The organism is Mitsuaria sp. RG (assembly GCF_028369275.1).
Lineage (GTDB): Bacteria > Pseudomonadota > Gammaproteobacteria > Pseudomonadales > Pseudomonadaceae > Aquipseudomonas > Aquipseudomonas peradeniyensis.
The window spans coordinates 1-57,671 of sequence record NZ_JAQMYQ010000002.1 but is presented as its reverse complement, the minus strand read 5'-3'; the positions used below and the strand labels follow the sequence as shown (position 1 = coordinate 57,671).

General features: G+C 64.8%; 44 protein-coding genes (1 of these 44 running past the window's edge). 33 read left to right on the top strand and 11 right to left on the bottom strand.

Features of this window, described 5'->3' with window-relative positions; all coding sequences use genetic code 11:
- A protein-coding gene (locus POF53_RS01665) for a methyl-accepting chemotaxis protein (RefSeq protein WP_234560466.1) crosses the window boundary here: on the top strand, positions 1-1,494 show its 3' portion. 90 nt of this gene lie to the left of the window's left edge; only the last 1,494 of its 1,584 coding nucleotides appear in the window; its start codon lies off the left edge, out of view; it ends in the stop codon at positions 1,492-1,494.
- Positions 1,495-1,706: 212 nt separating this feature from the next.
- Here POF53_RS01665 and POF53_RS01660 read toward each other — a convergent pair whose 3' ends face one another.
- Positions 1,707-2,441 carry a YkgJ family cysteine cluster protein gene (locus POF53_RS01660; RefSeq protein ID WP_232854699.1) on the bottom strand — a complete coding sequence of 245 codons (735 nt, stop codon included), beginning with the start codon at positions 2,439-2,441 and terminating at the stop codon, positions 1,707-1,709.
- The gene (locus POF53_RS01655) at positions 2,438-2,743 is read right to left on the bottom strand and encodes a hypothetical protein (protein ID WP_050703793.1); all 306 of its coding nucleotides are present in this window, start codon (positions 2,741-2,743) and stop codon (positions 2,438-2,440) included. Before POF53_RS01655 ends, POF53_RS01660 begins: the two co-directional genes overlap by 4 nt.
- Positions 2,744-2,930: 187 nt before the next feature.
- Between POF53_RS01655 and POF53_RS01650 the strand changes: the two genes are divergently transcribed.
- Positions 2,931-4,682, top strand: a complete 1,752-nt coding sequence (locus POF53_RS01650; RefSeq protein WP_498966084.1) for an anti-phage dCTP deaminase — start codon at positions 2,931-2,933, stop codon at positions 4,680-4,682.
- 196 nt (positions 4,683-4,878) lie between these two features.
- Here POF53_RS01650 and POF53_RS01645 read toward each other — a convergent pair whose 3' ends face one another.
- Both POF53_RS01645 and norR read right to left on the bottom strand, forming a co-directional pair.
- Positions 4,879-5,778 carry a chemotaxis protein gene (locus tag POF53_RS01645; protein WP_203647948.1) on the bottom strand — a complete coding sequence of 300 codons (900 nt, stop codon included), beginning with the start codon at positions 5,776-5,778 and terminating at the stop codon, positions 4,879-4,881.
- A 240-nt stretch (positions 5,779-6,018) separates the two neighbouring features.
- Positions 6,019-7,569: a nitric oxide reductase transcriptional regulator NorR gene (gene norR / locus POF53_RS01640; RefSeq protein ID WP_254464747.1), complete on the bottom strand. Its 1,551-nt coding sequence runs from the start codon at positions 7,567-7,569 to the stop codon at positions 6,019-6,021.
- Between the two features lie 154 nt (positions 7,570-7,723).
- On the opposite strand from norR, the gene hmpA reads away from it, so the two are divergent.
- The 7 genes from hmpA to cyoE all read left to right on the top strand — a co-directional run bounded on the left by hmpA (position 7,724) and on the right by cyoE (position 15,493).
- Entirely contained in the window at positions 7,724-8,902 is a 1,179-nt protein-coding gene (hmpA, locus tag POF53_RS01635; RefSeq protein ID WP_254464746.1) for an NO-inducible flavohemoprotein, read from the top strand.
- Between the two features lie 700 nt (positions 8,903-9,602).
- On the top strand, positions 9,603-10,109 hold the full coding sequence (locus tag POF53_RS01630; RefSeq protein ID WP_203647945.1) for a disulfide bond formation protein B: 507 nt from the start codon (positions 9,603-9,605) through the stop codon (positions 10,107-10,109).
- Positions 10,110-10,668: 559 nt separating this feature from the next.
- On the top strand, positions 10,669-11,613 hold the full coding sequence (gene cyoA / locus POF53_RS01625) for a ubiquinol oxidase subunit II (RefSeq protein WP_028689802.1): 945 nt from the start codon (positions 10,669-10,671) through the stop codon (positions 11,611-11,613).
- A 3-nt stretch (positions 11,614-11,616) separates the two neighbouring features.
- Complete coding sequence (gene cyoB, locus POF53_RS01620) at positions 11,617-13,635, top strand: cytochrome o ubiquinol oxidase subunit I (protein ID WP_232854695.1); 2,019 nt, start codon at positions 11,617-11,619, stop codon at positions 13,633-13,635.
- A gap of 3 nt (positions 13,636-13,638) precedes the next feature.
- Entirely contained in the window at positions 13,639-14,262 is a 624-nt protein-coding gene (locus tag POF53_RS01615) for a cytochrome o ubiquinol oxidase subunit III (RefSeq protein WP_023629875.1), read from the top strand.
- On the top strand, positions 14,262-14,594 hold the full coding sequence (gene cyoD, locus POF53_RS01610; protein WP_110736808.1) for a cytochrome o ubiquinol oxidase subunit IV: 333 nt from the start codon (positions 14,262-14,264) through the stop codon (positions 14,592-14,594). The genes POF53_RS01615 and cyoD overlap by 1 nt, the downstream gene beginning before the upstream one ends.
- 11 nt (positions 14,595-14,605) lie before the next feature.
- Positions 14,606-15,493 carry a heme o synthase gene (gene cyoE, locus POF53_RS01605; protein ID WP_028689798.1) on the top strand — a complete coding sequence of 296 codons (888 nt, stop codon included), beginning with the start codon at positions 14,606-14,608 and terminating at the stop codon, positions 15,491-15,493.
- Between the two features lie 75 nt (positions 15,494-15,568).
- Here the strand turns inward: cyoE and POF53_RS01600 are convergent, their stop codons facing one another.
- Complete coding sequence (locus POF53_RS01600) at positions 15,569-16,414, bottom strand: RHS repeat-associated core domain-containing protein (RefSeq protein ID WP_244670926.1); 846 nt, start codon at positions 16,412-16,414, stop codon at positions 15,569-15,571.
- A gap of 369 nt (positions 16,415-16,783) precedes the next feature.
- On the opposite strand from POF53_RS01600, the gene alaC reads away from it, so the two are divergent.
- The 8 genes from alaC to POF53_RS01560 all read left to right on the top strand — a co-directional run bounded on the left by alaC (position 16,784) and on the right by POF53_RS01560 (position 37,481).
- Positions 16,784-17,992, top strand: coding sequence for an alanine transaminase (gene alaC / locus POF53_RS01595; protein WP_050703799.1), 1,209 nt, complete (start codon positions 16,784-16,786; stop codon positions 17,990-17,992).
- Positions 17,993-18,275: 283 nt separating this feature from the next.
- Entirely contained in the window at positions 18,276-18,659 is a 384-nt protein-coding gene (locus POF53_RS01590) for a YkgJ family cysteine cluster protein (RefSeq protein ID WP_050703800.1), read from the top strand.
- 378 nt (positions 18,660-19,037) lie between these two features.
- A complete protein-coding gene (locus POF53_RS01585; protein ID WP_498966078.1) occupies positions 19,038-34,322 on the top strand; it encodes an autotransporter-associated beta strand repeat-containing protein in 15,285 nt (5,094 codons plus the stop codon).
- Positions 34,323-34,893: 571 nt separating this feature from the next.
- Entirely contained in the window at positions 34,894-35,139 is a 246-nt protein-coding gene (locus tag POF53_RS01580) for a hypothetical protein (RefSeq protein ID WP_050703801.1), read from the top strand.
- The gene (locus tag POF53_RS01575) at positions 35,136-35,387 is read left to right on the top strand and encodes a DUF3077 domain-containing protein (protein WP_050703802.1); all 252 of its coding nucleotides are present in this window, start codon (positions 35,136-35,138) and stop codon (positions 35,385-35,387) included. The genes POF53_RS01580 and POF53_RS01575 overlap by 4 nt, the downstream gene beginning before the upstream one ends.
- A gap of 315 nt (positions 35,388-35,702) precedes the next feature.
- Positions 35,703-36,266 carry a GNAT family N-acetyltransferase gene (locus POF53_RS01570; protein ID WP_110604401.1) on the top strand — a complete coding sequence of 188 codons (564 nt, stop codon included), beginning with the start codon at positions 35,703-35,705 and terminating at the stop codon, positions 36,264-36,266.
- A gap of 51 nt (positions 36,267-36,317) precedes the next feature.
- Complete coding sequence (locus POF53_RS01565; protein ID WP_110736792.1) at positions 36,318-36,857, top strand: hypothetical protein; 540 nt, start codon at positions 36,318-36,320, stop codon at positions 36,855-36,857.
- A gap of 84 nt (positions 36,858-36,941) precedes the next feature.
- The gene (locus POF53_RS01560) at positions 36,942-37,481 is read left to right on the top strand and encodes a hypothetical protein (RefSeq protein WP_498966074.1); all 540 of its coding nucleotides are present in this window, start codon (positions 36,942-36,944) and stop codon (positions 37,479-37,481) included.
- A 124-nt stretch (positions 37,482-37,605) separates the two neighbouring features.
- Here the strand turns inward: POF53_RS01560 and POF53_RS01555 are convergent, their stop codons facing one another.
- Positions 37,606-38,073, bottom strand: coding sequence for a DMT family transporter (locus POF53_RS01555; RefSeq protein WP_498966072.1), 468 nt, complete (start codon positions 38,071-38,073; stop codon positions 37,606-37,608).
- Positions 38,074-38,164: 91 nt separating this feature from the next.
- Here POF53_RS01555 and POF53_RS01550 point away from each other — a divergent pair, with 91 nt between their 5' ends.
- From POF53_RS01550 to POF53_RS01535, 4 genes are all read left to right on the top strand, one after another.
- Positions 38,165-39,085: a LysR family transcriptional regulator gene (locus POF53_RS01550; protein ID WP_203647937.1), complete on the top strand. Its 921-nt coding sequence runs from the start codon at positions 38,165-38,167 to the stop codon at positions 39,083-39,085.
- Positions 39,086-39,281: 196 nt separating this feature from the next.
- Positions 39,282-39,668, top strand: coding sequence for a lysozyme inhibitor LprI family protein (locus POF53_RS01545; protein ID WP_062575096.1), 387 nt, complete (start codon positions 39,282-39,284; stop codon positions 39,666-39,668).
- Positions 39,669-39,785: 117 nt separating this feature from the next.
- Complete coding sequence (locus POF53_RS01540; protein ID WP_203647936.1) at positions 39,786-40,226, top strand: Panacea domain-containing protein; 441 nt, start codon at positions 39,786-39,788, stop codon at positions 40,224-40,226.
- A 3-nt stretch (positions 40,227-40,229) separates the two neighbouring features.
- Entirely contained in the window at positions 40,230-40,646 is a 417-nt protein-coding gene (locus POF53_RS01535) for a hypothetical protein (protein ID WP_203647935.1), read from the top strand.
- A 271-nt stretch (positions 40,647-40,917) separates the two neighbouring features.
- Here POF53_RS01535 and mnmH read toward each other — a convergent pair whose 3' ends face one another.
- On the bottom strand, positions 40,918-42,030 hold the full coding sequence (gene mnmH, locus POF53_RS01530) for a tRNA 2-selenouridine(34) synthase MnmH (RefSeq protein WP_232854689.1): 1,113 nt from the start codon (positions 42,028-42,030) through the stop codon (positions 40,918-40,920).
- A complete protein-coding gene (gene selD / locus POF53_RS01525; protein ID WP_203647933.1) occupies positions 42,030-43,064 on the bottom strand; it encodes a selenide, water dikinase SelD in 1,035 nt (344 codons plus the stop codon). Before selD ends, mnmH begins: the two co-directional genes overlap by 1 nt.
- A gap of 163 nt (positions 43,065-43,227) precedes the next feature.
- Here selD and POF53_RS01520 point away from each other — a divergent pair, with 163 nt between their 5' ends.
- From POF53_RS01520 to moaE, 8 genes are all read left to right on the top strand, one after another.
- Positions 43,228-44,082, top strand: coding sequence for a putative selenate ABC transporter substrate-binding protein (locus POF53_RS01520; protein WP_498966068.1), 855 nt, complete (start codon positions 43,228-43,230; stop codon positions 44,080-44,082).
- Positions 44,079-44,873 carry a phosphonate ABC transporter ATP-binding protein gene (locus POF53_RS01515; protein ID WP_498966066.1) on the top strand — a complete coding sequence of 265 codons (795 nt, stop codon included), beginning with the start codon at positions 44,079-44,081 and terminating at the stop codon, positions 44,871-44,873. The genes POF53_RS01520 and POF53_RS01515 overlap by 4 nt, the downstream gene beginning before the upstream one ends.
- A complete protein-coding gene (locus tag POF53_RS01510) occupies positions 44,867-45,694 on the top strand; it encodes a PhnE/PtxC family ABC transporter permease (protein WP_498966064.1) in 828 nt (275 codons plus the stop codon). Before POF53_RS01515 ends, POF53_RS01510 begins: the two co-directional genes overlap by 7 nt.
- Positions 45,691-46,458, top strand: a complete 768-nt coding sequence (gene phnE / locus POF53_RS01505) for a phosphonate ABC transporter, permease protein PhnE (RefSeq protein ID WP_498966062.1) — start codon at positions 45,691-45,693, stop codon at positions 46,456-46,458. Before POF53_RS01510 ends, phnE begins: the two co-directional genes overlap by 4 nt.
- Before the next feature lie 294 nt (positions 46,459-46,752).
- Positions 46,753-48,147 carry a PhoH family protein gene (locus POF53_RS01500; RefSeq protein ID WP_110736770.1) on the top strand — a complete coding sequence of 465 codons (1,395 nt, stop codon included), beginning with the start codon at positions 46,753-46,755 and terminating at the stop codon, positions 48,145-48,147.
- 157 nt (positions 48,148-48,304) lie between these two features.
- On the top strand, positions 48,305-48,739 hold the full coding sequence (gene moaC, locus POF53_RS01495; RefSeq protein ID WP_189656976.1) for a cyclic pyranopterin monophosphate synthase MoaC: 435 nt from the start codon (positions 48,305-48,307) through the stop codon (positions 48,737-48,739).
- On the top strand, positions 48,739-48,984 hold the full coding sequence (locus POF53_RS01490; RefSeq protein ID WP_498966059.1) for a MoaD/ThiS family protein: 246 nt from the start codon (positions 48,739-48,741) through the stop codon (positions 48,982-48,984). The genes moaC and POF53_RS01490 overlap by 1 nt, the downstream gene beginning before the upstream one ends.
- Positions 48,985-48,986: 2 nt before the next feature.
- Positions 48,987-49,439: a molybdopterin synthase catalytic subunit MoaE gene (gene moaE, locus POF53_RS01485; protein ID WP_330103586.1), complete on the top strand. Its 453-nt coding sequence runs from the start codon at positions 48,987-48,989 to the stop codon at positions 49,437-49,439.
- A 154-nt stretch (positions 49,440-49,593) separates the two neighbouring features.
- Here moaE and rhlB read toward each other — a convergent pair whose 3' ends face one another.
- Together rhlB and POF53_RS01475 are read right to left on the bottom strand one after the other, a co-directional pair.
- The gene (rhlB, locus tag POF53_RS01480; RefSeq protein WP_498966057.1) at positions 49,594-51,060 is read right to left on the bottom strand and encodes an ATP-dependent RNA helicase RhlB; all 1,467 of its coding nucleotides are present in this window, start codon (positions 51,058-51,060) and stop codon (positions 49,594-49,596) included.
- 92 nt (positions 51,061-51,152) lie between these two features.
- On the bottom strand, positions 51,153-51,809 hold the full coding sequence (locus POF53_RS01475; protein ID WP_498966055.1) for an alpha/beta hydrolase: 657 nt from the start codon (positions 51,807-51,809) through the stop codon (positions 51,153-51,155).
- 335 nt (positions 51,810-52,144) lie between these two features.
- On the opposite strand from POF53_RS01475, the gene POF53_RS01470 reads away from it, so the two are divergent.
- From POF53_RS01470 to POF53_RS01455, 4 genes are all read left to right on the top strand, one after another.
- The gene (locus POF53_RS01470) at positions 52,145-53,173 is read left to right on the top strand and encodes an amino acid ABC transporter substrate-binding protein (RefSeq protein WP_498966053.1); all 1,029 of its coding nucleotides are present in this window, start codon (positions 52,145-52,147) and stop codon (positions 53,171-53,173) included.
- 67 nt (positions 53,174-53,240) lie between these two features.
- The gene (locus POF53_RS01465) at positions 53,241-54,419 is read left to right on the top strand and encodes an amino acid ABC transporter permease (protein ID WP_232854682.1); all 1,179 of its coding nucleotides are present in this window, start codon (positions 53,241-53,243) and stop codon (positions 54,417-54,419) included.
- Positions 54,420-54,456: 37 nt separating this feature from the next.
- Positions 54,457-55,527, top strand: a complete 1,071-nt coding sequence (locus tag POF53_RS01460) for an amino acid ABC transporter permease (RefSeq protein ID WP_189660168.1) — start codon at positions 54,457-54,459, stop codon at positions 55,525-55,527.
- 10 nt (positions 55,528-55,537) lie between these two features.
- Positions 55,538-56,302, top strand: a complete 765-nt coding sequence (locus tag POF53_RS01455; protein WP_232854680.1) for an amino acid ABC transporter ATP-binding protein — start codon at positions 55,538-55,540, stop codon at positions 56,300-56,302.
- 123 nt (positions 56,303-56,425) lie between these two features.
- On the opposite strand, the gene algW is transcribed toward POF53_RS01455, so the two are convergent.
- A complete protein-coding gene (gene algW, locus POF53_RS01450) occupies positions 56,426-57,586 on the bottom strand; it encodes a Do family serine endopeptidase AlgW (RefSeq protein ID WP_186731927.1) in 1,161 nt (386 codons plus the stop codon).
- Positions 57,587-57,671 lie beyond the last annotated feature (85 nt).

The following is a 57,671-nucleotide window of genomic DNA, read 5'->3' as shown; positions in this document are numbered from 1 at the left end:
ACCTATGCCAATGACGATTTCCTGCGGGTCAGCGGATTCTCCCGCGAGGAGTTGCTGGGCAACGCCCATCACATCGTCCGCCACCCCGACATGCCGCCCCAGGCATTTGCCCAGATGTGGCAGGCGCTCAAGGCCGGGCGCTCGTGGATGGGGCTGGTGAAGAACCGCTGCAAGAACGGCGACCACTACTGGGTGAGCGCCTTCGTCTCGCCGATCAGCAGCGGCGGGCAGGCGCTGGAGTACCAGTCGGTGCGGACCAAGCCCGGGGCCGAGCAGGTCGCCGCGGCTGAACGGTGTTATGCGCGTCTGCGCGAAGGTCGGCGTGGCTGGCGCGAGCGCTTGCCGGTGCTGGGGCTGGGTTCGCGTCTGTCGCTGGCGGTCGGCGTCGTGCTGGCGTTGGTGCTGGGGGCCGGGCAGTGGTGGCTGGGGGCGCCGCTGCTGGAATCGCTGGTAGAAGTAGCGGCGGCGGCAGGTTTGAGCAGCCTGGCGATCCTGTTACTGCTGCGCCCCTACGAGCGGCTGCGCCAGCAGGCCCAGGCGATCGCCGACAACCCACTGAGCCAGCAGTTGTACACCGGCCGGCGTGATGGCCTGGGGCAGATCGAGTTCGCCATGCGCATGCTCAAGGCGCAGCTGGGGGCGGTGGTCGGGCGTATCGGCGATACCTCGTCACGCCTGGCCGGACATTCCGGCTCGCTGGTCGAGGCCTTGCACAGCAGTCATGCCAACAGCCTTGAGCAGCAGAGCGAAGCCGACCAGGTGGCCACCGCGATCCACCAGATGAGCGCCAGCGTCGCCCAGGTGGCCAGCAGCGCGCAGATGGCGGCGATGGCCGCCGACCAGGCCGAGGACGAGACCCAGTCCGGCCACCAGCTGGTCGACCGCAACCGCTGCGCGATCCAGGACCTGGCAGGTTCACTGGTCGAGGCCAGCGAGGTGATCCACCAGCTGGAGAGTCACAGCAGCGAGATCTCCGGGGTGCTCGATGTGATCCGCGGCATTGCCGAGCAGACCAACCTGCTGGCGCTCAACGCCGCCATCGAGGCGGCCCGGGCCGGTGACCAGGGGCGTGGCTTCGCGGTGGTCGCCGACGAGGTGCGCGGTCTGGCCCAGCGCACCGCGCAGTCCACCCACGATATCCAGCGCATGATCGCCGCCCTGCAGGACGGCGCCCGCGCGGCGGTGCAGGTGATGCAGCAGAGCAGCGCCCATGCCGGGCACAGTGTCGAGCAGGCGCAGCTGGCCAGCGACGCGCTGGACAGCATCAGCGTGCGGGTCAACCAGATCAACGAGATGAGCCTGCAGATCGCCGCGGCAGTGGAGCAGCAGAGCCAGGTCAGCGAGAACATCAACCGCAACATCACCAGCATCCGCCAGGCCAGCGAGGCGACGGTCAGCGTCGGGCAGCGCAGTCATAGCAGTGCCAGTGACGTGGCGGACCTGGCCAAGGACCTGCGGCGGCTGGCGGATGAGTTCTGGCGGCGGTGTCAGTGATTGATTGAGTTGTCAGGGCCGGCCCTATCGCGGGGCAAGTCCGCTCCCACAATGTTGGCATCGAAGCATCGAAGCATCGAAGCATCGAAGCATCGAAGCATCGAAGCATCGAAGCATCGAAGCATCGAAGCATCGAAGCATCGAAGCATCGAAGCATCGAAGCATCGGAGGGGGAGGGCGTGGGAGCGGGCTTGCCCCGCGATTGGATCTATCTAGAATCCGATGAACGCATAGTAGACCGGCGCCTCGCCCGTCACCTGCAAGCGATGAGCTTGTAGTTCGGCCGCAAGCGCCTCGTCCTGCACATGCACCCCCCACGGCCCATCGACCGCCTGTGGCGCTTGTTCCAGCACCGCAGCAAACGCCGCCATGTCCGGCAACCACGCAGTAAACCCGTTGCCCTTCAGCGCACTGGTGGTCATCCCCAGCGCCTGGCATATCGCCACCTTGGCGGCGATATCGTCGCGGTCCGCCTGGCGCGAGGCCTCGATCAAGGCGCGCAGTGCCTCATCCACCGGCAGGCTGCCATGAATCAGCTCAGGCCCCTGCTCCCAGGCCTCGGGCGGGCAGTCCTTGTTTTCCGGCCGCAGCGGCAGGTGCGGGTTGATTTCCGCCGGGTAGATGCGGCAGACCAGCGGCCGGCTTTCATAGATGCCGCACAGGTCGTTGTCATCGAGGTTGCGACAACGTCCCGGGTTGAACGCGGCGAAGGTGACCGACACCTGCAGTTGCCCGGCGCCACAGGGCACCGGGAACGAGCGGCGCAGCACATGCTCGCGCTGCTCTGCCGGCATGCCAGGACCATCGGCAATGAACCCTTCGATCAGCACCACCACCTGGCCGCCGGAGGCCGCCCACTGATGGGCCTCGGCAAGCGTCAGGGGCACATGATGGCCCGTGCAGCATTTGCCGCAGCCGGTGCAGGCGAAGCGAATGCTGTCGCTCATCGCTTGCCGGCTTCCCATTCGCTGGTAAAGGCTTGCTGGCGTTGGCGGTCGTAGAGGCACAGCTCGGTGCCGGTGCGGTTCTGCATGTGCTTCTGGGGGTAGGTGCCTTCGATCAGCAGCGCGCTGTAACCGACCTGGTCGTCGAACTCGGCGGGTTTGCCCAGGGCGTGGGCATCCTTGAACTGGCTGGCGGCCAGGCAGGCCTTGAGCATGTGCTGGCGCTGGTCGCTCCAGGCTTGTGGCGTCGAAGCTTGGGCGGAAACGGTTAGTAACGAAAGGCTAAGCAGTATCGAACGTAGCATGGGGCATGACCTCAACAAGAGAGGGAATTATGCCTTTCCATTGGCGCAACGCAAATTGCGAATTTTCCTACGTTTTTAGCGGAAGGCTGAAACTTTATTAGCAAGCATTGCTCGCGCTGGAAAGAGGATGATTCGTGGCTATACCTGTAGGGATTCAAAAGCCAACGGGCAACGGTGAGGTCATGGAATGCGTTTCGAGGGATCATTCGCGCAGCTGAAGGAGCGCCTGGAAATATTGGCGCAGGTTGGAACATGGAAAGAACTTAACCCGAACCAGTTTGAGTTTCGCACCCATAGCGGTGGTGTGATGTCTTGGTACCCGGGCACGGGTGAACTGAGTTTTCAGGGGAAGCCGGAGTCCTCCCTGGAGCTGGAGCAGTTGGTAAGAGGGATACTGTCACAGGACGGTGAGGCCATGCCCGATGCCCGGCCACTCATGGAAAATCTTGCGCACGCTCCTGAATTCATGAATATGTCCTTCCTGGATGATTCCTATGCGGATTCCGAGTTGGTTCTGGGATTCGTCGGGGCACTGGGAACTGACCTGAAAGTGGTTTGCCAAATTGTCGAAGATCGGCTCAAGGCGTTTCGCTATACCTCTAACTCCATTCGTATATCCAGTGAGGTTATTTCAAAAATCGGGAACGTTCCGGACACAGAAAACCGCGTTGAGCGTATAGACAGGTACATGCGTGAAGGTAATCGGTTAAGAGAGGTGTCAGGGGATAATTCGATACTGGCGTTGGGTGCTGCTGTCGCCATCAGCCAATTGAGGTACCAGAAAAATCAGGGAGCGCCTGGTAGAAATGCCTATCTGATCAACTCACTGAAAACACCGTTTGAGGTGCAGCGACTGCGGAAGATTTACGCTGGAGGGTTCTTCTTGATCGGCGTGCATGCGGACCATGAGCGCAGAAGTCGCTATCTTCTCAAGGACTTGCAGTTGACTAAGGAGCAGGCGGCGGATCTGATTTCACGGGATGAGAACGAAAAAGAGCCACATGGGCAGCACACCCGAGATACTTACCATTTGTCTGATTTCTTTGTCAGTTATGACGGGAATCTTGATGCCCTCAAGAATCAGGTCTGGCGAATTCTGGATCTGTTGTTCGGAAAGCCCTACGTCACCCCCACTTTCGATGAGTATGCGATGTTCATGGCATTTTCTGCCTCACTGAGGTCCGCTGACCTATCACGGCAGGTCGGTGCTGTACTGACCAAGCACGATTGCATCATCGCAACGGGGGCTAACGATGTACCCAAGGCAGGAGGCGGCCTGTACTGGCCAACCAGGAGTGAAACACATGAAATTGTGGATGAGGAGGATGGAAGGGACTACAAACGAGGCGAGGACTCCAACGCCATGCAAAAAAAGGAGATTGTAGACAACATCATTCGCTCATTACCCGAGCACTGTCGGGATGAAGTGGCGCCGTTGATAAGAAATAGCGGAATAAAAGATATCACTGAATACGGGCGGGTCGTCCATGCGGAAATGGAAGCGCTGCTGTCATCTTCAAGAATGGGGGTAAGTGCAGTTGATAGCACGCTGTATTGCACCACTTACCCTTGTCACAACTGTGCAAAACACATTATTGCCGCAGGTGTCGACCGTGTGGTTTATGTCGAGCCTTACCCCAAGAGTAAGGCTCAGAAATTTCATTCGGATTCGATTTCCCAGGACCGTTCGCACAAAGGGGTATTTTTTGACGCGTTCATCGGCGTGGGCCCAAGAAGCTTCTTTGATCTGTTTTCCATGAGTCTGGGTAGCGGCTACGCTGTCATACGTAAGACCGAGGATGGGCAAACGGTTGACTGGACTGAAGCAGATGCTAGATTGCGCACCCAGATGCTGCCTTGTTCATACATCGATCATGAGGATGAGGCTGGGTATACTTTGTCAATGTACTTGAAGGATGATTCCGATGAACGGAAGTAAAGAGGAATTTCTTCGTTACCTCGATGAATGTCGAGAAAAGGTCGAGCAGTGGCCGACCTGGAAGCGGGGGGCCGTGAAAGCGCCGAACCGAGAGCCAGTCGTTTCCAGGGCGGCCTCGCAGCCCCGCCCTCAGTCGACGAATAGCCGCTGAGGCCTCAAGAGCCATGCACTCGCATGGCTCTTCACGCTCTGGCTTTCAGCGCTCCTCGAATACCACCGCCCGCGCCGCCGTCACCAGGCAGTTGGTCAGCTCCGGCGAGGAGAACTTGGTCAGGATCGCATTGGCCCCCGCCAGCTTGGCCTTGTCGCCGCTCATCGCGCTGTCCAGCGAGGTGTGCAGCAGGATGTACAGGTGCTGGAAGTCGGGGGTTTCGCGCAAGGTGCGGGTGAAGGCGAAGCCATCCATCTCGGACATCTCGATGTCGGAGACAATGATGTTGATCTCCCTGTCGGTGCCTTGCAGTTCCAACAGCACGTTGATCGCATCCTTGGCGCTGCGCGCGGTATGGCACTCGATGCCGAGGTTGCGCAGGGTGTGCACCGACTGCTGCAGCGCGACCTGGCTGTCGTCCACCACCAGGATATTGGCGGCGGCCAGCAGGCTGGCGTCTTCCTCGCTGACTTCGCCCGGGTGCGGCTCGTGGGGCGGCGGGGCGATGCCATGGATGACCTTCTCGATGTCCAGCACCTGCACCAGGGCGTTGTCGACCCGGGTCACGCCGGTGATGAACGAGCGGTTGCCCGAGCCGTAGGGCGGCGGCTTGATGTCGGTGCTCAGGCAATGGACGATGCGGCTCACCGCCTGTACGTGCAGGCCCTGGCGCGAGCGGCTGATCTCGGTGACGATCAGGCAGCCGCCGTCGGGGTCGGCCAGGGGCATTTCGCCGATGGCCCGGGACAGGTCGATCACCGACAGCGAGTTGCCGCGCAGGGTGGCGACGCCTTTGACGTGCGGGTGGGCCTCCGGCAGCTTGGTCAGCGGCGGGCAGGGGATGATCTCGCTGACCTTGAGCAGGTTGATTGCCATCAGCTTGCCGCTGCGCAGGGTGAACAGCAGCAGGGACAACGAGTCCGCGCGGGCTTTTTGCGTGGCCATGGGCAACCTTCGGTTCGAAATGGGGGGAGGATGCCGGGTTATCGGCTTTTTGGCGTCAGGCTTTAGCTTAGTTTGCTATTTGCAGTCCATCGCGGGGCTGTAACTGTAGGAGCGGCCTTGTGCCGCGAAAGGGCCGCGAAGCGGCCCCGGCAGTTTCAGCGTTTCATCGATATGAGGGGCTGCTGCGCAGCCCTTTCGCGGCACAAGGCCGCTCCTGCAGGGGCTGCACATGGCCTGAAGCTAGCGCAGTCCCAGTCGCTTGGCCAACCGGCTCAGGTTGGCCCGGTCCAGCCCCAGTTCCCGCGCGGCGGCGGCCCAGTTGTCCCCGTGGCGATTCAGGCACGCTTCGACGATCTGCCGCTGATAATCATCCACCGCCTCGCGCAGCCCACCCTCGGGCAATGGCGCGTCGGCCGACGGCACCTCGGTTTCCACCTGCGGGGGCGGCGCCACGTTGCGCAGGTCGAGGTCGGCCGCCTCCAGGGTGAGGATCTTCGGCCGCTGTCCGTGTTGCCCCAGCGCCTTGAGCGCCGAACGGCCGATCAGATGCTCCAGTTCGCGCACATTGCCCGGCCAGCCGTAGGCCAGCAGTGCGGCCTGGGCGTCTGCGGACAACCGCAGGCTGCCCAGCCCCAGGCGCGAGCGGTTCTGTTCGAGGAAGTAGCCGGCCAGCAGTAGCACGTCGCGACCCCGGTCCCGCAGCGGTGGCACGTGCAACGGGTAGACGCTCAGGCGGTGGTAGAAGTCGGCGCGGAAGTGGCCGCTGCGCACTTCCTCGGCCAGGTCGCGGTTGGTCGCGGCGATCAGGCGCACATCCACGCGGTGCTCGCGATCCGAGCCCAGCCGCTGCAGCTGCCCGCTCTGCAGCACCCGCAGCAGCTTGGCCTGCACCGCCAGGGGCAGCTCGCCGACCTCATCGAGGAACAGCGTGCCGCCGTTGGCCAGCTCGAACTTGCCCCGGCGTTCGCCGTGGGCGCCGGTGAAGGCGCCGCGCACATGGCCGAACAGTTCGCTTTCCACCAGGGTGTCGGGCAGGGCGGCGCAGTTGAGGCTGACCAGCGGTTTGTCGGCACGCTGGCTGGCGTGGTGCAGGGCCTGGGCCACCAGCTCCTTGCCGACGCCGGTCTCGCCGGTGATCAGCACGGTCAGGTCGCTGCCGCCGACCAGGCGGATCTCCTCGACCAGACGTTTGTGCGCCTTGCTCTGGCCGATCAGTTCCCGGTCCTGGCCGCTGGCCTGGCGGTACACCTCGGCGCGCTGGTGTTCGTCCTCGGCACGCAGGGCCAGGTGCTCGATGCGCTCGGCCACGGTCACCGTGGCGGCGGCCAGGCTGGCGAAGGCCTGCAGGGCATCGAGCTCCAGGCTCTGGAACTGTCCGGGGGTGAGGGCGTCGAGGGTCAGCAGGCCCCACGGGCGCTCGTCGACCATCAACGGGCAGCCCATGCAGTCGTGGACTTCGAGGTCGACATGCTCGGCATTGACCAGACCGTCATAAGGGTCGGGCAACGGGCTGTCGCTGGCGAAGCGGGTCGGCTCCGGGCGCCCGAGGAGAGTCTGAAAGCGCGGGTGTTCGCTGACCTTGAAGCGCCGCCCCAGGGTGTCTGGCGACAGGCCGTCCACCGCCAGCGGCACCAGCCATTCGCCGTCCAGGCGCAACAGCGCTGCAGCATCGCAGGGCAGCAGGCCACGCATGGCACCGAGCAGGCGGCGGTAGCGCTCCTGATCGGGCAGGTCGCAGGAGAGGTCGCTGACCAGGGGGAGGAGGGCGGTGAGCAGGGGCTTTGCAGTCATATGGACTCCTGTTGGTCGTAATGACTATACGCCTGGGTGTGTCTTTATGACACTGATGTGCTCAAAAGCCTGATTTTATTGGTGTTTAAAGTTGGCACGATTGCTGAAAAGCCTTACGCAACCATTCGAAGCCAAAGGCTCAGGAGTTGTCGCAATGCTCAATGCCGAACAACGTGCAATCATCAAGGCCACTGTCCCCCTGCTGGAAAGCGGTGGCGAGGCCCTGACCACCCACTTCTACAAACTGATGCTCAGCGAGTACCCCGAGGTGCGTCCGCTGTTCAACCAGGCCCACCAGGCCAGCGGCGACCAGCCGCGCGCCCTGGCCAACGGCGTGCTGATGTACGCCCGCCACATCGACCGGCTCGAGCAGCTGGGCGACCTGGTCGGGCAGATCATCAACAAACATGTGGCCCTGCAGATCCTCCCCGAACACTATCCGATCGTCGGCAGCTGCCTGCTGCGCGCCATCGAGGAAGTGCTGGGCAAGGACATTGCCACCCCTGAAGTGATCGCCGCCTGGGCCGCCGCCTATGGCCAACTGGCCGACATCCTCATCGGCGCGGAAGAGCACCTCTATAAAGAGAAGGAGCAAGCCGCTGGCGGCTGGCGTGGTACCCGCGAGTTTCGCCTGGTGCGCCGCGAGCAGGAAAGCAGCGAGATCGTCTCGTTCTACTTCGCACCTGTCGATGGCCAGCCGGTGCTCAAGGCCGAGCCGGGCCAGTACATTGGCCTGCAACTGTTCATCGATGGCCAGGAACAGCGTCGCAACTACTCGCTGTCGGCCCTGTGCGACGGCGAGCAGTACCGCATCAGCGTCAAGCATGAGGCGGGTGGCAAGGTCTCCAACTACCTGCATGACGGGTTGATGGTCGGCGATACCCTGCAACTGTTCCCGCCGTCCGGTGACTTCACCCTGGCCGCCAGTGACAAGCCGCTGGTGCTGATCAGTGGCGGCGTGGGTATCACCCCGACCCTGGCGATGCTCGAGGCGGCGCTCAAGACCGAGCGTCCGGTGCACTTCATCCATTGCGCGCGCAATGGCGCGGTGCATGCGTTCCGCGACTGGGTCGACGGCCTGGCGGCGCGTCACCCGCAGCTCAAGCGCTTCTATTGCTACGCCGAGGACGATGGCAGTCGTGCTGCCGACGCGGTGGGCCTGCTGGATCAAGACCTGCTGGCGGAGTGGATGCCGCGTGAGCGCGATGTCGATGCCTACTTCCTCGGGCCGAAGGGCTTCATGGCCGCGATCAAGCGCCAGCTCAAGGGCTTGGGCGTGCCGGAAGGGCAGAGCCGTTACGAGTTCTTCGGGCCGGCGGCGGCGTTGGAGTAGCAATCGCCGGGGGCTGCTGCGCAGCCCGTTCGCGGCACAAGGCCGCTCCTACAGGAGTGCGCGATCCCTGTAGGAGCGGCCTTGTGCCGCGAACGGGGCGCAAAGCGCCCCCGGGGATGCTCACCATCCCAATTGCTCGCAAGCCAGCTCCCGTACCGGATGCTCCCAACCGTGGGTAATCGAGAACGAAGCGGACCATTGCATTCTCCGTGCGGGGGCTGGCTTGCCAGCCATTGGGCCTACCACCCCTTCTCTATATAGAAAGTGATGAACGCCTCTACACCCGCGTTCATCTTTAATCCTCCTTTAATCACTGTATCCTTCACTCCCGGGTGTTGAGGGGCCTGCCCCTGTCCGGCGCTCGGGCTGGCGTATTTTTCATGTGCGCCAGTGAACCGAAATCGACCCGCTCGGTCCTAGTGTCCTGTCTCGGAAATAAGCTGTTCACTTTTGGCGGCGTCTTGGGCGCCCGGCCGGCGTTGCCACTCCTCGCCATAGCCCTGCTATGACTCGTCGCGGCGCCTTGGCCGAACACCCAAGCCACTCGCCAAAAGAGAACGTATTTCCGAGACAGGACACTAGGTCATCAATGGATAGCCGCGCACGCCCCTCCTCGATGCATTCAAAGGTCATCTCCAGCGTGTAGACTGGGCGCCCCTCGGGCAGCCCGCGCTGCCACTCTCCATCGAAGGAATCGGCAATGAACGAACTCTCATCGCGCCTGAATCGGGAACGGCGCTTTCTGGTGCTCCTCGGCGTGATCTGCCTGGCGCTGATCGGCGGCGCCCTGTACATGCAGGTGGTGCTGGGCGAGGCGCCTTGCCCGCTGTGCATCCTGCAGCGCTATGCCCTGCTGTTCATCGCGCTCTTCGCCTTCATCGCCGCGGCCATGCCCGGGCGTCGCAGCCTGACCTTCTTCGAGGCGCTGGTGGTGCTCAGCGCCATCGGCGGGATCATTGCGGCGGGTAACCATGTGTATATACTCGCCAACCCGATGGTCAGCTGCGGCATCGACACCCTGCAGCCCATCGTCGACGACCTGCCGCTGGCCAAGCTCTGGCCGCTGGCCTTCCAGGTCGACGGTTTCTGCTCCACCCCGTACCCGCCGATCCTCGGCCTGTCGCTGGCGCAATGGGCGCTGGTGGCCTTCGTCCTGACGGCGGTGCTGGTGCCCCTGGGGATCTACCGAAACCGACGTCGCGCTTAGACCAAAGTCCCGAATTGACCTGGGTCTATTGCGCGGCGAGATAAGCCGCAGTGCGCACCGCACGATTGATCCAGGTCAGCCACCAGCCCTTGCGCGGCAAGGCTTTCAGGGCTACTGGAAGGGGTGCGACAAACTGTCGCGAAGTTGATTTTTTGACCAGCATTGTTACGCATTCTGTAAAAGACTGTTGCTCAATAAGTCATAGTCATCGTTGAACGACCTATCTACAATCGCCCCCAATTTCCGTTCGGCACTGCTTGCAAGTCGCAGGATTGATGGAAGCCGCAGCGCTTTCCATTTGCTGACTTCGTCAAGTTTCGCCCAACGGCGATACCGGGCGGACCCCCCTCCGCGTTTTCCGCACCAAATGGACTTGGTCTGAAGTACAGGCCTGTTGCCTACGAAACCATAAGCACCGCACACCCGCTTGACGCCAAGATCCTGCAGTCGGATCCCTGGCAGGGGCGAGTACGGGCGCCAATTGCCGCACTTGGCAGGACGAAGTGTTGGCTACCAAAACACAAATTGCATTGAAGCAAGCTGATCTAGAGGTCGTGAGATGAGTAAAAAGCGTTACCCCAGACTGTTTGGCATATTGCCCTTTTTAGGCATGCTTTTACTCAGTGGGTGCAACTGGACCCTGCTCGACCCGAAGGGCCAGGTCGGCATTGAGCAGAAGAACCTGATCCTGATCGCCACCGGCCTGATGCTGCTGGTGGTCGTGCCCGTGATCATCATGACCCTGGCGTTCGCCTGGAAGTACCGTGCTTCCAACAAGGCCGCCACCTACACCCCCGACTGGTCGCACTCGACCAAGATCGAGGCCGCGGTGTGGATCATCCCGATCCTGATCATCATCGCCCTGGGTTACTTCACCTACCACTCCACCCACAAGCTGGACCCGTACCGTCCACTGGATTCCGATGTGAAGCCGGTGCAGATCGACGTGGTCGCGCTGGACTGGAAGTGGCTGTTCATCTACCCGGAGCAGGGCATCGCCACGGTCAACAAGATCGTCTTCCCGGCCAACACCCCGGTCAACTTCCGTGTCACCTCCGACGCCGTGATGAACTCCTTCTTCATCCCGGGTCTGGGCGGCCAGATCTACGCCATGGCCGGCATGACCACCAAACTGCACCTGATCGCCAACGAAAACGGTGTGTTTGACGGTATCTCCGCCAACTACAGCGGCGCCGGCTTCACCGGTATGAAATTCAAGGCTGTTGCCACCTCGCAAGCTGACTTCGATGCATGGGTCGCTGAAGTGAAGGCATCGCCGAAGAAACTGGACCAGGCCGAATATGACGCCTTGGCCAAAGCTAGCGAAAACAACCCAGTCGCGCTGTACAGCGAGGCTCCGGCTGACCAGTTCCAGCGCATCGTCGACAAGTACGAAGGCATGAACCGCGGTCGTCCGAACCACGAAGAAGCAGGCAGCAAAGACCTGGCCACTACCAAGGGTGTGGAATCGAGTATGCAACCAGCTGCCGGTGCAGAGGAGTAAGAGATGTTCGGTAAATTAACTCTGGAGGCGATACCGTATCACGAGCCGATAGTCATGGTGACGCTTGCCATGATCGCGCTCGGTGGTATCGCTGTCGTTGGTGCCATCACCTATTTCCGCAAGTGGACCTACTTGTGGACCGAGTGGTTGACCACGGTCGACCACAAGAAAATCGGCGTGATGTACATCATCGTCGCTATGGTCATGCTGCTGCGCGGCTTCGCCGACGCCATCATGATGCGTACCCAGCTTGCCGCCGCCACCGGTGGCTCCGAAGGCTACCTGCCGCCTGAACACTATGACCAGATCTTCACCGCCCACGGTGTGATCATGATCATCTTCATGGCGATGCCGTTCTTCACCGGCCTGATGAACCTCGCGGTTCCGCTGCAGATCGGTGCACGTGACGTTGCCTTCCCGTTCCTGAACTCCCTGAGCTTCTACCTGCTGCTGGCAGGCGTGCTGCTGGTCAACATCTCGCTGGGCGTTGGTGAATTCGCCAAGACCGGCTGGGTTGCCTATCCGCCGCTCGCGGGTATCCAGTACAGCCCTGGGGTGGGTGTCGACTACTACATCTGGGCGCTACAGCTATCCGGATTGGGTACGACGCTTACCGGCGTGAACTTCCTCGTCACCGTGATGAAGATGCGCGCCCCTGGCATGAAGCTGATGGACATGCCGATCTTCACCTGGACCTGCACCTGGGCCAACGTGCTGATCGTCGCTTCCTTCCCGATCCTGACCGCCGCGCTCGCCCTGCTGACCGTTGACCGTTATCTGGACTTCCATATCTTCACCAACGAGCTTGGTGGGAACCCGATGATGTACGTCAACCTGTTCTGGGCATGGGGTCACCCTGAGGTCTACATCCTGATCCTGCCGGCCTTCGGCGTGTTCTCGGAAGTCACCTCGACCTTCGCAGGCAAGCGCCTGTTCGGTCACCACTCGATGATCTACGCCTCGGGCGCGATCGCCATCCTCGGCTTCGCGGTCTGGCTGCACCACTTCTTCACCATGGGTGCCGGCGCCAGCGTCAACACCTTCTTCGGCCTGGCGACGATGCTGATCTCCATTCCGACCGGTGTGAAGCTGTTCAACTGGCTGTTCACCATCTACCAGGGCCGTCTGCGCTTCACCGCGCCGATCATGTGGACCCTGGGCTTCATGGTCACCTTCTCCATCGGTGGCATGACCGGCGTCCTGCTGGCTGTTCCAGGTGCCGACTTCGTTCTGCACAACAGCCTGTTCGTGATCGCCCACTTCCACAACGTGATCATCGGTGGCGCGGTATTCGGCTACATCGCCGGCTTCGCCTTCTGGTTCCCGAAAGCCTTCGGTTTCACCCTGAACGAGAAGTGGGGCAAGGCTGCCTTCTGGTTCTGGATCTCCGGCTTCTACGTCGCGTTCATGCCGCTGTACGCCCTGGGCTTCATGGGCATGACCCGTCGTCTGAACCACTCCGACAACCCGCTGTGGGAACCCTACCTGTGGGTTGCCGTGGTCGGTGCGGTGCTGATCCTGTTCGGTATCGCCTGCCAGCTGATCCAGATCTACGTCTCGGTTCGCGACCGCAAGGACAACATGGACGTCACCGGCGACCCATGGGGCGGCCGTACCCTGGAATGGTCGACTTCGTCGCCACCTCCGTTCTACAACTTCGCTCACATGCCACAGCATGTTGGCCTGGACGCCTGGCACGAAGCCAAGGAAGCCGGCGCTGCGTACAAGGCACCTGCCAAGTACGAAGCGATCCACATGCCGAGCAACACCTCCACCGGTCTGTTCATGGGTCTGCTGCTGACCGTGTTCGGCTTCGCCTTCATCTGGCACATCTGGTGGCTGGTGGGCGCGAGCCTGGTGGCAACCATCGCTGTCTTCGTTCGCCACGCCGCGCGTGACGACCAGGGCTACATGGTTCCGGCCGAAGAAGTGGCGCGCATCGAAGGCGAGCGCATGAAAGCGCTGGCCAAAGCAGGTGCTCTGCCTGCCGGCGCACGTGTCGAATCGTTTGAACGGGTGTAATCAATGTCCAGTCAAGTAATCCACGGTGGCGCGCATGGTCATGACCATGCGCACGACGACCACCACCACGACTCGGGCCAGATGACCGTACTCGGTTTCTGGCTCTACCTGATGACCGACTGCATCCTGTTTGCGTCGCTCTTCGCCACCTACGCGGTGCTGTCCGGCGGTTTCGCCGGCGGCCCGTCGGGTCACGACATCTTCCAGCTCGACTTCGTGCTGGTTGAAACCGCGTTCCTGCTGCTGTCCTCGATCACCTTCGGCTTCGCCATGCTGAAGATGTTCGCCGGCAACAAGGCAGGCGTGCTGGGCTGGTTGGCCGTGACCTTCCTGTTCGGTGCCGGCTTCATCGCGATGGAAATCTATGAGTTCCATCACCTGATCGCCGAGGGCTACGGCCCGCAGCGCAGTGGCTTCCTGTCGGCGTTCTTCGCGCTGGTCGGTACCCACGGCCTGCACGTGACTGCCGGTCTGATCTGGATGGCAATCATGATGTACCAGATCAACAAGCACGGCATCACGCCGACCGCCAAGACCCGCATGAGCTGCCTGAGCCTGTTCTGGCACTTCCTGGACGTGGTCTGGATCTGCGTATTCACCGTCGTCTACCTGCTGGGGGTTCTGTAATGGCTAACGCACACGACACTCACCACGAAGGTAATCACGGCAGCGTGAAGTCGTACATGATCGGTTTCGTACTGTCGATCATCCTGACCGCGATCCCGTTCGGCCTGGTGATGTACCCGAGCCTGCCGAAGAACCTGACCGTCCTGATCGTGGTGGCCATGGCCATCATCCAGGTTGTCGTGCACCTCGTGTACTTCCTGCACATGGACCGCTCGAAAGAGCAGCGTTCCAACGTGTCGACGTTCCTGTTCACCGTCCTGGTAATTGCACTGCTGGTCGGCCTGTCGCTGTGGATCATGTTCAGCATCCACTTCGAAATGTTGGCCAAGTGAGGTAAGACTGCATGTCCGTGAAGCACTTTATCCAAATCACCAAACCGGGGATCATTTTCGGTAACGTGCTTTCCGTGGCAGGCGGTTTCTTCCTTGCCGCTAAGGGGCATGTGGATTTCGCCCTGTTCCTGGCGGTGGTGATCGGTACTTCCCTGGTGGTCGCGTCCGGATGCGTGTTCAACAACTGCATCGACCGTGACATCGACCACAAGATGGAACGTACCAAGAACCGCGTCATGGTCCAGGGCGGCATGTCGCTGCCCCTGGCGCTGATCTACGCCACCCTGCTCGGGGTGGCGGGTTTCAGCCTGCTGTATGTGCAAGCCAACCCGCTGGCGGCGTTCTGCGCCCTGGTCGGCTTCGTCGTCTACGTCGGTTTCTACAGCCTGTGGCTCAAGCGCAAATCGGTGCACGGCACCCTGGTTGGCAGCCTGTCCGGTGCCATGCCTCCGGTGATCGGCTACTGCGCCGTGAGCAACAGCTTCGACCTGGCTGCGGTGACCCTGCTGGTGATGTTCAGCCTGTGGCAGATGCCGCACAGCTTCGCCATCGCCATCTTCCGCTTCAAGGACTACAGCGCCGCCAACATTCCGGTCCTGCCGGTGGCACGCGGTATCCTCGCGGCGAAGAAGCAGATCGTGCTGTACGTACTGGCCTTCGTGCTCGCCACCCTGATGCTGACCCTCGGCGGCTATGCCGGCCTGGGTTACCTCGCCGTGGCGGCCGCCATGGGCCTGTACTGGCTGTACATGGCCTGGGGCGGCTACAAGGCCGAGGACGACAGCAAGTGGGCCCGCAAGGTGTTCGGCTTCTCCATCCTCACCGTCACCGCCCTGAGCGTGATGATGGGCGTGGACAGCCAGACCGCGGCCGATGTGCTGATGACCTACGCGCGCTGATACAGCAGCCTGTTACACCAGGAACCCCGGCCATGTGCCGGGGTTTTTTGTGGCTGCTAATTGTGTTTGTATCAGTCAGGTAGAAAAAGGTTGCTGTACGATCTTTTGCCTAATCGCCTCGGCAGTGCCCGCTAAGTATCCGATGGTTCTATCATCTATCCCAGGGTACGCTTTTTGTAAGATAAGAGTTGGGTCGTGTGAAATTCCCAATGCCGTGATGTACCTGATTAGCGCATTCTTGACATCGGTTGAGGTTTTGGTTGTTGTGTTGTTGTTTACTAGGGTTCGCGCAAAATCTATTCTTTTGTTATCCTTTATATCTAGTTTGTTATTAATATCTGCCCAGCTGTCATTGGCGTTAAGAGTTTTATGCTGCATGGTTGGTGTAGCGCTTTCTTTCTGTTGAGATGTGGGGCCGAAGAGCTCTTGATTGTTTTCCGTTCTCGGAGCATTGGCGTTTGTAGGATCGTAGGTGGCTGGTGGCTGATCAGTCACCAATCCGGGGAGGGCTCGACGTTGTTGAGGGGACGCGATGCGATTATTTACATGGCCAGTCGGATCATGTCGGTTCACAGGATCCCCCGAGCAATACATGTAGGGATTGATACCACCCTGGAGGAAGGGACTTAGGTTGTCGGGTGAGTTGAAGCGCATGAGCAGTGTGTTGTACATGCGGTAACCATTGCCCAGCAAGTAACCGTCCAGGCAACGCTCTCTTAAATGACCGTTGAATCGCTGTTTTACTGAAGCTGATATATCCCTGCGCGTCATACCATAGGGTGAGTAGGTAATAGTGAGTTTGTCCTCCGGGCGTATCTCAACCACGCTACCACTGCGTTCAGTCGCCAGTAAATGGACAATGCTGGAGTGCGGGTTGCTGCTGAGGTGGCCCTGCTCAGCCTTCTTCTCATGCGTTCCCATTATGCATCCCATGGTCTGTCGGGTGAGGGTGCATCAAGCGTAGGCTGGCTGCTGGAACAGCGCAGCTGGCAAAAATGACAGTTCGGCGTCCGCAAGCTTTTATGCCTGTTTGTCCTGTGCCGGCCTCTTCGCGGGTAAACCCGCTCCCTCAGGGATCGCGCTAACCCTGTGGGAGCGGGTTTACCCGCGAAGAGGCCGGTCCTGAAAACATAAATCTTTGATTTTCAAAAAATACATCTGAAAATGTTAAACAAAACAGGAAATTATCCTTTACAGAAATATTGTTTCGGCACTATCTTCTGAATCAGGCCGCCGCAGCGGCCAACGTCGCTCGGACGGTTCCGGGCGCTTACGTCTGCAGAGGAACACATGGCCAACCCAGGTTCGCCGCGCCGCTTCGCGCGCATCGATCGTCTCCCCCCGTACGTCTTCAACATCACCGCCGAGCTCAAGATGGCCGCCCGCCGCCGTGGCGAGGACATCATCGACCTGAGCATGGGCAACCCCGATGGCGCCACCCCGCCGCATATCGTCGAGAAGCTGGTGCAGGTCGCCCAGCGCGAGGACACCCACGGCTATTCCACCTCCCGCGGCATCCCACGCCTGCGCCGGGCGATCTCCAACTGGTACAAGGAACGCTACGACGTCGCCATCGACCCGGAAAGCGAGGCCATCGTCACCATCGGCTCGAAAGAGGGCCTGGCGCACCTGATGCTCGGTACCCTCGACCATGGCGATACGGTGCTGGTGCCCAACCCCAGCTACCCGATCCATATCTACGGTGCGGTGATCGCCGGTGCCCAGGTGCGCTCCGTGCCTCTGGTGCCAGGGGTGGACTTCTTCAACGAGCTGGAGCGGGCGATCCGCGAGTCGATCCCCAAGCCGAAGATGATGATCCTCGGCTTCCCGTCCAACCCCACCGCCCAGTGCGTCGAGCTGGACTTCTTCGAGCGCGTGGTGGCCCTGGCCAAGCAGTACGACGTGCTGGTGGTGCACGACCTGGCCTACGCCGACATCGTCTACGACGGCTGGAAGGCGCCGTCGATCATGCAGGTGCCGGGCGCCAAGGACATCGCGGTGGAGTTCTTCACCTTGTCCAAGAGCTACAACATGGCCGGCTGGCGGATCGGCTTCATGGTCGGTAACCCCGAGCTGGTCAGCGCCCTGGCGCGGATCAAGAGCTACCACGACTACGGCACCTTCACCCCGCTGCAGGTGGCCGCCATCGCTGCCCTGGAAGGCGACCAGCAGTGTGTGCGAGACATCGCCGAGCAATATCGCCAGCGCCGCAACCTGCTGGTCAAGGGCCTGCACGAGCTGGGCTGGATGGTCGAGAACCCCAAGGCCTCGATGTATGTCTGGGCCAAGATTCCCGAGGCCTATGCGCACCTGGGCTCGCTGGAGTTTGCCAAGAAGCTGCTGGCCGAGGCCAAGGTCTGCGTGTCGCCGGGGATCGGCTTCGGTGACTACGGCGACGATCATGTGCGCTTTGCCCTGATCGAGAACCAGGACCGGATTCGCCAGGCCATTCGCGGCATTCGCCAGATGTTCCGGGCCGATGGGCTGACCAGCAAGTAAGCCGCCAGGGCGCTATCGCGGGTGTAGGAGCGGCCTTGTGCCGCGAAAGGGCCGCGAAGCGGCCCCAGGATGTATGCAGCATTGCCAAGAACCCGGGGCTGCTTTGCAGCCCTTTCGCGGCACGAGGCCGCTCCTACACAGACCTGCGCATATCGCTTACCTCGGAACGCCGATCAGCGGCGATCTTTTTTTGCTTCCCCCTCTTCTCAGCCGTCCGCGCCTGGATTACAAATAGCGCCGCGGGCGCTCGCCCCGATAACAACAACCTCCTTCCCTGGCCATCATGTCCGATCAGAACCCTTGCCTGACCTGCGGCGCCTGCTGCGGCTACTTTCGTGTGTCTTTCTTCTGGGGTGAATGCCAGTCCGCCGGCGGCGTGGTGCCCGACGATCTGGTGGTGCAGATCAACCCGACCCGGGTCGCCATGATCGGCACCGACGCCAAGCCTTGCCGCTGCGTCAGCCTGGGTGGCGAGATCGGCACGCAAGTGGCGTGCTCCATCTACGAGAACCGCTCCAGCCCCTGCCGCGAGTTCGATGCCTCGTGGGAAAACGGCGTGCACAACCCCAGCTGTGACGACGCCCGGGCAGCCTATGGCTTGCCACCGCTGACACCACCGGGCGCCAATGAGCCGCATTGGCCGGATGAGGGGGCGGAGGTCGCCTGAAGGGATTACTTGGCCTTGCAGACTGCGAACTGCGTGGGAGCGGGCTTGTCCCGCGATTACGGTGCCGGCGTCATCTCGTGGCAAGCCCGCTCCCACAAACCGTTTCACATTCTGGCCATTCGCCATGACCGTTCGTCGGTTGGATCCAATGGCCGCAAGTCTGAAACCCGCGAAACACGTGCCGCCTAAACAAAGTATTAACACCATTTGACCGTCCCCTGCGCCGTACCGCCCGCGCCTGAGCGGCTACACATTCCCTCAAAGGAAATTCGTAGCCATAGATCAGGCGTTTCGGCCGTCGCGTGTTCCACTGCTCTTTCCTGCCCCGCTGTGCACGCATTCAAGGACTGAATCGCCTGATCCACGAAGGAGCTCTCCGTGGACAGACGTGCCGCCCCCCGTTCACCCGCCCGTTTCTCGCAACTGTCGCTGGCTGTCAGCCTGGCTGTAGGTGCGATGGCATTTGGTCTGTCCAGCGAACAGGCCCTGGCTGCCTGTAGCGCGGCCGGGGCCACGATCACCTGCAACGGCGCTGCCAACCCGCTGGCGCCGAGCTATACCAACGGCGGCAGCGGCCTCACCGTGAACGTCAACCCGGGCGCGACCCTGGGCACCTTGCTGGGCGTGGGCGGCACCTCGCTATCGCTGGCCGGCAACAACAACACCCTGAACAACTCCGGCACCATCGACCCGACGTTGCTCGGGCTGTTGAGCATCCAGTCCTCCGCCGTGCTGATCGGCAACACCGGCACCGGCAGCACCCTCACCATCAACAACAACGCCACGGGCGTGATCAAGGGCACCGGCGCCCTGCTCGGCGCCAACCTGCTGAACCTCACCGGCATGGCGCTGGACGCACGCAACGGCGCCGCCGGCACTACCACCATCAGCAACGCCGGCAGCATCGGCTCCTCGGCCTTGGCCAGCCTCACGCTGGTGAGCGAGGACACGCCGGTCATCGCCGTGACCGGCGGCAGTACGGTGAACTTCACCAACACCGGCACCATCCTCGGCCGCGCCGCGTTCGAGGCTTCTGCGGCGGGTAACACCTTCACCAACGCCGGGACCCTGACCGGCAGCCTGTCGATGGGCGCCAACAGCACCAACCGCTTCAACGCCATCACCGGCTCCAGCGTCGGGGCAGGGCTTGGGGTCGGCGTGGCGTTGCTGGTCACCAGCAACCCCAACCTCGCCTTTGCCGCAGCCGGGAAGATCGACGGCGGCGCCGGCGGCACCAACACCCTGGCGCTGCAGAACGCCATTGGCGGCGGCAGCGGCACCGCGGGCAGCGGTACGATCAACGCCACCAACTACATCAACTTCAGCCGCCTGATTGTCGACGCCGGCACCTGGAGCCTGATCGGCCAGGTGCTCAACGGCACCACCCAGACCACCCTCAACGGAGGCCAGCTCAACTTCGACAATTCCAGTGTCTTCGGCAGTGGCGCCATTACCGTCAATGGCGGTGGGCTGGCGGCCAGCGTCGGTGGCCTGAGCCTGGCCAACAACTTCACCCTCAATGCCGGCCTGAGCGTCGGCGGCGCCACCGACATGGCTCTCAATGGCGTGATCTCGGGTGTCGGCGGCCTGACCAAGACCGGTACCGGGCTGCTCACCCTCGGCGCCACCAACACCTACAGCGGCGGCACCAACCTGGCCGCCGGCGGCCTCAACCTGGCCAGCGCCGCGGCACTGGGCAGCGGCGGCCTCACCGTCAGCGGCGCCAGCAGCCTGCAGGGCAGCGTGCCACTGGTGCTGAACAGCAACGTGGCGTTGAACGCGGCGCTGACCCTGCCCGGCAGCAATGCCCTGACCCTTGGCGGCGTGCTCAGTGGCACCGGCTCGCTGGTCAAGAGCGGCAGCGGCACCGTGACGCTCAACGGCGTCAATACCTTCAGTGGCGGTACCACACTGGCCAGCGGCACGCTGACCATCGGTAACGACAGTGCCCTCGGTTCCGGCGCGCTGACCCTTACTGGCAACGGCACCCTGAACCACACCGCCGCGCTCACCCTGGGCAACGCCATCAACCTGGGCGGCAACACCCTCACGCTGCCGGGCAGCAATGCCGCCATCCTCAACGGCGTGATCAGCGGTACCGGCGGCCTGACCAAGACCGGCACTGCCGACCTCACCCTGAACGGCGTCAACACCTACAGCGGCACCACCACCCTGGGGGGTGGCAAGCTCACTGTCGGCAACAGCGCCGCGCTGGGCACCAGCGGCCTGACCCTGGGCGGCAATGCCAGCCTGGATGCCAGCAGCGCGGTCAGCCTGGGCAACGCGATCAACCTGGGGGCCAACACCCTCGACCTGCTGGGCACCAGCGCCACCACCCTGGGTGGTGTCATCAGCGGCACCGGCGCGCTGGTCAAGAATGGCGCCGGCGACCTGACCCTCAATGGCAACAACACCTTCAGCGGCGGCCTGACGCTCAACACCGGCAAGCTCACCGTCGGGCACAGCAATGCGCTGGGCAGCGGTGCGCTGACCCTGGGCGGCAACGTCAGCCTCGACGCCGGCACCGCGGTCAACCTGGGCAACGCGGTCAACCTCGGCGCCAACACCCTCAACCTGCTGGGCACCAGTGCCACCACCCTGGGCGGTGTCATCAGCGGCACCGGCGCGCTGGTCAAGAACGGCAGCGCCGGCCTGACCCTCAACGCCAGCAATACCTTCAGCGGCGGCACCACCCTCAATGGCGGCGTGCTGACCGTGGGCAACAACAATGCCCTGGGCACCGGCGCGCTGTCTCTGGGCGGCAATGCCAGCCTCGATGCGGGCGTGGCGGTCAACCTGGGCAACGCCATCAACCTGGCCGGTAACACCCTCACTCTGCCGGGCACCAGCGCCACCACACTGGGTGGCGTGATCAGCGGCACCGGGGCACTGGTCAAGAACGGCGGCAGCAACCTGACCCTGGGTGGCACCAACACGTTCAGTGGCGGGCTGACCCTCAATGCCGGCACCCTGACCCTGGCCAGCGCGGCGGCCCTGGGCACGGGCGGCCTGACTGTTGGCGGGGCCTCGACCCTGGCCAACGCCGTGGCGATGACCCTGAACAATGGCGTCAACCTCGGCGCCAACCTGACCCTGGCCGGCGCCAACAATCTCAATCTGGCCGGCAACCTCAGCGGCACCGGCGGGCTGATCAAGAACGGCAGCGCCAGCCTGACCCTGGGCGGCAACAACACCCAGAACGGCGCCACGGCGCTGAACGCCGGCACCCTGGTGCTGGGCAGCAACACCGCGCTGGGCACCGGCGCGCTCAACGCCGCGACCAACACCACCCTCGACACCAGTGTCGCCGGGCTGAACATCGGTAACGCCCTTAACCTGGCCGGCAACCTGAATCTGCCCGGCAGCAATGACCTGACCCTGAGCGGCGTCATCGCCGGCGCCGGCGGCATCACCAAGGGCGGCAACACCACCTTGACCCTGACCGGTGCCAACACCAACAGCGGTTCCACCTTTGTCAACGCCGGTACCCTGGTGGTCGGCAGCAACACCGCGCTGGGCACCGGCACCCTCAACACCGCCGCCGGCACCCACCTGGACGCCAGCACGGCCGTGAGCCTGGCCAACGACGCCATCATCGCCGGCCCCCTGACCATCGACGGCACTGCCAACCTGGGCCTGAGCGGCGTGCTCAGCGGCATCGGCTCGCTGGTCAAGAACGGCAACGCCAGTCTGACCCTGAGCGGCAACAACGTCTTCACCAACGGCACCCAGCTCAACGCCGGCACGCTGATCCTGGGCAGCAACACCGCACTGGGCATCGGCGGCCTGGCCCTGGGTGGCAACGCCAACCTCGACACCAGCACCGCGGTAGCCGCCACCAACACCATCAGCCTCGGCGCCAACACCCTGACCGTGCTGGGCAGCAACGCCACCACCCTGACCGGACAGATCAGCGGCACCGGCGCGCTGGTCAAGAACGGCAGCGCCGGCCTGACCCTCAACGGCAACAACACCTACAGCGGCGGTACCACCCTCAACGGCGGGTTGCTGACCCTGGGCAACAACAATGCCCTGGGCAGCGGCGCCTTGACCCTGGGTGGCAACGCCAGCCTCGACGGCAGCGGCACCCTCAACCTGGGCAATGCCATCAACCTCGCCGGCAATACCCTGACCCTGGCGGGCAGCAATGCAACCACCCTCGGCGGCGTGATCAGCGGCACTGGCGCGCTGACCAAGAACGGCAGCACCAACCTGACCCTGTCAGGTGCCAACACCTTCAGCGGTGGTCTCAACCTCAATGCCGGCACCTTGACCCTGGCCAGCGCCGCGGCGCTGGGGACCGGAGCTTTGAACGTCGGCGGTGCTGCCACCTTGGCCAACTCCACGGCCATGACCCTGAACAACGCCATCAACCTCGCCGCCGACCTGTCGCTGCCCACCACCAGCAATCTCACCCTGGCCGGCAACCTCAGTGGCACCGGCGGCCTGGTCAAGAGCGGCAGCGCCACCCTGACCCTGAGCGGCAACAATACCCACAGCGGCGCCACCGCGCTCAACGCCGGCACCCTGGTACTGGGCAGCAACACCGCCCTGGGCACTGGCGCGCTGAATGCCGCCAACAACACCACGCTGGATACCAGCGTCGCCGGGCTGAACATCGGCAACGCGCTGAACCTGGCCGGCAACTTCATCCTGCCCGGCAGCAACGACCTGACCCTGAGCGGCACCATCGCCGGCGCCGGCGGCATCACCAAGAACGGCGCCACCAGCCTGACCCTGAGCGGCAACAACAGCAACAGCGGCATCACCCGTCTGAACGCCGGTACCCTGGTGCTCGGCAGCAACACCGCGCTGGGCACCGGTACCCTCAACACCTTGGCCGGCACCCACCTGGATGCCAGCACGGCAGTCAGCCTGGCCAACGACGTTACCATCGCCGGCCCCCTGACCATCGACGGCAGCGCCGACCTGGGCCTGAGCGGCGTGGTCAGCGGCATCGGCTCGCTGGTCAAGAACGGCAACGCCAACCTGACCCTGAGCGGCAACAACCTCTACACCAACGGCACCCAGCTCAATGCCGGCACGCTCACCCTCGGCAGCAACACCGCGCTGGGCATCGGTGCCCTGACCCTGGGCGGCAACGCCAATCTCGACGCCAGCACCGCGGTGGCGGTGACCAACGGCATCAGCCTGGGCGGCAACACCCTGACCGTGCTGGGCAGCAACGCCACCACCCTCGGCGGCCTGATCAGCGGCAGCGGTGCGCTGGTCAAGAATGGCAGCGCCGGACTGACCCTCAACGGCAACAACACCTACAGCGGCGGCACCACCCTCAATGCCGGGCTGCTGACCCTGGGCAACAACAACGCCATCGGCAGCGGCGCGCTGAGCGTGGGCGGCAATGCCAGCCTCGACGGCAGCGCCGCGCTCAACCTGGGCAACGCCATCAACCTGGGGGCTGGCGCCACCCTGACCTTGCCAGGCAGCAACGCCACCACCCTTGGCGGCGTGATCAGCGGCACTGGCGCGCTGACCAAGAACGGCAGCACCAACCTGACCCTGTCGGGCGCCAACACCTTCAGCGGCGGCCTCAACCTCAATGCCGGCACCCTGACCCTGGCCAATGCCGCGGCGCTGGGAACCGGCGCGCTGAACGTCGGGGGCGCCGCGACCCTGGCCAACAGCGTGGCGATGACCCTGGGCAACGACGTCAACCTCGGCGCCAACCTGACCCTTGGCGGCAGCAACAACCTGACCCTGGGCGGCGTGCTCGCCGGTACCGGCGGGTTGATCAAGAACGGCGTGTCCGACCTGACGTTGACGGGCAACAACACCTTCAGCGGTGCCATCGACCTGCTCGGCGGCAGCATCACCACCGTCGGTACCACCGCTCTGGGCAATACCTCGGCGGTCAGCGTCGGCGCCGGCACCAGCCTCAACCTCGGCGCCAGCGCCACCATCGGTGGCCTGAGCGGCGCCGGTACGGTGAATATCGCGGGCGGTGCTGCCCTGACCCTGGGCGGCAACAACCTCAACAGCGTGTTCAGCGGCGTCTTGGCCGGCAGCGGCGGGCTGATCAAGAACGGCAGTGGCAGCTTCGAGCTGTCCGGGGTCAACGTGCTCGCTGGCAATACCACGGTCAATGCCGGCTTGCTCAATGTCACCGGCTCGCTGGCCAGCGCCAGCGTGCAGGTCAACAGCGGCGCCAGTCTCGGCGGCACCGGCAGCTTGCTGGGGGCGGTCGACATCGCCAACGGCGCGCACCTGCTGGCCAACAGCGGTGCGACCCTCGGCACCGGCGCATTGACCCTGCACAGTGGCTCGGTCCTCGACTTCGGCCTGGGCTCGCCCGCTACTGGCGGCACCGCGCTGGTCAACGTCAACGGCAACCTGACCCTGGACGGCACCCTCAACGTCACCGACGTCGGCGGCTTCGGCACCGGTATCTACCGGCTGTTCGACTACACCGGCGCGTTGGTCGACAACGGCCTGCTGGTCGGCAACGTGCCGGGTGCCATGTTGCCCGGCGACCTGCAGGTGCAGACCTCCATCGGCAGCCAGGTCAACCTGCTGGTCGGCGGCGCCACCGGCACCGTGCAGTTCTGGGACGGCGCCCAGAGCGTGCCCAATGGCGTGATCGACGGCGGCACCGGCACCTGGAATGGCAGCAACACCAACTGGACCGATGTCAACGGCGTGCTCAACGGCAGCTGGGCCAGTGACTTCGCGGTGTTCCAGGGCACTGCGGGGGATGTCACCGTGGTCGGCACCCAGGCCGCCACCGGGCTGCAGTTCGTCACCAACGGCTATCGCCTGATCGGCGCCGGTGGGCTGGACCTGGTCAACGGCAGCAACGGCGCCTTCGCCGTGCGAGTCGACCCCGGCGTCACCGCGACCCTCAACGTCGGCCTCTCGGGCAGCGGCCAGTTGGCCAAGCTCGACAGCGGCACCCTGGTGCTCAATGGTGCCAACAGCTACACCGGCGGCACCCTGTTCAACGGCGGCACGGTCGTGGTCGGTAACAACACCGCTTTTGGCAGCGGCGCTGTCAGCACCGCCAACGGCACCACCCTGGACAGCAACACCGCCGTGACCCTTGGCAACGCCTTCAATCTAAGCGGTGCCCTGACCGTCGCCGGTTCCGCCGACCTGGGGCTGTCCAACGTGGTCTCCGGCCTTGGCAGCCTGGTCAAGGCTGGCGGCGCCAACCTGACCCTGGGCAGCGCCAACACCTACAGCGGCGGCACCAGCCTGGGTGCCGGCACCCTGACCCTCGGCAACGCCCAGGCGCTGGGCACGGGCGGCCTGAGCGTCACCGGTGCCGCCAGCCTGGACACCACCAGCAACCTGGCACTGGGCAATACCGTCGCCCTGAACGCCAACCTCACCCTACCGGGAACAAACGACCTCACCCTCAACGGAGCGCTCAGTGGCACCGGGGGCCTGGTCAAGACAGGTTCCGGCACGCTCACCCTCAACGGCAGCAACAGCCAGCAGGGCAGCACCAGCCTGAACGGCGGCACTCTCGTGGTAGGCAGCAACACCGCGCTGGGCACCGGCGCCCTGAACGCAGTCGGCGGCACCACCCTGAGCAGCAATGCCAACGTCACCCTGGCCAACCAGCTCAACCTGGCCGGCAACCTGACGATCGCCGGGGCGCAGAACCTGACCCTGGGCGGCAACGTCAACGGCGTCGGCGGCCTGACCAAGACCGGCAGCGGCACCCTGACCCTGAACGGCACCAATGGCAACCTGGGCAACACCAACCTCAATGCCGGCACCCTGGTGCTCGGCAGCGCCAGCGCCCTTGGCCTCGGTCAGCTCAACGCGGCGGCCGGCACCACGCTGGACAGCTCCGCGGCGATCAACATCGGCAACACGGTCAACCTGGGAGGCAACCTCACCATCACCGGCAGCAACGACCTGGGCCTGGGCGGCCTGGTCACGGGGGCCGGCAGCCTGACCAAGAACGGTGCCAGCAACCTCACCCTCAGTGGCGCCAACACCCTGACCGGAGGCGTGACCCTCAATGCCGGCACGCTGACCCTGGGCAACAACCAGGCACTGGGCACCGGCACCCTGACCGTCGGCGGCGCCAGCAACCTGGCCACCACCGGCGCCCTGACCCTGGCCAACCAGGTGACACTCAACAACACCCTGAGCCTGACCGGCAACAACAACCTGGCCCTCAATGGTGTGATCAGCGGTACCGGCGGCCTGATCAAGACCGGTAGCGGCAACCTGAGCCTCGGCGCCGCCAACACCTACCAGGGCACCACCACCCTGGGTGGCGGCACCCTGACCCTGGGCAACAACACCGCCCTGGGCACGGGCAACCTGGCGGTGACCGGCAGCAGCACCCTGGCCACCACCGGCGTGCTGCAGGTGGCCAATGCCATCGGCCTTGGTGCCGGTACCAGCCTCGGCGTCAACAATACCCAGGCCCTGACCCTCGACGGTGTCATCAGCGGTGCCGGGGCGCTGAACAAGCTGGGTGCCGGGCAACTGGTGCTCAATGGCAGCAATACCTACGCCGGCGGTACCTCGCTGCAGGCCGGCAGCCTGCTGCTGGGCAACGCCAGCGCCCTGGGCAGCGGTGCGCTGACCGTCAACGGCGCCGCCAGCCTCGATGCCAGCCAGGCGCTGGCGCTGGTGAACGCCGTCAACCTCGCCGGTGGCAACCTGACCCTTGGCGGCAGCCAGGCGCTGACCCTCAACGGCGTGGTCTCCGGCAGCAACGGCCTGGTCAAGAACGGCGCCGCCACCCTGACCCTCAATGGCAACAACACCTACAGCGGCGGCACCACCCTCAACGCCGGCACCCTGGTGGTTGGCAGCAACACCGCGCTGGGCAGCGGCGCGTTGAGCACCAGTGCCAACACCAGCCTCGATGCCGGTGGCGCAGGCGCCACCCTGGCCAACAATGTACACCTGGGCGGTACCCTCAACCTGCCGGGCAGCGCCGACCTTACCCTCAACGGCGTGGTGGATGGCGTCGGCGGCCTGAACAAGTCCGGCGCCAGCACCCTGACCCTCAATGGCGCCAACAACTACCTGGGCGGCACCACCCTGAATGCCGGCCGGCTGGTGGTCGGCAACGACAACGCGCTGGGGCAGGGCGCCCTGACCGTCGCCGGGGCCTCGACCCTGAGCAGCGGCGCCAGCACCACCCTGGCCAACAACGTCACCCTCAACGCCGGCCTGACCGTCGATGGCGGCACCGACCTGACCCTCAATGGCGTGATCAACGGCACCGCCGGCCTGACCAAGAACGGCAGCGGCAACCTGACCCTCAATGGCAACAACGGCTTCCAGGGCGGCGCTCAGCTCAACGCCGGGCGCCTGACCCTGGGCAGCAGCGGTGCGCTGGGCACCGGTACCCTTTCGGTCACCGCCGACGCCACCCTGGCCAACAGCACGCCCATGGCCCTGGGCAACACCATTGCCCTGAGCAATGGTGCCAACCTGACCGTTGAAGCCGCCAACGCGCTGATCCTGAGCGGCGACCTCGGCGGCAGCGGCAACCTGGTCAAGACCGGCGTCGACGACCTGACCCTGGTCGGCGTCAAGACCTTCACCGGCAACGTCGACATCCAGGCCGGGTCCCTGACCACCCTAGGCGGCGGTGTACTGGCCAACGTCGACACCCTCAACGTCGGTGCCAGCGGCCAGCTCAACCTCAACGGCAACGCCAGCCTCGGCAGCCTGATCGGCAGCGGCCAGGTCGATGTCGGCATCGGCAGCACCCTGAGCCTGGGCAGCAACAACCTCAACGGTACCTTCGCCGGCGGCCTCAATGGCCTGGGCGGCCTGGCCAAGATCGGCAGCGGCACCCTGACCCTCACGGGCAACAGCAACCTGGCCGACAACACCCAGGTCAACGCCGGCACCCTCAAGATCGACGGAAGCCTGGGCAGCAACCTGCTGACGGTCGCCAGCGGCGCCACCCTGACCGGCAGCGGCAGTGCCAACGCCACGGTGGTCATCAACAACGGCGGCCACTTGGCCGGGCAGAGCGGCGCCACCCTGGGCCTCGGCAGCCTGGTGCTCAACAGCGGCTCGATCGTCGATGTAGGTCTGGGCGCCCCGTCCACCGGCGGCACCGCGCTGTTCAACGTCGGCGGCAACCTGACCCTCGACGGCACGCTCAATGTCGGCAGCATCGGCGGCTTCGGCAACGGCGTGTACCGCATCTTCGACTACACCGGCGCGCTCACCGACAACGGCCTGGACTTCGGCAGCCTGCCAGTGGGCGTAGGCCTGGGTGACGTGACCCTGCAGACCGCCCTGGCCAACCAGGTCAACCTGCTGGTAAGCGCCGCCGGCCTGAACATCCAGTTCTGGGACGGCAGCCAGAGCGTGCCTAACGGTCAGGTCGATGGCGGCACCGGCGTGTGGAACGCCGGCAACACCAACTGGACCGACCTCAACGGCGTGCTCAATACCACCTGGGGCAGCACCTTCGCGGTGTTCCAGGGTACAGCGGGCGACGTCACCGTTGACGGCAGCCAGACCGTCAACGGCCTGCAGTTCGTCACCGATGGCTATCGCCTGCTGGCGGGCACCGGCGGCGCGCTCGACCTGATCAACGGCAGCGGTGGCGACACCAGCGTGCGGGTCGATCCGGGTGCCACGGCGACCCTTGATGTCGGCCTGGCCGGCGTCGGCAAACTCAACAAGCTCGACAGCGGCACCCTGGTGCTCAACGGCAACAACAGCTACAGCGGCGGCACCCTGCTCAGCGGCGGTACCTTGATCGTCGGCAGCAACACCGCCTTGGGCAGCGGCGCGCTCGACACCGCGGCGGGCACCACCCTCGACAGCAACGCCTCGGTCGCCCTCGGCAATGCCGTCACCCTGGCCGGCCCGCTGAACATTGCCGGTAGCAATGACCTGGCCCTCAACGGCAACATCGGCGGCGCCGGTGGCCTGGTCAAGGCCGGCAGCGCGCGGCTGGCGCTGGCCGGCAACAACACCTATGCCGGTAATACCGCGCTCAATGGCGGCACCCTGGTGCTGGGCTCCAATACCGCGCTCGGCACCGGCAGCCTGACCGCGGCGCCCGGCACCAGCCTGGACAGCAGCCAGGCGGTCACCCTCGCCAACAACGTCACCACCACGGGCGACCTCACCGTGCTGGGCAGCAACGACCTGACCCTGGGCGGCACCGTCGGCGGCACCGGTCGCTTGCTCAAGGCCGGCCTCGCGCGCTTCGCGCTGATGGGCGCCAACACCTACAGCGGCGGCACCGACTTGCAGGCCGGTACACTGGTGGTCGGCAACAACGCGGCGCTGGGCACCGGCGGCCTGGAGGTCAGCGGCAACGCCAACCTCGACAGCGCCAGTGCCGTCACCCTGGCCAACCCGGTCAATGTCAGTGGCGTGCTCAACGTGCTGGGAAGCAACGACCTGCAACTGGCTGGCGTGCTCAGCGGCGGGGGCGAGCTGAACAAGAGCGGCCTGGCCGACCTGACCCTGTCGGGCAACAACACCTTCAGCGGCATCCTCAACATCCTCTCCGGCAGCCTGAGCACCATCGGCACCACTGCCCTCGGTACCCAGAGCCAGCTGAATGTCAGCAGCGGCGCCAGCCTCAACCTCGACGGCAACACCAGCCTCGGCGACATCGGCGGCACCGGCGCGATCCAGATCGCCGCCGGCAACAGCCTGGCAGTGGAGGGTGGGGTGTTCGACGGCAATATCAGCGGCACCGGCACCCTGAACAAACTCGGCAACGGCACCCTGGCGTTGAGCAGCACCAACAGCCACACTGGCACCACCAACATCCAGGCCGGGGGGCTGCAGGTGAATGGCTCCCTGGCCAGCGGCGCGGTCAACGTCGCCAGCGGCGCCAGCCTCAGCGGCGCCGGCAGCCTCGGCGGCGCGGTGACGGTGGCCAACGGCGGCAACCTCGCGGCCACCAGCGGCAGCACGTTGAACGCCGGCAACCTGGTGCTCGACAGCGGCGCCAACTTAAACGCCTCGCTGGGCACGCCGTCGTCTGGTGGTACGCCGCTGGTCAACGTGGCCAACAACCTGACCCTGGGCGGTACCCTCAATGTCACCGACATCGGCGGCTTCGGCGCCGGGGTCTACCGGTTGTTCGCCTACGGCGGCAGCCTCACCAACAACGGCATGAGCTTCGGCACCACGCCGGTGCCGATCACCGACCTGACCGTGCAGACTGCCGTGGCCAACCAGGTCAACCTGGTGGTCGGCGGTGCCAGCAACGTATTGTTCTGGGACGGCAGCCAGAGCGTCGCCAACGGTCAGATCGACGGCGGCAGCGGCACCTGGGATGCCACCAACACCAACTGGACCGACGTCAACGGTGTGTTGAACAGCACCTGGAACGACACCTTCGCGGTGTTCCAGGGCGCCCCGGGCACCGTCACCGTTAACGGCAGCCACAGCATCACCGGTCTGCAGTTCGTCACCGATGGCTATGTGCTCAACGCTGGTGCCGCCGGTGAACTGCTGGGCAACGGCACCACCAACCTGCGGGTCGACAACGGTGTCACCGCGACCCTCAACGTCGCCCTCAACGGCACCGGCAGCGTCGCCAAGCAGGACGGCGGCACCCTGGTGCTCAACGCCGCCAACGGCTACAGCGGCGGCACTGCCCTCAATGGCGGCACCCTGGTGCTTGGCAACAACAGCGCGCTGGGCAGCGGCACGCTGACGGCCGCAGGCGGCACCACGCTGGACAGCAACACCGCCGTCACCCTGGCCAACACCACCGTGCTCAACGGTGCCCTGGCCATCGCCGGCAGCAACGCCCTGACTCTCAATGGCGTAGTCAGCGGCACGGGTGGGCTGATCAAGAACGGCGCCGGCCTGCTGACCCTGAACGGGGCCAACACCTACAGCGGCGGCACCCAGATCAACGCCGGCGGCGTGGTGGGCAACAGCACCAGCCTGCAAGGCGCGATACTCAACAACGGCGCCCTGACCTTCGAACAGAACGCCAACGGCAGCTACACCGGCAACCTCAGCGGCAACGGCACCCTGGCCAAGAACGGTACCGGCGAGCTGCTGCTGACCGGGGTCAACACCTTCACCGGCGCCACCAGCGTCAATGCCGGCACCCTGCTGGTCAACGGCCGTCTCGACAGCACCAGCGTGCAGGTCGCCACCGGCGCCCGCCTGGGCGGCAGCGGCACCTACGGCGGCGGCGTGCAGATCGCCAACGGCGCTACCCTGGCCGCCGGCCAGAGCGCCACGCCGCTCACAGTAGGCAGCCTCGACCTGGCGTCGGGCAGCGCCCTGGACTTCAGCCTTGGCGCTCCGGCCGCCTCCACCACCGTGGTCAGGGTCAACGGCAACCTGGTGCTTGACGGCACGCTGAACATCACCGATGTCGGCGGCTTCGGCACCGGTGTCTACCAACTGTTCAGCTACGGCGGCACGCTCACCGACAATGGCCTGGTGTTCGGCGCCATCCCCGGCAGCGTGGTCCTGGGCGACCTCAGCCTGCAGACCGCCATCGCCAACCAGATCAACCTGGTGGTGCAGAACTACGGCGAGGAGCTGCAGTTCTGGAACGGCGGCAAGACCAACCCCGACGGCAGCGTCGGCGGCGGCAGTGGCACCTGGGGCTCGAACACTGGCTGGACCAATGCCGGCGGTACCAGCAGCGAAGGCTGGAGTGGCGGCTACGCGGTCTTTGGCGGCACGTCGGGCACCGTTACCGTGGTTGGCAACCAGTCGTTCGAGGGCCTGCAGTTCCTCAGTGATGGCTACCAGGTCGTCCCGGGCTCTGGCGGCAGCCTGACCCCGGTCAACGATGCCGACGGCAGCCTGGCGGCAGTGCGTGTCAACGCCGGCGCGACGGCCACCGTCAGCGCACCGCTGGTCGGCACTGGCGGTATCGAGAAACTCGATGCCGGCACCCTGATCCTCGCGGGCGCCAACACCTACAGCGGCGGCACCACCGTCAGCGGCGGTACCCTGGTCGGCAACACCACCAGCCTGCAGGGCAACATCCTCAACAACGCCAACCTGGTGTTCGCCCAGGGCAGCAACGGCACCTTCAACGGCACCCTCAGCGGTACCGGCACCACCACCAAGCAGGGTGGCGGTACCTTGCTGCTGACCGGCAACCAGCCGTTCAGCGGCGCCTTCAATGTCAACCAGGGCGTGCTCCAGGTGGGCGACGCGGCCAACCCGGGCAGCAACCTCGGCGCCCAGGTCACGGTGGCCAACGGCGCCGCCCTGACCGGCAACGGCACCGTCGCCGGGCTGATCAACAACGGCACCGTGTTGCCGGGGCCGGCCGGCAACCTGAACGTGTCGGGCAACTTCACCAATGGCGCCACCGGCACCCTGGTGATCGACCTCGCCAGTTCACCGGTGAACTACCTGAACGTGGGCGGCACCGCGAACCTCGGCGGCAGCCTGATGGTGGCCAACCTTGCCAGCGGCAACGGCCAGTACACCGTGGTCAGCGCCGCGGGTGGCGTCACCGGTACTTTCGCCACCACCAACCTGGCCAACTCGGCGTTCCTCAACAGCTCGCTGGACTATGGCGCCAACCAGGTGACCCTGTCGGTCAGCCGCAACGGCAACTCCTTCGCCGATGTCGCCGCCACCGGCAACCAGCGTGGCGTGGCCACGGCCCTGGGCAGCGCCGGGGCGCCGGCCGAGCTGGTCAACAACCTGCTGCCGCTGGACCGCCAGGGCGCCCAGGCGGCGTTCGACAGCCTGTCCGGCGAGATCCACGCCAGCACCGCGACCGTGCTGATCGAGGACTCGCGCTACGTCCGCGAAGCGGTCAACGACCGTCTGCGCCAGGCCGACTGCAGCAACCAGGACGATCCGCGTCGCACCCTGGCGCCGACCGCCAACCAGCAGCTGACCAGCGAAGGCTGCCAGGGCCAGGCTGTGGGCTGGATCCGCGCCATCGGCGGCTGGGGTACCTACGACGGCAGCAGCAGCCATGCCAGCGTCGACCGCGACCTGTCGGGCTTCATGCTCGGCGTCGACCGTGCCCTGGATGACCAGTGGAAAGTCGGCGCCGCCGCCGGCTACACCCGCTCGAGCATCGATGCGCACCGCCGTCGCTCCGACGCCACGGTAGACAGCTACCACCTGACCACCTACCTCGGCTACCAGCTGGACGCCTTCGCCGCCCGTATGGGCGTGGCCTACAGCTGGCACGACATCGACACCAAGCGCGATGTCACCGTCGGCAGCTACGACGACCGGCTCAAGGCCAAGTACAAGGCGCGCAGCGCCCAGGTGTTCGGCGAGGTGGGCTACGCCATCGATGCCGGCGGCATCGCCCTGGAGCCGTTCGCCGGGCTGGCCTACGTCAACTACGACAGCGACACCGCCCACGAGAAGGGTGGGGCAGGGCGGCTAGAAGGCAAGGTCGACCAGGACGTGACCTTCTCCACCCTGGGCGTGCGGGCCGGCAAGCGCATCCTGCTCGACAATGGCAGCCGCGTCACGCCGCGGCTGTCGGTGGGTTGGCGCCATGCGTTCGGTGACGACAAGCCCGATGCGGATCTGCGCTTTATCGACGGTGGCGCCGGGTTCAGCACCGAGGGCGTGCCGATCGCCAAGGACGCGGCAGTGGTCGAGGCAGGGGTGGACCTGTCGGTGGGCGCGAGCGGCAAGCTGGGGGTCGGGTATTCCGGGCAGCTGTCGAGCGAGAACCGTGACCATGGTGTGGTGGTGAGCTTCAGCATGGGGTTCTGAGGTAGATCGCCGGGGCTGCGTTGCAGCCCTTTCGCGGCACGAGGCCGCTCCTACAGGAGGAGACCATGTTCCTCTCTGTAGGAGCGGCCTTGTGCCGCGAAAGGGGCGCAAAGCGCCCCCGGCCTTTTCTTGGTCTTCGAGCGCGAGGGCTGTTGACCGCATCAGGGCCACCAGGCGTTCGCCGCAAATTTTGCAGCGCCATGCACCTGGTGGCCATGACGCGATCAAAACCCTAGTCCCAAACCCCGTAAGACATTTCCGAATTTGAAACCAAGTCCTTCAGCCAGCCAGCGCTTCGGACCTATCCTACGCGCCTGCCGGAAGGCTCTGAATTGGCCGGGAAACTCATCAGGGGTACCGTCACTGGGTCGTCACATTTGGCGACCGGGTGTGAGAAGCCCGTTGTGTGAACCATGTCGATTCCGTCAATGGCGGTCGTGCGCGTGCAGGCTTTGGCCTGACCGTGGATTCATGGTTACACACGGGCTTCTCACCATGCGTACGACTGCCACCCTAATCTGTGAGAAGGATCGAGGTGGTTGTTCCTGGATTTCAATTTCGAGGAGTAACCATGAAAAAACTTGTACCCGACCCACCCTACCCAATCCCCTTCGTCACCATCATCAGCGACCTCGACCCCGAGGAAGCCATGGCCCACGCCAACAAGCTGATGCATACCCTCAGCGACACCGTCCACGCCTACACCGTCTGCCAGCGCGACGAGCGCCTCGACGTGATGATGGACAGCGTCGAGATCCTCGGCCAACTGGTCATCTCGCTGGTCCGCCACGCCCGGGCCAAGGGGGCGCCGGTATGAGCGACGACTTCAAGCCCGGCCCGACCCAGGGCAAGACCACCTGCCTCGAGATCTTCTGCATCCAGCCCGGCATCCCGTTCGATCACGCCTTCAGCGACCTGTCGGTGCTGCTCGGCTGCGTGGCGCATTTCACTACCGAGGCGGAGATGGAAGGGGACCTCATGGCCGCCAGTGCGGCGCGGATTCTCAGCGGTCTGGCCAAGGGACTGATCGATGACATGGAGTTGGGGTTGAACCGAGCGCGGTGAACGGGGGGCTGCTGCGCAGCCCTTTCGCGGCATAAGGCCGCTCCTACCCGGAGTTGCTGTTTCCTGTAGGAGATCGCCCAGCCCTTCGGGCTACTCTGTCGCGCAGGTAACAGAGTTCCAGCGTGGGAGCGGGCTTGCCCCGCGATGCGGCGTTTGGCACCGGCTACGCCGGTGATCGCGGGGCAAGCCCGCTCCCACGCTGCCCCAGTCAAATCAAGGAATTGTGTTTTGTTCCATGAGAGCGGCCCCAGGGATGCCAGACCGGGCCACTGTCGTTAGACTGTCATCTCCCCACCACCGGACAGGAGTCCCGGCGTGCCCGACCCCCGCAGTTTCCCCAGCGACCTGTGCCTTGAAAGCCCACGCCTGCAGCTGCGCCCCATGCGCCATGGCGACGCGCAGCAGTGGCTGACCATCATGGCCGACCCGGAAGTGATGCGTTACTGGTACCACGCCCCCTGGCAGACCCTGGCCGAGGCCGAAAGCGCCCTGGCCGCCGACCGCGAAGCCTATGCCGCCGGCCAGTTGCTCAAACTGGGCATGTACCGCCGCGACAACGGCGAGCTGATCGGCATGGTCCAGCTGTTCAACCTCGAGGAGGGCTCGCGCCGTGGCGAGATCGGCTACTGCCTGGCCAAGTCGGCCCAAGGGCGGGGCTACATGGACGAGGCGCTGACCTGCTTCATCGACTACCTCGCCCACACCCTGCACCTGCGTCGCCTGGAGGCGGAAATCGACCCGCGCAACCAGGGCTCGGCGCGCACCCTCGAGCGCCAGGGCTTCGTCCTGGAGGGGACGCTGCGGGCCCGCTGGTGCGTAGCGGGTGAGCTGTCTGACTCGGGGCTGTACGGGCTGCTGCTGGAACCGCCTGTGGCCTGATACCCGAGGGTGTCATGGACGAGTCTTTTATTGATGGATGGAGCCCGTGTTTTGCCTGTTTTATATGTGACGTTCACCTTGCTGCTGTTCCTGCTATGCCTGTGTTTCGACGGCATCCTGATGGGCGTCGATGGGCATATGCCTGCTTTGCAGATACTGCTCATGGGCCCTTGGGGCATTGCCTTCGGGCAGTACCAGTGGTTTGCCAATCCGCTGCTGGGCCTGGCGCTGCTCGCCCATCGGCGCTTTCGCCGGCTGGCGCTTGCAGCCGGGGTGATCGCGCTGGGCCTGGCGCTCAGTTGCCTTGGCATCGAACGGGTGCCGGACAACCGCAGCTATAACTTCCTGCCCCTGACGGGTTTTGGCGCCGGTTACTATCTATGGACACTGGCGATCCTGCTGTTCTGCGTCGGGCAGGCCTGGTGGTGCCGCAAGGTGCGTTCGGCGGCGGATGTGCCGGGCTGGCGCTGGTTCGATGGTGTGTTGATCACGGTGCTGGTGGCGACGATCTACGCCGGGACGCAGATGCCGAGCCTGCGCGTCCAGCCGAGCGGCGCCGACGAGTTGCCGGAGCAGGCTGCGACACGCTGATGCTGTGCGGCCCGGATGGGTTTGGAAAGTCGACAGGGGCTGGGTTAAGGTCGCAGCTTGTCCCGTTTTCTCCAGGTACCTGACTTGCCCGCTTTCTACCTGACCACCAGCCTGGCCCTGTACCTGCTGAGCCTGGCCTTCGACGGTGCCCTGACCGGCGCCGGCCGGCATGTGCCGGCGCTGCAGATGCTGCTCTACGGCCCCTGGGGCATCGCCTTCGGCCTGTACCAGTGGTTCGCCAATCCGCTGCTGGCACTGGCGGTTCTCGCCCACCGCCGGTTCCGCCGTCTGGCGCTGGTGTGCGGGCTGGTGGCGCTGTACCTGGCGGCCAGCAGTTTTGCCATCAGCCGCTTGCCGGACAACCAGAGCTACGCCTTCCAGGATGTGACCGGATTCGGCGCGGGCTTCTACCTGTGGCTGCTGGCGATCCTGGTGTTCTGCCTGGGGCAGCTGTGGTGGTGCTGGAAGGCGCGCTCGGCGGCGGATGTGCCGGGCTGGGGTTGGCTCGATGTGGCGCTGATCGCTGCCCTGAGCGTGGCGCTGTATGCCGGTACGCAGATGCCCTCGCTGCGCTTCGAGCCGCACAAGGTGATCGTGCCGCCGGAGCAGCCGCGCAGCTTGTGATGGATTGCCCTGCGACAAGGCCCTCAATGCCAGCTCTTTCAAGGTCTTTGGGTGCGAGGATTGTTGACCGAGTGAGGGCCACCAAGTGTTCGCTGCAAGGCGAGCGGCGGGCACTTGATGGCCCTCAACGCACCGTTCCCCACTGCACCACGATCATCCCGATCACGATCATCCCCACCCCCGCCAACCGCAACAGGTTCACCGGCCGCTCCGGCAACCCCATCAAGCCAAACTGGTCGATCAGCAGCGACGACAGTACCTGCCCCGCCACCACGCAGACGATGAACCCGGCTGCCCCCAGGCGCGGCGTCAGCACCAGCGCGGCGGTGATGTACAGCACCCCGGCGACCCCACCGAACCAGGCCCACCAGGGCGCATGGGCCAGCTGCTGCAGCTGCGGCAGCGGCGCGCGCATCAGCAGCAGGGCCGGCACCAGCATCAGCAGGCTGACCAGCAACGACACCCCGGCGGCCCACAGCGGATGGCCGAGCAGGCGCCCGAGCGCGGCGTTGCTGCCCGCCTGGAACGGCACGGCGGCGCCTGCAAGGAGGGCGATGAGCAAGGGGAGGGCGGCGAAGAGGCTGGCGGGCATGGTGTCTACTCCAGATAAGAACACTGGCCTTAGTCTCGATCATGCATTTCAATGATGGAAATTCGAACTTCGCACAGGCTGTATTCGTACCATGGATGATTTGCGCCGCATCGACCTGAACCTGCTGCTGACCTTGCACGCCTTGCTCAGCGAGCAACATGTCTCCCGGGCGGCACTGCGCCTGCATCGCAGCCAGCCGGCGGTCAGCCATGCCCTGGCGCAGTTGCGCGAGCTCTTCGCGGACCCGCTGCTGGTGCGACGCGGTGGCCGCCTGCAACTGACAGCCCGTGCCGAGGCCTTGCAAGCGCCGTTGCAGGAGGCGTTGCAGCAACTCGACGGATTGCTCGGCACGCCGGGCTTCGAGCCGGCGCGGGTACGGCGTACCTTTCGCCTGGCCATGTCCGACTACGGCGCCCGCGTGGTGCTGCCAGCGCTGATGCGCCTGCTGCGGCGCGAAGCGCCGGGCATTGACCTGGTGGTGTCCCAGGGCAGCCGTGAGGCGATGCTCGGCCAGTTGATCGACGGCGAGGCGGACCTGGCGCTGGGCGTGTTCCCGGAGCTGCCGACGGAAATGGCCCAGCAGGTGCTGTTCGAGGAGTCCTTCGTCTGCCTGGCCGACCGCGCCAGCCTGCCGCCCCGTGGCGGCCTGGCGCTCGACCCGTGGCTGGCGCGGCCCCATGTGCTGGTGGCGGTACGCCCCGGCATCGACAACGAGATCGACCAGGCCCTGGCCAGCTTGGGCGCACGTCGGCGCATCGCCTTGACCCTGCCGCATTGGGGTGTGGCCCAAAGCCTCATTGCCGGGACCGATCTGGTGCTCACCGTGGCCCGGCGCAGCCTCGCCGGTGCCCGGCTGGACCCGGCGCTGCGCCAGTTCGCGCCGCCCCTGGCGATCTCGCCGTTCGCCTTCGCCCAGGCCTGGCATTCGCGGCGTGACGGCGATGCCGGGCACCGCTGGCTGCGGGCGCGGATCCAGGCGCTGTGCGTGAACGAAAGCGTGGCAGGGTGCTAGTGTCCTGTCTCGGAAATAAGCTGTTCACTTTTGGCGGCGTCTTGGGCGCCCGGCCTGCGTTGCCACTCCTCGCCATAGCCCTGCTATGACTCGTCGCGGCGCCTTGCCCGAACACCCAAGCCACTCGCCAAAAGAGAACGTATTTCCAAGACAGGACACTAGGCTGTGCCAAGACCCTAAGCGAGAAGGAATGCCCATGTTCAAGCGTTACCTGCCCGGCGTTGCCGCCCTGCTGATCGCGACCGCTGCCCAGGCCGAAGACTATTCGCCCACCTACACCCAGTGCATGGACAAGGCCTCCAGCACCTTGGCCATGGGCGCCTGTATCCAGGCCGAGACCCAGCTACAGGATGACCGGCTGAACCGGGTCTACAAGCAGTTGATGGCCAAGCTCGACAGCCAGCAGCAGAAGGACCTGCGCGAAGTCCAGCGTACCTGGATGAAGTACCGCGACGGCAACTGCGCGTTCCACGGCAAGTTGAGCAACGGCAGCATCTACCGCATCGAAGGCGCGATGTGCGAGATGGACATGAGCAAGGACCGGGCGGCGGAGCTGGAGCGTGTGCTCAGTCCGGGGCAGTAGCGCAGCATCAGCTTACAGATTGGTGGTTGATCTGGTCGGCTGAAGGGTATCGCCGCGACCTTGATGGCTGTATTTTTGTACAGCTCATGGACAGCTTGTTCACCAAGGGAGGAGCACATGCCTGACAGCACCGATGTCGCCAACTACTTCCTCACGCTGGAAGGCGAGGCGGGTGAAATCTCGAACCTGAAGCTGCAGAAGCTGGTTTATTACGCGCAGGGCTTCAGCTTGGTCTTGCTGGGCGGGCCGTTGTTCGAAGAGCGAATCGAGGCCTGGATGCATGGCCCGGTGGTGCCCGACCTCTACCGCCGGTTCAGCCAGCACGGCTCGAACCCGATTCCGGTGCCTGCCGTGTTCGAGCCGACCTGCTTTTCCCGGGAGCAGGCCCGTCTGATCAAGGAGGTCTTCGAGGTTTATGGGCAGTATTCGGCGTGGAAGCTCCGCCAACTGACCCATGAAGAAGACCCCTGGCGGGACAATTATCAGGAGGGCGCTTTCAGCCGGGAAATTCCCCGGGACGAAATGCAGCGCTACTTCAGGAACCACCTGGTGAACTGAGCAATGGTACGCAAGCGACTCAAGGAGCGAGACGCCCAGGGAAATCAGGTCAGGACACGCCAAGCGGCAGGCGAGGCTGACGATTCGGACCTGCGCCCACCAGTGTTCTCACTGGAGTACCTGCAATCAGGTTGGTGCATCCAGGATTGCCAGCAGGCGGAGCGGGCGCGGATGCTCGAGCGACTGCGCCAGATCAGCCAACGCACGTGGCGAGAGATCCGCCAGCTCGATCGACACGGTTATGGCACGGAGACGATTTCACGCGGCAGTATCAGGGCTGTGTTGCCTTCATTTCTCACCGAGGATGTTCGGTTGCTGGCGTTCAGGGCTTTCGATCTGGTGGCGATGGTGGGGTATCGCAGCGGGCGGATCTTCCATGTGATCTGGATAGATCGTGAGTTCAAGTTGTACAAGCATTGACGCGAAGTGCAGTGGTCCTTTGGTGGGCTAGTCAAGCGGGGTATGGCACCGGCTTTGCCGGTGTTCGCGGGGCAAGCCCGCTCCCACAGGGTGCGCGGACTACCCGCGAAGTCAGCTCCCTGCGCGACTGTGGGAGCGGGTTTACCCGCGAAGAATCCAACGCGGTGCCTGGCACCGGCTTCGCCGGTGTTCGCGGCTAAAGCCGCTCCCACAGGTCCCTGGAAAATCAATCAGTCATTTGCAGTTCCATTGGAGCGGTCTTGCCCGAGCTTCAGGCGCTGCGGTGCGCGCGTCGTGCCCGGGCCTTCAGGTACTCGCGCACCTCCACGCCGTCTCCGGCGAACTCGATCCGCTGTGCCTTGGCCTCACGCTGGTAGGCGTACATCGGGTCGTAGTACTCCTTGAGCAGCCCTTCGATCCACCCTCGGTGCAGGCTCACGTCACCACTGCGCAACTGCTCCTCCAGCGCCTGGTCGAGCAACGTCGACAGCCGCTGGAAGCGTTCGCCGCCCAGGCGCTTGTGGATGTTGGCCATGCTCTGGCGCATGCGCTCGGCGAACAGTGGGCCGCCAGCCTCTGCACCGTGCACGGCGATGTATTCGGCGCACAGGTTGATCACGTAGTCGCGCAGGATGCGTTCCACGCGATGCTCGAAGCTGTCTTCAAGCCACACCAGCGGATAGCGCTGCATGCCCTGGTACAGCTCCAGCGGCACCGCGCAGCTGCCGACCACGCGGCCTTCGTCCTCGAGCACGAACTGGCCGGTGCCACGCTCGCGTTTCTTGAGGATGTCGATGGCCAGCGCGTTCTCGAAATCGATCTGCGCCGGCTGCGCCGTGGCGCGCTTGCCGAAGCTGGAGCCGCGGTGGTTGGCGTGGCCTTCGAGGTCGAGCACGTTGTCCAGCTGGTGCAGCACATCGGTCTTGCCGGTGCCGGTCAGTCCGCCCAGCAGGACGAACTCGCACTGCTGCACCGCCTGCAGCGTGGTATCCATCAGCAGGGTGCGCATGGCCTTGTAGCCGCCCACCACCTTCGGATACTGGATGCCGGCGTCCTTGAGCCAGCCCTGGACGATCTGCGAGCGCAGACCGCCACGGAAACAATAGAGGTAGCCGTCGGGATGGACCTGGGTGAACGCGGCCCAGGCTTCCAGGCGCTGCTGCTTGAGCGCGCCGTTGACCAACTGATGGCCCAGGGCGATGGCGGCGGCCTGGCCCTGCTGCTTGTAGCAGGTGCCGACCTTCTGCCGCTCCTGGTCGTTCATCAGCGGCAGGTTGACGGCGCCGGGGAAGGCGCCCTTGGTGAATTCGATCGGCGCGCGCATGTCCATCATCGGCACGTCGTCGAGGAACAGCTGTTTCAGCTCGGTGCAGTCGGGGCGCATCAGATCACCTCGACTGCGTGGCTCTGTCGCTCGACCAGCTCGCCGATCGGCGCCAGCTCGAGCCCGAGTTCCCGCGCCACGGCGAGGAATTCCGTCTCGCCCTGCGGGGTGACCGCCACCAGCAGGCCGCCGCTGGTCTGCGGGTCGCACAGCAGGTGCTTCTGCTCGTCGCTCAACGCGCCGATCTTGTGCCCGTAGCTGTCGAAGTTGCGCAGGGTGCCGCCGGGGATGCAGCCTTCGGCCAGGTAATGCTCGACGCTTGGCAGGCGCGGCACGGCAGCGAACTGCAGGCGGGCGGTGAGGCCGCTGCCTTCGGCGACTTCGACCAGGTGGCCGAGCAGGCCGAAACCGGTGACGTCAGTCATCGCCTGCACGCCGTCGAGCTTGCCGAAGCGGCTGCCCGGGGTGTTGAGGGTGCACATCCAGTCGCGGGCCAGGCCCTGGTCCTGCTCGCGCAGCTTGGCCTTCTTCTCGGCGGTGGTGAGAATGCCGATGCCCAGCGGCTTGGTCAGGTACAGGCGGCAGCCGACGCTGGCGGTGTCGTTGCGCTTGAGGTGGCGCTTGCTCACCACGCCGGTCACGGCCAGGCCGAAGATCGGCTCGGGGGCGTCGATGGAGTGGCCGCCGGCCAGCGGGATGCCCGCTTCGGCGCACACGGCGCGGCCGCCGCGGATCACCTCGCGGGCGACTTCCGGCGGCAGCACGTTGACCGGCCAGCCGAGGATGGCGATGGCCATCAGCGGGTCACCGCCCATGGCGTAGATGTCGCTGATGGCGTTGGTGGCGGCAATGCGGCCGAAGTCGTACGGGTCGTCGACGATGGGCATGAAGAAGTCGGTGGTCGAGACCACGCCACGCTCGTCATCCAGGGCGTAGACGGCGGCGTCGTCGCGCGAGGCGTTGCCGACCCAGAGTTTTGGGTCGAGGGCCTGGGTGCCGCTCTCGGCGAGGATCACATCCAGGACCTTGGGAGAAATCTTGCAGCCACAGCCAGCGCCGTGGCTGTACTGTGTCAGACGAATCGGCTCGCTCATGTGCACCTCGACTTTTCGTGATGCGCGATTGTAGCAAAGCTGGCCTTTGTGCCTGCGGCTCTTATACTTCCCTCGTTTATCAGCATCGCGGGGCAAGCCCGCTCCCACGCAGACCTGCGATGCGCCATCGACTCATGCCCCGCTATCGAACCGGAGAATCCCCATGCTCAAACGCCCCCTGGCCCTGTTTGCCGGCCTCGCGCTGTCCTGCTGCGCGGTGGTCGCCCAGGCCGCCGATGTGCTGCGCGTCAGCGCCATCCCCGACGAGGCGCCAACCGAACTGCTGCGCAAGTTCAAGCCGCTGGGCGAATACCTCGAGCAGCAGCTGGGCATGAAGGTGCAGTTCGTGCCGGTGGCCGACTACCCGGCGGTGGTCGAGTCGCTGGCCAGTGATCGCCTGGACCTGGCCTGGCTGGGGGGCTTCACCTTCGTCCAGGTGCACCTGAAGGATCCCAAGGCCACGCCGCTGGTGCAGCGTGAGCAGGATGCCAAGTTCACCAGCAAGTTCATCACCGCCAACCCGGACGTGAAGAGCCTCAAGGACCTGAAGGGCAAGACCTTCGCCTTCGGTTCGATTTCGTCCACCTCGGGCAGCCTGATGCCGCGTTACTTCATGCTCAAGGAAGACAATATCAAGCCCGAGAGCTACTTCAGCCGTGTCGCCTATTCCGGTGCCCACGACGCCACCGTGACATGGGTGCAGGCCGGCAAGGTCGACGCTGGTGTGCTCAACGCCAGTGTGTGGCAGAAGCTGGTCGATGCCGGCAAGGTCGACACCAGTAAGGTGAAGGTGTTTGCCACCACGCCGGAGTACTTCGACTACAACTGGACCGTGCGCGGCAATATGGACCCTGCGCTGAAAGAGAAGATCAAGCAGGCCTTCCTCGCCCTGGATCCGGGCAAGCCTGCGGACAAGGCGATCCTCGACCTGCAGGCCGCCAGCCGCTTCATCGAGACCAAGCCCGAGAACTACCAGGGCACCGAGCAAGCCGCGCGTGAGGCTGGCCTGCTCAAGTGAGTATCCGTGTTCAGGGCGCCAGTGTGCGCCATGGCCAGGTCCAGGCCTTGAGCGCGGTGGACCTGCAGTTCGGCCAGGGCGAGCGGGTGGCGATCATCGGCCCGTCCGGGGCCGGCAAGTCCAGCCTGCTGCACCTGATGGCCACTGCCGTGCCGCTCAGTGGAGGGCGCCTGGAGCTGTTGGGCGAGCAACCCTGGGCATTGTCTGCCCGGGCTCGCCAGCGCCTGCGTGCACGGGTCGGCCTGGTGCACCAGGCGCCGCCCCTGCCGCCGCGCCAGCGGGTGGTCACCGCGGTGCTGGCAGGGCGCCTGGGGCAGTGGGGCACGTTGCGCGGGCTGCTCAACCTGATCCACCCCGGCGATGTACCCGGTGCCCGTGCGGCGCTGGCCGAGCTGGGCATGGCCGACAAGCTGTTCGCCCAATGCGGGCAGTTGTCCGGTGGCCAGTTGCAGCGGGTCGGCATCGCCCGCGCCTTGTACCAGCGACCCGAAGTGCTGCTGGCCGACGAGCCGGTCTCGGCCATGGACCCGGTGCTGGCCGACCACAGCCTGGCGTTGCTCAACCGTCATGCCCAGGCCCATGGCGTGACCCTGGTCGCCAGCCTGCACGCGGTTGAGCTCGCCCTGGCGCATTTTCCGCGCATCATCGGTATTCGTGCCGGGCAGGTGGCGTTCGATTGTCCGGCAGCAGCGGTCAGCGAAGCGATGCTCGATGCCTTGTACGCCAACGAGCAACTGGCCTCGCCTGTCGCCGCGACGGCGAGCCTGCAGGTGCAGATCCCGCGATGCTGAGCACTGACCAGCGCGATCCCGCTGCCATCCCCCGCTTGTTGTTGACCCTGCTGGGCCTGGCGTTGCTGTGGCCGGGCCTGCGCTTGAGCGAACTCGACCCCGGCGTGCTGTTGCAGGCCGAGAACCGCCGGCAGATGGCCAGCTTCGTCAGCGCGTTCTGGCCCCCGGCCCACGACGCCGGGTTTCTCGACCTGCTGTTCACCGCCACCGTGCAGACCCTGGCCGTGGCCACGGCGGGCATGACCCTGGCGCTGCTGCTGGCGGTACCGGCCAGCCTGTTGGCCAGCCGGGCGTTGTCGCTGCGGGCGGCTTCCAATGGTGGACGTCTGGGACCATGGTCACGCGCTGCGCGCCTGCCGGTGCGCGGCGTGCTGATCTTCCTGCGCAGCGTGCCGGAGATCGTCTGGGCCCTGCTGTTCGTCCGCGCCGTGGGCCTGGGTCCGACCGCCGGGGTGCTGGCCATCGCCATCACCTACAGCGGCATGCTCGGCAAGGTCTACGCGGAGATCTTCGAGTCGGTGGACCAGCGTCCGGCCCATGCCTTGCTCCAGGCCGGCAGCAGCCGGCTGTCGGCGTTTTTCTACGGCACCCTGCCCGAGGCCGCGAGCGAGGTGGTGTCCTATACCGTGTACCGCTGGGAATGCGCGGTGCGCGCCTCGGTGGTGATGGGCTTCGTCGGCGCCGGCGGCCTGGGCCAGCAGATCGACCTGTCGATGCGCATGTTCGCCGGCGCCGAGGTGGCGAGCATGCTGCTGACCTTCCTGCTGCTGGTGATGCTGGCCGACCTGCTCAGCCGCTTCCTGCGCGGGAGGCTCGCATGAGGCGGGTGATCAATGGGCTGGTGATCGTCGCGATCCTGGCGGCGGTGCTGGCGTCGTTCGCCTACCTGGAGCTGGACCTGGCAGCGGTTGTCGGCAGCGGTGGGCCGGCGCAGATGGGGGAATACGCGGCGCGTTTCCTGCACCCGGACCTGTCTGTGGCGCACTTGCGAGCGGTGGGGCAGGGCGCCCTGGAAACGCTGGCGATGTCGGGCATGGGAACGCTCCTGGCGATGCTGCTCGGCCTGTTGCTGGCGCTGCCGGCCGCCGGCCGCTTCGGCTGGCCGTTGCAGGGCGCGGCGCGCCTGCTACTCAATGCGTTGCGGGCGATTCCGGAGCTGGTCTGGGCGGCGCTGACCGTGCTGGCGGCAGGCCTGGGGCCGAATGCCGGCACCCTGGCGCTGGCGCTGCACACCGCCGGGGTGCTGGGGCGGCTGTTCGCCGAGGCGCTGGAGAATGCCCCGGCGGAGCCTGCGGCAGCGATCCGCCTGCAGGGCGGCAGCCAGGTGGCGGCGTTCTGTTTCGGCACGCTGCCCAACCTGTGGCCGCAACTGCTGGCGTACAGCTTGTATCGCTGGGAGAACAATATCCGCATGGCCAGCGTGCTGGGCTTCGTGGGGGCGGGTGGGCTGGGGCAGATGCTCTATGCGACCCTGAGCCTGTTCCAGGAGGCCCAGGCCAGCACGGTGATCATCGCCATGCTGTTGCTGGTGCTGCTGGTGGACGCCCTGAGCGATGTGCTGCGCCAGCGTTTCGTGCGCGCCTGAACGGGCTTGATGCGGCACCTGATCTCTGACTGTAGTCCCGCTCCGGCCTCGCGCCAAGCCCTGTTCGTCAATCCGAAAAATAAACTTCACCGGAGCGTAAAAAGACTTTTTTCGGTCATGGTTTTTGCGGTATCAAGGAACCAGACAGCCGAACCCTGCAGCACAGGTGGCGTCATCCACGCCCCTTTTGCCAGGTGAGCTTCCCGCCCGTAACAACGCGGATACGGGAAGAACGGCAGTCACTCTGCGGCGCAGCCGTTCGCGCCGTGTGGCTTTCACATAAGGTGAACGAGTATGGATGACCAAGGACGCACCCCTTCCTCCAACCAGCCAATCCTGTATGTGCTCGATACCAACGTCCTGATTCACGACCCCAACGCCCTGCTCAACTTCGAGGAGCACCACGTCGCCATACCGATGACGGTGCTGGAGGAACTCGACAAGCTCAAGACCGGTAAACACACCATCGCCGCCGAGTGTCGCCAGGCCATCCGCCTGATCGACCAGACCCTCGGTGATGCCTCGCCCAGCGATGTCGAGCAGGGCGTGCCGATCCAGCGCGGCAAGAGCGGGCCCAAGGGCTTCCTGTCCATCCTCATGAGCACGCGCAACGAGCCGAACCGCCTGCTCCCCGAAAACCTCGCCGACAACATCATCATCAACCAGCTGCTGGACCTGCGCGCCAAGCGCAAGGACCTCGACGTGGTGCTGGTGACCAAGGACATCAACATGCGCCTGAAGGCGCGTGCCTGCGGGATCGCCGCCGAGGACTACAGCACCGACCAGTTGGTCGACGACGTGTCCTTGCTGTCCAAGGGCTATCACTCGGTCACAGGGTCGTTCTGGGACCGCGTGAGCAAGGTCGACACCCGCCAGGAACGCGGCCGTACCTGGCACCGGGTGCAACTGATCGACAACCTGCCGGCGGTGCACATCAACGAGTTCATCATCGATGAACAGGGCTTCGTCGGTTGGATCAAGGGCATCCGCAACGACGAGCTGCTGCTGCTCGACCTGCACCAGGAACCGCTGCTGCACCAGGAAGCCTGGGGCCTCAAGCCGCGGGACATCCACCAGAGCCTGGCGCTGTTCGCCCTGCTCGACCCGGATATCCACCTGGTCAACCTGACCGGCGCCGCCGGCTCCGGCAAGACCATCCTGGCGTTGGCCGCGGCCATCGAGCAGACCATGGTCAGCAAGCGCTACCGGCGCATCATCGCCACCCGCAGCGTGCAGGGGCTGGACCAGGAGATCGGCTTCCTGCCGGGCACCGAGGCGGAGAAGATGGAGCCCTGGCTGGGCGCCATCACCGACAACCTCGAAGCGCTGCACATGGACGACGAGAGCACCCACGGCAGCGTCGAGTACATCCTCGAGCGGGTGCCGTTGCAGTTCAAGTCGCTGAACTACATCCGGGGTCGCAGCTTCCAGCAGAGCCTGATCCTCATCGACGAGTGCCAGAACCTCACGCCGCACCAGATCAAGACCATCATCACCCGCGCGGGGAACGGGTCCAAGGTGGTCTGCCTGGGCAACCTGGCGCAGATCGACACGCCGTACCTGTCGGCCACCAGCTCCGGGCTGACCTACCTGACCGAACGCTTCAAGGACTTCCCCCACGGCGTTCACATCACCCTGCAGGGCGTGCCGCGCTCGGTGCTGGCCGAGTACGCCGAGTCGCATCTGTAACCCAAGCCCGCTCCCACGATTCGTCGTGGGAGCGGGCTTGCCCCGCGATGCGCTGATCTGCCCTCTGCTCAAAGCTGACCTGCAGGTTTACACTCTGTATTCCCTACCCAGGAGCAGAGCAGTGCTGACTCATCTTGATTCCCAGGGGCGCGCCAACATGGTCGACGTCACTGAAAAGGCCGTGACCGCGCGCGAGGCGATTGCCGAGGCGCGGGTGCGCATGTTGCCGGACACCCTGCGCATGATCGTCGATGGCCAACATCCCAAGGGCGACGTGTTCGCCGTGGCGCGCATCGCCGGCATCCAGGCGGCGAAGAAGACCAGCGACCTGATCCCGCTGTGCCATCCGCTGATGCTTACCGGCGTCAAGGTCGAGCTGGCCGCCGAAGGCGAGGACGTGGTGCATATCGTCGCCCGCTGCAAGCTGGCCGGGCAGACCGGCGTCGAGATGGAAGCCCTGACCGCTGCCAGCGTCGCCGCGCTGACGATCTACGACATGTGCAAGGCGGTGGACAAGGGCATGGTCATCGAGCAGGTGCGCCTGCTGGAGAAGACCGGCGGCAAGAGCGGCCACTACAAGGTGGAGGGGTGATGAAGGTCAAGGTCATGTATTTCGCCCGCTACCGTGAGTTGCTGGGCGTCGATGCCGAGCGCCTGGAAGGCGACTTCAAGGTGCTGGACGATGTGCGCCAGGCCCTGGTGGGCAAGGGTGGGCACTACACGGTGCTGGCCGAGCAGAACCTGATGTGCGCCCGCAACGAAGAGCTGTGCCGGCTCGATGAGCCATTGGACGAGGGTGACGAGATCGCGTTCTTCCCACCCGTGACCGGAGGTTGACCGTGGCCGTACGTGTTCAGCAGGCGGCCTTCGATCCGGGCGTCGAAGTCAACGCCATGCACGCCGCCAATGTCGGTGTGGGCGCGGTGGTCGGTTTCGTCGGGTATGTGCGCGACTTCAACGATGGCCTGGACGTGGCCGGGATGTTCCTCGAGCACTACCCGGGCATGACCGAGAAGGCCCTGGCCAAGATCGTGGTCGAGGCCGAGCAGCGCTGGCCGTTGCTCAAGGTCGAGGTGCTGCACCGCATCGGCGCGCTGGAGCCGGGCGAGCCGATCGTCTTCGTCGGCGTGGCCAGCGCGCACCGGCAGGCGGCGTTCGATGCCTGCAATTTCATCATGGATTACCTGAAGACCCGGGCGCCGTTCTGGAAGAAGGAGAACACCCGGGAAGGGCCGCGCTGGGTGGAGGGGAAGCAGAGCGATCAGGATGCGGCGGGGCGCTGGGAGTCCTAGGGAAAGGTCGCTTTCTGTAGGAGCGGCCTTGTGCCGCGAAAGGGCCGCAAAGCGGCCCCAGGGTTTCAGCATTGATGCAGATATTGCTGGGGCCGCTGCGCGGCCCTTTCGCGGCACAAGGCCGCTCCTACAGGGAGGTGAGCGGCCTTGAAGATCAATGATGCTTGCGCGGCACCGGCTTCAACAGCTCGTCCGGCGGCATCTCGCACTTGATCTTGCGCCCCAGCAGCTCCTCGATCGCCGGCAGCTGGTACGAATCGTCCTCGCCGGCAAAGCTGATCGACACACCGCTGCTGCCCGCACGGCCGGTACGGCCGATACGGTGCACGTAGTCGTCCGGATCTTCCGGCAGGGTGAAGTTGATCACATGGCTGATGCCGTCGATATGAATGCCGCGGCCGGCCACGTCGGTGGCCACCAGCACGCTGATGCGCCCTTCGCGGAAGTTCTCCAGGGTGCGGATGCGCTTGTGCTGCGGCACGTCACCCGACAGCTGGGCGGCGTTGATGCCGTCGCGCACCAGTTTCTCCTCGATGCGCCGCACCTCGTCCTTGCGGTTGGCGAACACCATCACCCGTTCCCACTTGTTCTGCGTGACCAGGTTGTACAGCAGCTTGTACTTGTCGCTGCCGGCCACGGCGTAGACGTGCTGCTCGACGGTCTCGCTGGCCACGTTCTCCGGCTCGATCTCGACGATGGCCGGATCGGTGGTCCACTGCTTGGCCAGGTTCATCACATCGTCGGTGAAGGTGGCCGAGAACAGCAGGGTCTGGCGCTCGCTCTTGGGCGGGGTCTGGCGGATGATCTGGCGGACCTGGGGGATGAAGCCCATGTCGAGCATGCGGTCGGCCTCGTCCAGCACCAGCACCTCGACCATGTCCAGGTGCACCTCGCCGCGCTGGTTGAAGTCCAGCAGGCGGCCGGGGGTGGCCACCAGGATGTCGCAGTGGCGGGCCTCCAGCGATTTCAGCTGCTTGTCGAAGTCCATGCCGCCGACGAAGCTCATCACGTTCAGGCCGCTGTACTTGGTTAGCGCCTGGGCATCCTTGGCGATCTGCACCACCAGCTCGCGGGTCGGGGCGATGATCAGTGCCCGCGGCTCGCCCATGTAGCGCTCCTTGGGCGGTGGCACTTGCTGCAGCTGCGAGATGATCGAGACCAGGAACGCGGCGGTCTTCCCGGTGCCGGTCTGGGCCCGGCCGATGGCGTCCTGGCCACGCAGGGTGTGGCCCAGGACCTGGGCCTGGATCGGCGTGCAGTAGGGGAAACCGAGGTCGTGGATGGCGTGCATCAGCTCGTTGGAGAGCTTGAAGTCGTGGAAGCGGGTCTTGCCTTCCTGCGGCTCGACCACGAAGTCCTCGGGCTTCCACAGGCTGGCCTGGGGCTTGGGCTTGCGTTCGCGGCGCGGCTTGTCCCGGGCGGGTTGCTCGGCAGGCGGCTGGTCGGCGGGTGGGGGTTCGGCCTGCGGTTTTGCCGCGGCCCTGGGCTTGGCGTGCTGGCGCGCCGGGGTCTTGTCGACGGCCGGTTGCGCGGCCGGCGCGGGCGGGGTCACGGCGACGGGCTCGGCGGCCTGCGGCGCGGCGTCTCCCTTGGCGAATATTTTCTTGAGTGCCTTGAGCACGGTCGTCTCGTCAACTGGTTAAGGAATGTACGCCGGGCAGTGTAATGCAAGAATCGGGCGCGGCGTAGTGCAATGCATCCTGGGCTACAGGATCACTTCAGCTGGTGGCTCAGCCAGTCGTGGATGTCGGACAGCTCGGCCACCGCCACTTCGTGTTCCATGGGGTACTCGTGCCACTGGGCAGCCACACCCCAGGTATCGAGGTATTCGAACGCCGTGCGGCCCATCGACGGGATCACCACCGAGTCATGCACGCCGTGCAGGCACAGCGCCGGGGTGCGCTGCTGGCAGGCGCTCAACTGCTGGCTGTCGGTGAAGGTCGGTGCGTAGGTGGACAGGGCGATCACCCCGCCCAGGGCCTCCTGCCACTTTATATAGGCGGTGTGCAGCACCACGGCGCCGCCCTGGGAGAAACCGGCGAGGAAGGTGCGCGACAGGTTGATGCCCTTGGCCTGTTCCGCCTTGATCAGGGCAATGACCTGATCGGCCGATTCCTCCAGCTGCGTTTCGTCGATGGCCCGCGCCGGGGTCATGGCCTTGATGTCGTACCAGCTGGGCATCTGGTAGCCACCGTTGATGGTCACCGGGCGGGTGGGGGCTTGGGGCATGATGAAGCGGGTGCTCAGCAGGTGTTCCTGGAGAAATTCCGCCACAGGTAGGAAGTCGTAACGGTCGGCCCCCAGGCCGTGCAACCAGATCACACAGGCGTCGGCGGTTTTCTGGGGTTCGAGGATCAGCGGGTTGGTCATGACTGCTCCGAAAGAGTGCTTGCGTACTTATGTAGTGCGTAAAAAGAAGGCATTGGAGGTTAATGCCAGAAAAAGATGTCGCAACTCTACAACTTTTACTACTTGACTACCGCTTAATCGCTTAAGCCTTCGACTGTGGTACGCCCTTTGCTATGTCCTTGCCATGCGAAGAGGTGGACCGGTCGCGGTAACACCCCTCGTGTGGATCGAAGGCTGTCATAGAACAGCCCATTGCGCCAATTGACCCAAAAACAAGCCAACAAGGGGTCGGATGCGCCTCATAAGGGTGCGGTGCAATTCCGGCTCATACAACAAGAGCGATTTGGAGGTTGTTGATGAAGATGTTGAAAACCACCCTGGCAGTCCTGACCGCCGCCGCCGCGCTGGGCACCACCAGCTTCGCCCAGGCCGGCGCCACCCTCGATGCGGTGAAGAAGAAGGGCTTCGTCCAGTGTGGCGTGAGCGATGGTCTTCCAGGCTTCTCCGTACCGGACGCGCAAGGCAAGATCGTCGGCATCGACGCCGATGTGTGCCGCGCCGTGGCCGCCGCCGTGTTCGGCGACGCGACCAAGGTCAAGTTCAGCCAGCTCAACGCCAAGGAGCGCTTCACCGCGTTGCAGTCCGGCGAAGTCGACGTGCTGTCGCGCAACACCACCTGGACCAGCTCGCGCGATGCCGGCATGGGCCTGGTGTTCGCTGGCGTCACCTACTACGACGGCGTCGGCTTCCTCGCCAACAAGAAACTCGGCGTCTCCAGCGCCAAGGAACTCGACGGCGCGACCATCTGCATCCAGGCCGGCACCACCACCGAGCTGAACGTCTCCGACTACTTCCGCGCCAATGGCCTGAAGTACACCCCGATCACCTTCGACACCTCCGACGAAAGCGCCAAGTCGCTGGAGTCCGGCCGTTGCGACGTGCTGACCTCGGACAAGTCGCAGCTGTTCGCCCAGCGTTCCAAGCTGGCCGCGCCGACCGAGTACGTGGTGCTGCCGGAAACCATCTCCAAGGAGCCGCTGGGCCCGGTGGTGCGCAAGGGCGACGAGGAGTGGTTCAGCATCGTCAAGTGGACCCTGTTCGCCATGCTCAATGCTGAAGAGGCCGGCGTCACCTCGAAGAACGTCGAGGCCGAGGCCAAGTCCACCAAGAACCCTGACGTCGCCCGCCTGCTGGGCGCCGATGGCGAGTACGGCAAGGACCTCAAGCTGCCCAAGGACTGGGTAGTGCAGATCGTCAAGCAAGTCGGCAACTATGGCGAAGTGTTCGAGAAGAACCTGGGCCAGAGCACCGACCTGAAGATCGACCGTGGCATGAACGCCCTGTGGAACAACGGCGGCATCCAGTACGCGCCACCGGTGCGCTGATGGTTGCACCCCGCGGCGGCAACCTGCCGCCGCGGGTCGTTCGAATCCCTTCTTTTCGGGGCACTTCATGCAAAATCAAATCGGCGCACGGAAAGGGTTTTCCCTTAGTGATCCACGTGTGCGCGCGTGGCTGTTCCAGATCCTCACGGTGGTCTTCGTGGTGGGCCTGGGCTGGTACCTGTTCCACAATACGCAGACCAACCTGCAGCACCGGGGCATCACCTCGGGCTTCGATTTCCTCGAGCGCAGCGCCGGCTTCGGCATCGCCCAGCACCTGATCCCCTACGTGGAATCGGACAGCTATGCCCGGGTGTTTGTCATCGGCCTGCTCAACACCCTGCTGGTGACCTTCATCGGCATCATCCTGGCCACCTTGCTGGGCTTCATCATCGGCGTGGCGCGGTTGTCACCGAACTGGATGATCAACAAGCTGGCGACGGTGTACGTGGAGACCTTCCGCAACATTCCGCCGCTGCTGCAGATCCTGTTCTGGTACTTCGCCGTGTTCCTGACCCTGCCCGGGCCACGGGGCAGCATCAACATCGACGACACCTTCTTCATCAGCAACCGCGGCCTGAACATGCCCGGCGCCTCGATGGCCGAGGGCTTCTGGCCGTTCGTCATCGCGCTGGTGCTGGCGATCGTCGCCATCGCGGTGATGGTGCGTTTCGCCAACAAGCGTTTTAACGAAACTGGCGAGCCGTTCCACAAGTTCTGGGTTGGCCTGCTGCTGTTCATCGGCATCCCCGGCGTCTGCGCGCTGCTGTTCGGCAGCCCGGTGCACTGGGAAGTGCCGCAGCTCAAGGGCTTCAACTTCGTCGGTGGCTGGGTGCTGATCCCCGAGCTGCTGGCGCTGACCCTGGCGCTGACCATCTACACCGCGGCGTTCATCGCCGAGATCGTGCGTTCCGGTATCCGTTCGGTCAGCCACGGCCAGACCGAGGCGGCCCGCTCGCTGGGCCTGCGCGAAGGCCCGACGCTGCGCAAGGTGATCATTCCCCAGGCCTTGCGGGTGATCATTCCGCCGCTGACCAGCCAGTACCTGAACCTGGCAAAGAACTCGTCGCTGGCCGCCGGTATCGGCTACCCGGAGATGGTCTCGCTGTTCGCCGGTACCGTGCTCAACCAGACCGGCCAGGCCATCGAGGTGATCGCCATCACCATGAGCGTCTATCTCGCCATCAGCATCAGCATTTCGCTGCTGATGAACTGGTACAACAAGCGCATTGCGCTGATCGAACGGTGAGGGTACATCCGTGACAGCCCATGTTTTCAAACCCGACATGCCGCCCCCGGTGAAGACCGTTGGCGTGCTCGCCTGGATGCGGTCCAACCTGTTCTCCAGCTGGCTCAACACCCTGCTGACATTGTTCGCCCTGTACCTGGTCTGGCTGATCGTGCCACCGCTGGTGCAGTGGGCGTTCATCGACGCCAACTGGGTCGGCACCACCCGCGCCGACTGCACCAAGGAGGGCGCCTGCTGGGTGTTCATCCAGCAGCGCTTCGGCCAGTTCATGTACGGCTACTACCCGGCGGAACTGCGCTGGCGCGTCGACCTGACCGTGTGGCTCGCCGTGCTCGGTGCCGCACCGCTGTTCATCAAGCGCTTCCCGCGCAAGGCGGTGTACGGCCTGGGCTTCCTGGTGCTGTACCCGATCCTCGCCTACATCCTGCTGCACGGCGGCGCGTTGGGCCTGGACACGGTGCCCACCAGCCAGTGGGGCGGCCTGATGCTGACTCTGGTGATCGCCACGGTCGGTATCGTCGGCGCCTTGCCGCTGGGCATCCTGCTGGCGCTGGGACGTCGCTCGAACATGCCGGCGGTGAAGGTGGTCTGCGTGACTTTCATCGAGTTCTGGCGCGGCGTGCCGCTGATCACCGTGCTGTTCATGTCGTCGGTGATGCTGCCGCTGTTCCTGCCCGAGGGCATGAGCTTCGACAAGCTGCTGCGGGCGATGATCGGCGTGATCCTGTTCCAGTCGGCGTACATCGCCGAGGTGGTGCGTGGCGGCCTGCAGGCCATCCCCAAGGGCCAGTACGAAGCCGCCGCGGCCATGGGCCTGGGCTACTGGCGGGCGATGGGCCTGGTGATCCTGCCCCAGGCGCTCAAGCTGGTGATCCCCGGCATCGTCAACACCTTCATCGCCCTGTTCAAGGACACGAGCCTTGTGATCATCATCGGCCTGTTCGACCTGCTCAACAGCGTCAAGCAGGCGGCGGCTGACCCGGCCTGGCTGGGCATGGCCACCGAGGGCTACGTGTTCGCCGCCCTGGTGTTCTGGATTTTCTGTTTCGGTATGTCCCGCTACTCCATGCACCTGGAGCGCAAGCTGGACACTGGCCACAAGCGTTAGGAGTTTCGAAATGAGTGAAGCGATCAAGCAGCCTGCCGGCCCCGAAGGCATCATCCAGATGCAGGGCGTGAACAAGTGGTACGGCCAGTTCCATGTACTCAAGGACATCAACCTGAATGTGCGCCAGGGCGAGCGCATCGTCCTGTGCGGGCCGTCCGGTTCGGGCAAGTCGACCACCATCCGCTGCCTCAACCGGCTGGAGGAGCACCAGCAGGGGCGTATCGTCGTCGATGGCGTGGAGCTGACCAATGACCTCAAGCAGATCGAGGCGATCCGCCGCGAGGTGGGCATGGTGTTCCAGCACTTCAACCTGTTCCCGCACCTGAGCATCCTTGAAAACTGCACCCTGGCGCCAATGTGGGTGCGCAAGCTGCCGCGACGCAAGGCCGAGGAAATCGCCATGCACTTCCTCGAGCGCGTGCGCATTCCGGAGCAGGCGCACAAGTACCCGGGGCAGTTGTCCGGTGGTCAGCAGCAGCGGGTGGCGATTGCCCGGGCGCTGTGCATGAAGCCGAAGATCATGCTGTTCGACGAGCCGACCTCGGCGCTGGACCCGGAGATGGTCAAGGAGGTGCTCGACACCATGGTCAGCCTGGCCGAAGACGGCATGACCATGCTCTGCGTGACCCACGAGATGGGCTTTGCCCGCACCGTGGCGAACCGGGTGATCTTCATGGACAAGGGGGAGATCGTCGAGCAGGCCGCGCCGGATGACTTCTTCGACCGGCCGCGCAGTGATCGGACCAAGCTGTTCCTGAGCCAGATCCTGCATTGATGCAGTCGGGGCCGCTTTGCGGCCCTTTCGCGGCACAAGGCCGCTCCTACAGGAACAACGCGATCCTTGTAGGAGCGGCCTTGTGCCGCGAAAGGGCTGCAAAGCAGCCCCAATCAAGCAATATCACTTCTCTTCTTTGGCGGCCACCGGCGCTGGCGGCGGCCGCAGCCCCACCTCGGCCACCAGCTTCAGCTGCTGCCCATTGCGCACCACCTCGATGGTGATCTTCTCATTGGGCTTGATCCGCGCCACTTGGTTCATCGATTTGCGCCCGTCACCGGCCGGCTCGCCATTGATGCTCAGGATCACATCGCCCAGTTGCAGCCCCGCGCGCGCCGCCGGGCCATCGCGGAAGATGCCCGCCACGACGATCCCTGGGCGGCCCTGCATGCCGAACGATTCGGCCAGTTCCTGGCTCAGCGGCTGCACCTCGATGCCCAGCCAGCCACGGATCACCTGGCCGTGCTCGACGATCGACTTCATCACCTCCAGTGCCAGCTTGACCGGGATGGCGAAGCCGATGCCCTGGGAGCCGCCGGACTTGGAGAAGATCGCCGTGTTGATGCCCACCAGGTTGCCGTTGGCATCCACCAGCGCGCCGCCGGAGTTGCCCGGGTTGATCGCAGCGTCAGTCTGGATGAAGTCTTCGTAGTTGTTCAGGCCCAGCTGGTTGCGCCCGGTGGCGCTGATGATGCCCATGGTCACGGTCTGGCCTACGCCGAACGGGTTGCCGATGGCCAGGGTCACGTCACCGATATGGATGTTGTCGGAGCGGCCGATGGTGATCGCCGGCAGGCTCTTGAGGTCGATCTTCAGCACCGCCAGGTCGGTTTCCGGGTCGCTACCGATCACCCGGGCGAGGGTCTCGCGGCCGTCCTTGAGGGCCACGACGATCTGGTCGGCGCCGCTGGTGACGTGGTTGTTGGTCAGCAGGTAGCCTTCCGGGCTCATGATCACCGCCGAGCCCAGGCTCGACTCCCAGCGCCGCTGCTTGGGCAGGTTGTCGCCGAAGAAGCGACGGAACTGCGGGTCTTCGAACAGCGGGTGGGCGCTTTTGTTCACCACCTTGGTGGTGTACAGGTTAACCACCGCGGGCGCGGCCAGGGTCACGGCATCGGCGTAGGACACCGGCCCCTGCATGATCTTCGTGGTTTGCGGGGCCTGCTGCAGGTTGACGTCCTGGCTGGGCAGGCCGACCCATTGCGGGAAGCGCTGGATGATCAGGATGGCGATCAGCACACCGGTGAGCAGGGGCCAGCCGAAGTAACGCAGAGCCTTGAACATGAATGAATCCTGGGAGTAGGGCGGGGGCCTTGTCAGTTCGGCCCGGGGCGAGCGCGCGCGATCATACACGTGAAAAAACCGGACG

What these genes read in the sequence shown, in the direction of transcription:
- phnE (WP_498966062.1), top strand. Translation starts at nt 45,691, where the DNA reads ATGAGGCGGGTGATCAATGGGCTGGTGATCGTCGCGATCCTGGCGGCG.
- POF53_RS01510 (WP_498966064.1), top strand. Translation starts at nt 44,867, where the DNA reads ATGCTGAGCACTGACCAGCGCGATCCCGCTGCCATCCCCCGCTTGTTG.
- cyoA (WP_028689802.1), top strand. Translation starts at nt 10,669, where the DNA reads ATGAGTAAAAAGCGTTACCCCAGACTGTTTGGCATATTGCCCTTTTTA.
- POF53_RS01490 (WP_498966059.1), top strand. Translation starts at nt 48,739, where the DNA reads ATGAAGGTCAAGGTCATGTATTTCGCCCGCTACCGTGAGTTGCTGGGC.
- cyoB (WP_232854695.1), top strand. Translation starts at nt 11,617, where the DNA reads ATGTTCGGTAAATTAACTCTGGAGGCGATACCGTATCACGAGCCGATA.
- POF53_RS01535 (WP_203647935.1), top strand. Translation starts at nt 40,230, where the DNA reads ATGGTACGCAAGCGACTCAAGGAGCGAGACGCCCAGGGAAATCAGGTC.
- POF53_RS01655 (WP_050703793.1), bottom strand. Translation starts at nt 2,743, where the DNA reads ATGCTACGTTCGATACTGCTTAGCCTTTCGTTACTAACCGTTTCCGCC.
- POF53_RS01500 (WP_110736770.1), top strand. Translation starts at nt 46,753, where the DNA reads ATGGATGACCAAGGACGCACCCCTTCCTCCAACCAGCCAATCCTGTAT.
- POF53_RS01575 (WP_050703802.1), top strand. Translation starts at nt 35,136, where the DNA reads ATGAGCGACGACTTCAAGCCCGGCCCGACCCAGGGCAAGACCACCTGC.
- selD (WP_203647933.1), bottom strand. Translation starts at nt 43,064, where the DNA reads ATGAGCGAGCCGATTCGTCTGACACAGTACAGCCACGGCGCTGGCTGT.
- POF53_RS01580 (WP_050703801.1), top strand. Translation starts at nt 34,894, where the DNA reads ATGAAAAAACTTGTACCCGACCCACCCTACCCAATCCCCTTCGTCACC.
- POF53_RS01545 (WP_062575096.1), top strand. Translation starts at nt 39,282, where the DNA reads ATGTTCAAGCGTTACCTGCCCGGCGTTGCCGCCCTGCTGATCGCGACC.
- POF53_RS01465 (WP_232854682.1), top strand. Translation starts at nt 53,241, where the DNA reads ATGCAAAATCAAATCGGCGCACGGAAAGGGTTTTCCCTTAGTGATCCA.
- cyoE (WP_028689798.1), top strand. Translation starts at nt 14,606, where the DNA reads ATGTCCGTGAAGCACTTTATCCAAATCACCAAACCGGGGATCATTTTC.
- POF53_RS01455 (WP_232854680.1), top strand. Translation starts at nt 55,538, where the DNA reads ATGAGTGAAGCGATCAAGCAGCCTGCCGGCCCCGAAGGCATCATCCAG.
- hmpA (WP_254464746.1), top strand. Translation starts at nt 7,724, where the DNA reads ATGCTCAATGCCGAACAACGTGCAATCATCAAGGCCACTGTCCCCCTG.
- POF53_RS01645 (WP_203647948.1), bottom strand. Translation starts at nt 5,778, where the DNA reads ATGGCCACGCAAAAAGCCCGCGCGGACTCGTTGTCCCTGCTGCTGTTC.
- POF53_RS01660 (WP_232854699.1), bottom strand. Translation starts at nt 2,441, where the DNA reads ATGAGCGACAGCATTCGCTTCGCCTGCACCGGCTGCGGCAAATGCTGC.
- POF53_RS01550 (WP_203647937.1), top strand. Translation starts at nt 38,165, where the DNA reads ATGGATGATTTGCGCCGCATCGACCTGAACCTGCTGCTGACCTTGCAC.
- POF53_RS01470 (WP_498966053.1), top strand. Translation starts at nt 52,145, where the DNA reads ATGAAGATGTTGAAAACCACCCTGGCAGTCCTGACCGCCGCCGCCGCG.
- POF53_RS01590 (WP_050703800.1), top strand. Translation starts at nt 18,276, where the DNA reads ATGTCCGATCAGAACCCTTGCCTGACCTGCGGCGCCTGCTGCGGCTAC.
- POF53_RS01520 (WP_498966068.1), top strand. Translation starts at nt 43,228, where the DNA reads ATGCTCAAACGCCCCCTGGCCCTGTTTGCCGGCCTCGCGCTGTCCTGC.
- POF53_RS01630 (WP_203647945.1), top strand. Translation starts at nt 9,603, where the DNA reads ATGAACGAACTCTCATCGCGCCTGAATCGGGAACGGCGCTTTCTGGTG.
- POF53_RS01600 (WP_244670926.1), bottom strand. Translation starts at nt 16,414, where the DNA reads ATGGGAACGCATGAGAAGAAGGCTGAGCAGGGCCACCTCAGCAGCAAC.
- POF53_RS01460 (WP_189660168.1), top strand. Translation starts at nt 54,457, where the DNA reads ATGCCGCCCCCGGTGAAGACCGTTGGCGTGCTCGCCTGGATGCGGTCC.
- algW (WP_186731927.1), bottom strand. Translation starts at nt 57,586, where the DNA reads ATGTTCAAGGCTCTGCGTTACTTCGGCTGGCCCCTGCTCACCGGTGTG.
- POF53_RS01650 (WP_498966084.1), top strand. Translation starts at nt 2,931, where the DNA reads ATGCGTTTCGAGGGATCATTCGCGCAGCTGAAGGAGCGCCTGGAAATA.
- POF53_RS01540 (WP_203647936.1), top strand. Translation starts at nt 39,786, where the DNA reads ATGCCTGACAGCACCGATGTCGCCAACTACTTCCTCACGCTGGAAGGC.
- moaC (WP_189656976.1), top strand. Translation starts at nt 48,305, where the DNA reads ATGGTCGACGTCACTGAAAAGGCCGTGACCGCGCGCGAGGCGATTGCC.
- norR (WP_254464747.1), bottom strand. Translation starts at nt 7,569, where the DNA reads ATGACTGCAAAGCCCCTGCTCACCGCCCTCCTCCCCCTGGTCAGCGAC.
- POF53_RS01555 (WP_498966072.1), bottom strand. Translation starts at nt 38,073, where the DNA reads ATGCCCGCCAGCCTCTTCGCCGCCCTCCCCTTGCTCATCGCCCTCCTT.
- alaC (WP_050703799.1), top strand. Translation starts at nt 16,784, where the DNA reads ATGGCCAACCCAGGTTCGCCGCGCCGCTTCGCGCGCATCGATCGTCTC.
- mnmH (WP_232854689.1), bottom strand. Translation starts at nt 42,030, where the DNA reads ATGCGCCCCGACTGCACCGAGCTGAAACAGCTGTTCCTCGACGACGTG.
- POF53_RS01475 (WP_498966055.1), bottom strand. Translation starts at nt 51,809, where the DNA reads ATGACCAACCCGCTGATCCTCGAACCCCAGAAAACCGCCGACGCCTGT.
- POF53_RS01615 (WP_023629875.1), top strand. Translation starts at nt 13,639, where the DNA reads ATGTCCAGTCAAGTAATCCACGGTGGCGCGCATGGTCATGACCATGCG.
- cyoD (WP_110736808.1), top strand. Translation starts at nt 14,262, where the DNA reads ATGGCTAACGCACACGACACTCACCACGAAGGTAATCACGGCAGCGTG.